This is a genomic window from Pseudomonas sp. ITEM 17296, from assembly GCF_028895205.1.
Classification (GTDB): domain Bacteria; phylum Pseudomonadota; class Gammaproteobacteria; order Pseudomonadales; family Pseudomonadaceae; genus Aquipseudomonas; species Aquipseudomonas kermanshahensis.
This window is the reverse complement of sequence record NZ_WJRS01000005.1, coordinates 57,672-113,016: the sequence shown is the minus strand read 5'-3', so window position 1 is coordinate 113,016 and position 55,345 is coordinate 57,672. Positions and strand designations below refer to the sequence as shown.

56 protein-coding genes, 2 tRNA genes and 1 pseudogene (2 of these 59 only partly in view) are annotated in these 55,345 nt (G+C 62.5%); 23 read left to right on the top strand and 36 right to left on the bottom strand.

What is annotated here, in order from left to right:
- Positions 1–749: the 5' portion of an FdhF/YdeP family oxidoreductase gene (locus tag GIB19_RS08090; protein ID WP_274885146.1), read on the bottom strand. 1,576 nt of this gene lie to the left of the window's left edge; 749 of the gene's 2,325 nt are visible here — the first part of the coding sequence; the start codon lies at positions 747–749; its stop codon lies beyond the left edge, outside the window.
- A gap of 358 nt (positions 750–1,107) precedes the next feature.
- Between GIB19_RS08090 and moaA the strand changes: the two genes are divergently transcribed.
- The gene (moaA, locus tag GIB19_RS08085; RefSeq protein WP_027594624.1) at positions 1,108–2,112 is read left to right on the top strand and encodes a GTP 3',8-cyclase MoaA; all 1,005 of its coding nucleotides are present in this window, start codon (positions 1,108–1,110) and stop codon (positions 2,110–2,112) included.
- 20 nt (positions 2,113–2,132) lie between these two features.
- Positions 2,133–3,032, top strand: coding sequence for a bestrophin family protein (locus GIB19_RS08080; protein ID WP_274885145.1), 900 nt, complete (start codon positions 2,133–2,135; stop codon positions 3,030–3,032).
- Positions 3,033–3,098: 66 nt separating this feature from the next.
- On the opposite strand, the gene moaB is transcribed toward GIB19_RS08080, so the two are convergent.
- Positions 3,099–3,638, bottom strand: coding sequence for a molybdenum cofactor biosynthesis protein B (moaB, locus tag GIB19_RS08075; protein ID WP_099430188.1), 540 nt, complete (start codon positions 3,636–3,638; stop codon positions 3,099–3,101).
- Positions 3,639–3,779: 141 nt separating this feature from the next.
- On the opposite strand from moaB, the gene GIB19_RS08070 reads away from it, so the two are divergent.
- On the top strand, positions 3,780–4,667 hold the full coding sequence (locus GIB19_RS08070) for a LysR family transcriptional regulator (RefSeq protein WP_238215891.1): 888 nt from the start codon (positions 3,780–3,782) through the stop codon (positions 4,665–4,667).
- On the opposite strand, the gene GIB19_RS08065 is transcribed toward GIB19_RS08070, so the two are convergent.
- On the bottom strand, positions 4,655–5,437 hold the full coding sequence (locus GIB19_RS08065) for an AraC family transcriptional regulator (RefSeq protein WP_274885144.1): 783 nt from the start codon (positions 5,435–5,437) through the stop codon (positions 4,655–4,657). The genes GIB19_RS08070 and GIB19_RS08065 overlap by 13 nt on opposite strands.
- Before the next feature lie 359 nt (positions 5,438–5,796).
- On the opposite strand from GIB19_RS08065, the gene GIB19_RS08060 reads away from it, so the two are divergent.
- The 5 genes from GIB19_RS08060 to GIB19_RS08040 all read left to right on the top strand — a co-directional run bounded on the left by GIB19_RS08060 (position 5,797) and on the right by GIB19_RS08040 (position 12,382).
- Positions 5,797–7,413, top strand: coding sequence for an APC family permease (locus GIB19_RS08060; protein ID WP_027594629.1), 1,617 nt, complete (start codon positions 5,797–5,799; stop codon positions 7,411–7,413).
- Positions 7,414–7,441: 28 nt separating this feature from the next.
- Positions 7,442–8,368 (top strand): 4-hydroxyproline epimerase, encoded by a 927-nt coding sequence (locus GIB19_RS08055; protein WP_027594630.1) that lies wholly within the window; start codon positions 7,442–7,444, stop codon positions 8,366–8,368.
- Between the two features lie 56 nt (positions 8,369–8,424).
- Complete coding sequence (locus tag GIB19_RS08050) at positions 8,425–9,372, top strand: dihydrodipicolinate synthase family protein (RefSeq protein WP_274885143.1); 948 nt, start codon at positions 8,425–8,427, stop codon at positions 9,370–9,372.
- Positions 9,373–9,544: 172 nt separating this feature from the next.
- Positions 9,545–11,122: an aldehyde dehydrogenase (NADP(+)) gene (locus GIB19_RS08045; RefSeq protein WP_274885142.1), complete on the top strand. Its 1,578-nt coding sequence runs from the start codon at positions 9,545–9,547 to the stop codon at positions 11,120–11,122.
- Positions 11,123–11,125: 3 nt separating this feature from the next.
- Positions 11,126–12,382, top strand: coding sequence for an NAD(P)/FAD-dependent oxidoreductase (locus tag GIB19_RS08040; protein WP_274885141.1), 1,257 nt, complete (start codon positions 11,126–11,128; stop codon positions 12,380–12,382).
- Positions 12,383–12,512: 130 nt separating this feature from the next.
- Here the strand turns inward: GIB19_RS08040 and xenA are convergent, their stop codons facing one another.
- Entirely contained in the window at positions 12,513–13,604 is a 1,092-nt protein-coding gene (xenA, locus tag GIB19_RS08035) for an NADH:flavin oxidoreductase/NADH oxidase (RefSeq protein ID WP_238215882.1), read from the bottom strand.
- A 49-nt stretch (positions 13,605–13,653) separates the two neighbouring features.
- Here xenA and GIB19_RS08030 point away from each other — a divergent pair, with 49 nt between their 5' ends.
- Positions 13,654–13,989: an ArsR/SmtB family transcription factor gene (locus tag GIB19_RS08030; protein WP_027594635.1), complete on the top strand. Its 336-nt coding sequence runs from the start codon at positions 13,654–13,656 to the stop codon at positions 13,987–13,989.
- A gap of 117 nt (positions 13,990–14,106) precedes the next feature.
- On the opposite strand, the gene GIB19_RS08025 is transcribed toward GIB19_RS08030, so the two are convergent.
- The 3 genes from GIB19_RS08025 to mqo form a co-directional block, all read right to left on the bottom strand.
- Positions 14,107–14,724 (bottom strand): helix-turn-helix transcriptional regulator, encoded by a 618-nt coding sequence (locus tag GIB19_RS08025; protein ID WP_274885140.1) that lies wholly within the window; start codon positions 14,722–14,724, stop codon positions 14,107–14,109.
- Positions 14,724–15,362 carry a hypothetical protein gene (locus GIB19_RS08020; RefSeq protein WP_085272427.1) on the bottom strand — a complete coding sequence of 213 codons (639 nt, stop codon included), beginning with the start codon at positions 15,360–15,362 and terminating at the stop codon, positions 14,724–14,726. The genes GIB19_RS08025 and GIB19_RS08020 overlap by 1 nt, the downstream gene beginning before the upstream one ends.
- A 241-nt stretch (positions 15,363–15,603) precedes the next feature.
- On the bottom strand, positions 15,604–17,241 hold the full coding sequence (gene mqo / locus GIB19_RS08015; protein ID WP_027594638.1) for a malate dehydrogenase (quinone): 1,638 nt from the start codon (positions 17,239–17,241) through the stop codon (positions 15,604–15,606).
- Between the two features lie 334 nt (positions 17,242–17,575).
- Here mqo and GIB19_RS08010 point away from each other — a divergent pair, with 334 nt between their 5' ends.
- The 3 genes from GIB19_RS08010 to GIB19_RS08000 all read left to right on the top strand — a co-directional run bounded on the left by GIB19_RS08010 (position 17,576) and on the right by GIB19_RS08000 (position 21,667).
- On the top strand, positions 17,576–18,106 hold the full coding sequence (locus GIB19_RS08010; protein ID WP_099430197.1) for a sigma-70 family RNA polymerase sigma factor: 531 nt from the start codon (positions 17,576–17,578) through the stop codon (positions 18,104–18,106).
- A gap of 4 nt (positions 18,107–18,110) precedes the next feature.
- Complete coding sequence (locus GIB19_RS08005) at positions 18,111–19,076, top strand: FecR domain-containing protein (protein ID WP_274885139.1); 966 nt, start codon at positions 18,111–18,113, stop codon at positions 19,074–19,076.
- A 155-nt stretch (positions 19,077–19,231) separates the two neighbouring features.
- Entirely contained in the window at positions 19,232–21,667 is a 2,436-nt protein-coding gene (locus GIB19_RS08000) for a TonB-dependent siderophore receptor (RefSeq protein WP_274885138.1), read from the top strand.
- An 85-nt stretch (positions 21,668–21,752) separates the two neighbouring features.
- Here GIB19_RS08000 and GIB19_RS07995 read toward each other — a convergent pair whose 3' ends face one another.
- Positions 21,753–21,944 carry a DUF4223 family protein gene (locus GIB19_RS07995; RefSeq protein ID WP_027594641.1) on the bottom strand — a complete coding sequence of 64 codons (192 nt, stop codon included), beginning with the start codon at positions 21,942–21,944 and terminating at the stop codon, positions 21,753–21,755.
- Positions 21,945–22,149: 205 nt separating this feature from the next.
- Between GIB19_RS07995 and GIB19_RS07990 the strand changes: the two genes are divergently transcribed.
- A complete protein-coding gene (locus tag GIB19_RS07990; RefSeq protein WP_027594642.1) occupies positions 22,150–22,767 on the top strand; it encodes a LysE family transporter in 618 nt (205 codons plus the stop codon).
- Between the two features lie 76 nt (positions 22,768–22,843).
- Here GIB19_RS07990 and GIB19_RS07985 read toward each other — a convergent pair whose 3' ends face one another.
- Positions 22,844–24,007, bottom strand: a complete 1,164-nt coding sequence (locus GIB19_RS07985) for an ATP-binding protein (protein ID WP_274885137.1) — start codon at positions 24,005–24,007, stop codon at positions 22,844–22,846.
- A gap of 427 nt (positions 24,008–24,434) precedes the next feature.
- On the opposite strand from GIB19_RS07985, the gene GIB19_RS07980 reads away from it, so the two are divergent.
- From GIB19_RS07980 to GIB19_RS07965, 4 genes and pseudogenes are all read left to right on the top strand, one after another.
- Entirely contained in the window at positions 24,435–24,698 is a 264-nt protein-coding gene (locus GIB19_RS07980) for a hypothetical protein (protein WP_274885136.1), read from the top strand.
- Between the two features lie 136 nt (positions 24,699–24,834).
- Positions 24,835–25,110, top strand: coding sequence for a DUF3077 domain-containing protein (locus tag GIB19_RS07975; protein ID WP_274885135.1), 276 nt, complete (start codon positions 24,835–24,837; stop codon positions 25,108–25,110).
- A 63-nt stretch (positions 25,111–25,173) separates the two neighbouring features.
- A pseudogene (locus GIB19_RS07970) lies at positions 25,174–25,299 on the top strand (type II toxin-antitoxin system RelE/ParE family toxin); the annotation flags it as partial.
- Positions 25,292–25,636 carry an addiction module antidote protein gene (locus GIB19_RS07965; protein WP_274885134.1) on the top strand — a complete coding sequence of 115 codons (345 nt, stop codon included), beginning with the start codon at positions 25,292–25,294 and terminating at the stop codon, positions 25,634–25,636. The pseudogene GIB19_RS07970 and the gene GIB19_RS07965, both read left to right, overlap by 8 nt.
- Before the next feature lie 127 nt (positions 25,637–25,763).
- On the opposite strand, the gene GIB19_RS07960 is transcribed toward GIB19_RS07965, so the two are convergent.
- From GIB19_RS07960 to dapA, 5 genes are all read right to left on the bottom strand, one after another.
- Positions 25,764–25,853 (bottom strand) — tRNA-Ser (locus GIB19_RS07960).
- Between the two features lie 92 nt (positions 25,854–25,945).
- On the bottom strand, positions 25,946–26,656 hold the full coding sequence (gene purC / locus GIB19_RS07955) for a phosphoribosylaminoimidazolesuccinocarboxamide synthase (RefSeq protein WP_008097517.1): 711 nt from the start codon (positions 26,654–26,656) through the stop codon (positions 25,946–25,948).
- A 29-nt stretch (positions 26,657–26,685) separates the two neighbouring features.
- Positions 26,686–27,444: an MBL fold metallo-hydrolase gene (locus GIB19_RS07950; RefSeq protein WP_027594646.1), complete on the bottom strand. Its 759-nt coding sequence runs from the start codon at positions 27,442–27,444 to the stop codon at positions 26,686–26,688.
- Positions 27,445–28,563 (bottom strand): outer membrane protein assembly factor BamC, encoded by a 1,119-nt coding sequence (gene bamC / locus GIB19_RS07945; RefSeq protein WP_027594647.1) that lies wholly within the window; start codon positions 28,561–28,563, stop codon positions 27,445–27,447.
- A gap of 17 nt (positions 28,564–28,580) precedes the next feature.
- Positions 28,581–29,459: a 4-hydroxy-tetrahydrodipicolinate synthase gene (dapA, locus tag GIB19_RS07940; protein WP_099430204.1), complete on the bottom strand. Its 879-nt coding sequence runs from the start codon at positions 29,457–29,459 to the stop codon at positions 28,581–28,583.
- 259 nt (positions 29,460–29,718) lie between these two features.
- On the opposite strand from dapA, the gene GIB19_RS07935 reads away from it, so the two are divergent.
- The gene (locus GIB19_RS07935; RefSeq protein WP_027594649.1) at positions 29,719–30,279 is read left to right on the top strand and encodes a glycine cleavage system protein R; all 561 of its coding nucleotides are present in this window, start codon (positions 29,719–29,721) and stop codon (positions 30,277–30,279) included.
- Between the two features lie 10 nt (positions 30,280–30,289).
- Positions 30,290–30,763, top strand: a complete 474-nt coding sequence (locus tag GIB19_RS07930; protein ID WP_027594650.1) for a peroxiredoxin — start codon at positions 30,290–30,292, stop codon at positions 30,761–30,763.
- Between the two features lie 100 nt (positions 30,764–30,863).
- Here GIB19_RS07930 and GIB19_RS07925 read toward each other — a convergent pair whose 3' ends face one another.
- Together GIB19_RS07925 and GIB19_RS07920 are read right to left on the bottom strand one after the other, a co-directional pair.
- Complete coding sequence (locus GIB19_RS07925; RefSeq protein WP_027594651.1) at positions 30,864–31,934, bottom strand: AI-2E family transporter; 1,071 nt, start codon at positions 31,932–31,934, stop codon at positions 30,864–30,866.
- 20 nt (positions 31,935–31,954) lie between these two features.
- The gene (locus GIB19_RS07920) at positions 31,955–32,194 is read right to left on the bottom strand and encodes a sulfurtransferase TusA family protein (protein ID WP_027594652.1); all 240 of its coding nucleotides are present in this window, start codon (positions 32,192–32,194) and stop codon (positions 31,955–31,957) included.
- Positions 32,195–32,314: 120 nt separating this feature from the next.
- On the opposite strand from GIB19_RS07920, the gene GIB19_RS07915 reads away from it, so the two are divergent.
- On the top strand, positions 32,315–33,751 hold the full coding sequence (locus tag GIB19_RS07915; RefSeq protein ID WP_027594653.1) for a M48 family metalloprotease: 1,437 nt from the start codon (positions 32,315–32,317) through the stop codon (positions 33,749–33,751).
- 118 nt (positions 33,752–33,869) lie between these two features.
- Here GIB19_RS07915 and nadA read toward each other — a convergent pair whose 3' ends face one another.
- Together nadA and GIB19_RS07905 are read right to left on the bottom strand one after the other, a co-directional pair.
- Positions 33,870–34,928 carry a quinolinate synthase NadA gene (gene nadA, locus GIB19_RS07910; RefSeq protein ID WP_085272423.1) on the bottom strand — a complete coding sequence of 353 codons (1,059 nt, stop codon included), beginning with the start codon at positions 34,926–34,928 and terminating at the stop codon, positions 33,870–33,872.
- A 215-nt stretch (positions 34,929–35,143) separates the two neighbouring features.
- Positions 35,144–36,652 (bottom strand): YdgA family protein, encoded by a 1,509-nt coding sequence (locus tag GIB19_RS07905; RefSeq protein ID WP_274885132.1) that lies wholly within the window; start codon positions 36,650–36,652, stop codon positions 35,144–35,146.
- 473 nt (positions 36,653–37,125) lie between these two features.
- Here GIB19_RS07905 and GIB19_RS07900 point away from each other — a divergent pair, with 473 nt between their 5' ends.
- The 3 genes from GIB19_RS07900 (at position 37,126) to GIB19_RS07890 (ending at position 41,734) form a co-directional block, all read left to right on the top strand.
- The gene (locus tag GIB19_RS07900) at positions 37,126–38,478 is read left to right on the top strand and encodes an APC family permease (RefSeq protein WP_274885131.1); all 1,353 of its coding nucleotides are present in this window, start codon (positions 37,126–37,128) and stop codon (positions 38,476–38,478) included.
- 66 nt (positions 38,479–38,544) lie between these two features.
- Positions 38,545–40,611 carry a methyl-accepting chemotaxis protein gene (locus GIB19_RS07895; protein WP_027594657.1) on the top strand — a complete coding sequence of 689 codons (2,067 nt, stop codon included), beginning with the start codon at positions 38,545–38,547 and terminating at the stop codon, positions 40,609–40,611.
- Positions 40,612–40,774: 163 nt separating this feature from the next.
- Complete coding sequence (locus GIB19_RS07890; RefSeq protein WP_265969899.1) at positions 40,775–41,734, top strand: cation diffusion facilitator family transporter; 960 nt, start codon at positions 40,775–40,777, stop codon at positions 41,732–41,734.
- A 69-nt stretch (positions 41,735–41,803) separates the two neighbouring features.
- Here GIB19_RS07890 and GIB19_RS07885 read toward each other — a convergent pair.
- The 18 genes from GIB19_RS07885 to GIB19_RS07800 form a co-directional block, all read right to left on the bottom strand.
- A tRNA-Lys gene (locus GIB19_RS07885) sits at positions 41,804–41,879 on the bottom strand.
- Positions 41,880–41,940: 61 nt separating this feature from the next.
- Positions 41,941–42,615 carry a 7-cyano-7-deazaguanine synthase QueC gene (gene queC, locus GIB19_RS07880; RefSeq protein WP_238215835.1) on the bottom strand — a complete coding sequence of 225 codons (675 nt, stop codon included), beginning with the start codon at positions 42,613–42,615 and terminating at the stop codon, positions 41,941–41,943.
- A gap of 17 nt (positions 42,616–42,632) precedes the next feature.
- A complete protein-coding gene (gene queE / locus GIB19_RS07875; RefSeq protein ID WP_099430960.1) occupies positions 42,633–43,280 on the bottom strand; it encodes a 7-carboxy-7-deazaguanine synthase QueE in 648 nt (215 codons plus the stop codon).
- 159 nt (positions 43,281–43,439) lie between these two features.
- Complete coding sequence (ybgF, locus tag GIB19_RS07870) at positions 43,440–44,255, bottom strand: tol-pal system protein YbgF (protein ID WP_027594661.1); 816 nt, start codon at positions 44,253–44,255, stop codon at positions 43,440–43,442.
- Between the two features lie 6 nt (positions 44,256–44,261).
- On the bottom strand, positions 44,262–44,759 hold the full coding sequence (pal, locus tag GIB19_RS07865) for a peptidoglycan-associated lipoprotein Pal (RefSeq protein ID WP_008090230.1): 498 nt from the start codon (positions 44,757–44,759) through the stop codon (positions 44,262–44,264).
- Positions 44,760–44,813: 54 nt separating this feature from the next.
- Positions 44,814–46,085 (bottom strand): Tol-Pal system beta propeller repeat protein TolB, encoded by a 1,272-nt coding sequence (tolB, locus tag GIB19_RS07860; protein ID WP_033694211.1) that lies wholly within the window; start codon positions 46,083–46,085, stop codon positions 44,814–44,816.
- 26 nt (positions 46,086–46,111) lie between these two features.
- Positions 46,112–47,236: a cell envelope integrity protein TolA gene (gene tolA, locus GIB19_RS07855; protein WP_033694212.1), complete on the bottom strand. Its 1,125-nt coding sequence runs from the start codon at positions 47,234–47,236 to the stop codon at positions 46,112–46,114.
- Positions 47,236–47,688, bottom strand: a complete 453-nt coding sequence (gene tolR, locus GIB19_RS07850) for a protein TolR (protein ID WP_012273765.1) — start codon at positions 47,686–47,688, stop codon at positions 47,236–47,238. The genes tolA and tolR overlap by 1 nt, the downstream gene beginning before the upstream one ends.
- 14 nt (positions 47,689–47,702) lie before the next feature.
- Positions 47,703–48,398, bottom strand: coding sequence for a protein TolQ (gene tolQ / locus GIB19_RS07845; protein ID WP_008090219.1), 696 nt, complete (start codon positions 48,396–48,398; stop codon positions 47,703–47,705).
- Between the two features lie 2 nt (positions 48,399–48,400).
- On the bottom strand, positions 48,401–48,853 hold the full coding sequence (ybgC, locus tag GIB19_RS07840) for a tol-pal system-associated acyl-CoA thioesterase (protein ID WP_099430210.1): 453 nt from the start codon (positions 48,851–48,853) through the stop codon (positions 48,401–48,403).
- 124 nt (positions 48,854–48,977) lie between these two features.
- On the bottom strand, positions 48,978–50,024 hold the full coding sequence (gene ruvB, locus GIB19_RS07835; protein WP_027594665.1) for a Holliday junction branch migration DNA helicase RuvB: 1,047 nt from the start codon (positions 50,022–50,024) through the stop codon (positions 48,978–48,980).
- Positions 50,021–50,638, bottom strand: a complete 618-nt coding sequence (ruvA, locus tag GIB19_RS07830) for a Holliday junction branch migration protein RuvA (protein WP_027594666.1) — start codon at positions 50,636–50,638, stop codon at positions 50,021–50,023. Before ruvA ends, ruvB begins: the two co-directional genes overlap by 4 nt.
- Before the next feature lie 109 nt (positions 50,639–50,747).
- Positions 50,748–51,272, bottom strand: coding sequence for a crossover junction endodeoxyribonuclease RuvC (gene ruvC, locus GIB19_RS07825; RefSeq protein WP_027594667.1), 525 nt, complete (start codon positions 51,270–51,272; stop codon positions 50,748–50,750).
- Between the two features lie 124 nt (positions 51,273–51,396).
- Positions 51,397–52,143: a YebC/PmpR family DNA-binding transcriptional regulator gene (locus tag GIB19_RS07820; RefSeq protein ID WP_027594668.1), complete on the bottom strand. Its 747-nt coding sequence runs from the start codon at positions 52,141–52,143 to the stop codon at positions 51,397–51,399.
- 114 nt (positions 52,144–52,257) lie between these two features.
- Positions 52,258–54,033 carry an aspartate--tRNA ligase gene (gene aspS / locus GIB19_RS07815; RefSeq protein ID WP_027594669.1) on the bottom strand — a complete coding sequence of 592 codons (1,776 nt, stop codon included), beginning with the start codon at positions 54,031–54,033 and terminating at the stop codon, positions 52,258–52,260.
- 93 nt (positions 54,034–54,126) lie between these two features.
- The gene (locus GIB19_RS07810; RefSeq protein ID WP_027594670.1) at positions 54,127–54,348 is read right to left on the bottom strand and encodes an FmdB family zinc ribbon protein; all 222 of its coding nucleotides are present in this window, start codon (positions 54,346–54,348) and stop codon (positions 54,127–54,129) included.
- Between the two features lie 92 nt (positions 54,349–54,440).
- Positions 54,441–54,770 carry a ribbon-helix-helix domain-containing protein gene (locus GIB19_RS07805; protein WP_027594671.1) on the bottom strand — a complete coding sequence of 110 codons (330 nt, stop codon included), beginning with the start codon at positions 54,768–54,770 and terminating at the stop codon, positions 54,441–54,443.
- Between the two features lie 181 nt (positions 54,771–54,951).
- Positions 54,952–55,345, bottom strand: the 3' portion of a protein-coding gene (locus GIB19_RS07800; protein ID WP_027594672.1) for a Dps family protein. Its footprint extends 80 nt past the window's final position; only the last 394 of its 474 coding nucleotides appear in the window; the start codon falls outside the window, past its right edge; the stop codon is at positions 54,952–54,954.

Below are 55,345 nucleotides of genomic sequence, written 5' to 3'. Positions count from 1 at the left end.
TCCTTCAGCGGGTTGAAGCACACCACCTGGGCCCCACGCTTGACCGCCTCGCGCAGCGGTTCGAGCATGCGCGGGTGGTTGGTGCCGGGGTTCTGGCCGATGACGAAGATGGCGTCGGCCAGTTCCAGGTCATGGAACACCACGGTGCCCTTGCCCACGCCGAGGGTTTCCGACATGCCCACACCGCTGGCCTCGTGGCACATGTTCGAGCAATCGGGGAAGTTGTTGGTGCCGTAGGCGCGGACGAACAGCTGGTACAAAAACGCCGCTTCGTTGCTGGCCCGCCCCGAGGTGTAGAACTCGGCCTGGTCGGGCGAATCGAGCGCCTGCAGGTGTTTGGCAACCAGGGCGAAGGCCTCTTCCCAGGAGGTTTCGACGTAGTGGTCGGTGGCCGCGTCGTAGCGCATCGGGTGGGTCAGCCGGCCTTGGAATTCGAGCCAGTAATCGGTCTGTTCGGCCAACGCACTGACGCTGTATTTGGCGAAAAATGCGGGGTCTACCGAGCGACCGGTGGCTTCCCAGTTGACCGCCTTGGCGCCGTTCTCGCAGAACTTGACCATGTCGTTTTCCGGCGATTCGCCCCAGGCGCAGCCGGGGCAGTCGAAGCCGCCGTTCTGGTTGGTCTTGAGCATGGCCCGCAGGTTCTTGAAGGCGTTTTCGCTGCCCAGCCAGCTTTTGGTCACGCTCTTGAGCGCCCCCCAGCCGGCGGCGGCGCCTTTGTAGTCCCTGATATGTTGGTCCTGGCTCATGCGGTGAATCCTCACGCTCGGTGTTTTTTCCAGACTATTGAGCGTGGGGCACAAGCGTCCAATCGAAAGATCTTACGGGCTGATAAGCCGTTTCGATCACGGGCCAGCACTGACAATCCAGATCGCGTCCTGTAGGAGCAGCCTTGTGCTGCGAAGAGGCCGGTTTGGCTAGCCGAGAAGCTGTGGCTGCAATGGCCTCTTCGCAGCACAAGGCTGCTCCTACAGGGGAAGTCTCCCATACATGCCGGGGCCTGCAGCCGTGATAGAGCAGATTGATCAACCAGTCGGGGAAAGCAATTTGACGGGGGTGCGGCCAGGTTATAGCTTGGAGCTGAGTCCATCCCATTCGAGCGCAATCGTGGAACAGAACAGCCGGGCCCTGATCGACGGCTTCAACCGGAAAATCGACTACCTGCGGATGTCGGTCACCGACCGCTGCGACTTCCGGTGCGTGTACTGCATGGCCGAAGACATGCAGTTCCTGCCGCGCCAGCAGATCCTCAGCCTCGAAGAACTGTTCCAGGTGGCTGAGCGCTTCGTCGCATTGGGCACCCGCAAAATCCGCCTGACCGGTGGCGAGCCGCTGGTGCGCCAGGGCATCGTCGAGCTGTGCGGGCGCATCGCCGCCCTGCCCGGCCTGCGCGAACTGTGCATGACCAGCAACGGCTCGCAACTCGGGCGCCTGGCCCAACCGCTGTTCGACGCCGGCGTCTCGCGCCTGAATATCAGCCTCGACAGCCTGGACCCCGGGCGCTTCAAGCAACTGACCCGCACCGGCGACCTCAACCAGGTGATCGCCGGCATCGACGCCTCGCGCCAGGCAGGCTTTCGCAAGACCAAGCTCAACTGCGTAGTGCTCAAGGGCCGCAACGATGACGAACTGGTCGACCTGGTGCGCTTTGCCATCGACCGCGAGCTGGACATCACCTTCATCGAAGAAATGCCCCTGGGTAACATCAGCGAACACCAGCGTGGTGAGTCGTTCTATTCCAGTGACGAGGTGCGCGACCGGCTGGCCGAGCAGTTCACCCTGATCGAGTCCACCGAATCGTCCCAAGGCCCGGCACGCTACTGGCGCCTGGCCGAAGCGGCGCACACCCGGGTCGGCTTCATTTCGCCGCACAGCCATAACTTCTGCGCCACCTGCAACCGCGTGCGCCTGACCGTCGAAGGCCGCCTGCTGCTGTGCCTGGGCAACGAGCATTCGGTGGACCTCAAGCAGGTCCTGCGTGCCCACCCAGGCAACGCCGAACGCCTGGAAAACGCCATCCGCGACTCCTTGCACCTCAAGCCTTACCGCCATCATTTCGAGGTGGGGGGTGACGTGCAGATCCTGCGTTTCATGAACATGACCGGCGGCTGAATAGCCACCTCTGGATTTCCATGATCGTCCACCCCCGCCCCGATGTGCTGCGCGTGCTGTTCACCCTTAAGGGCTCGATCATCAAGCGCATCGCCCTGCGCTGCCTGATGGTCACCCTGCTGGCCGCACTGATCGTGCTGGTCGAGCGCCACTATCCGGCATTTTTCTACCCGGTCAGCGCCACACCGTTCACCTTGCTGGGCCTGTCGCTGTCGATCTTCATGAGCTTTCGCAACAACGCCTGCTACGACCGCTGGTGGGAAGGCCGCAAGGCCTGGGGCAAGCTGATCATCGAGACCCGTTCGTTCGTGCGCGAAAGCGTGGTGATCGCCGACCCGGCACTGCGTGCCGAACTGTTGCGCAGCCTGTGCGGCTTTGCCCATGCGCTCAACGCCCGGCTGCGCAACGAGGATGACCTGGCGGCCGCCCGGCCTTGGCTGGCCAACCCCAGCGCGATCAGCCCGCACAATGTGTGCGACACGATCTTGCGCGAAGTCGGCGGGCACTGCTCACGGCTGGCGCAGCAGGGGCAGATCAGCGATTGGCGCTACAGCGTGCTGGAACAGCGGCTGGTGGGGCTGACCGAAGTGCAGGCCACCTGCGAGCGGATCAAAGGCACGCCGTTGCCGTTCCCCTATACCTTGTTGCTGCACCGCACCATCTACATCTTCTGCCTGCTGCTGCCGTTTGCCCTGGCTGAACCGCTGGGCTGGTTGGCGCCGCTGTTCACCACCATCGTCGGCTATACGTTTTTTGGGCTGGATGCGATTGGCAACGAACTGGAAGACCCGTTTGGGCGCGATGAGAACGACCTGCCTACCGATGCGCTGGTGCGCACCGTGGAGCGCGATGTGCTGGCCGGGTTGGGGGTTGAACCGCTGCCACCGGCATTGGAGCCGGTGGGGTATGTATTGAGCTGATTCTTTTACTGCCTGTGCTGGCCTCTTCGCGGGCAAGCCCGCGAAGAGGCCAGCACAGGCAGGGCATTAACCGCGGCTTGCGCAAGCCTCGACAGGCTTCAGGTGCGGCACGAAGTTGCACGGCCGGTGGCGCGCATCCAGTTGCTCGGCCAGGATCCCTTCCCACGCCGTGCGGCAAGCCCCGGTCGAGCCTGGCAGGCAGCACACCAAGGTACCGTTGGCGAGCCCGGCCAATGCCCGGCTCTGAATGGTCGACGTGCCGATATCGAGAATGGACAAGGCCCGGAACAGCTCACCAAAGCCATCGATACGTTTGTCCAACAGGCATTCAACGGCTTCAGGCGTACTGTCACGCCCAGTGAAGCCGGTACCGCCGGTGATCAGCACCACTTGCACCTGCTCGTCGGCGATCCAGGTGGCGACCTGGGCGCGGATCTTGTACAGGTCGTCCTTGAGCAGCGCTCGCGCCACCAGACGATGGCCGATTTCCACCGAGCGGCTGGCCAGCAGCTCACCGGAGGTGTCGTTGTCGTAGGTGCGGGTGTCACTGACGGTCAGTACGGCGATGTTGAGCGGTACGAAGACCGCATCGGGTTTGACGCTCACGGTAGGCTACTCCTGAAAGGGCATTGTCACCACGCTAGAGGCACGGCCGGGGGGCGTCCAATCGATATGGCGTACCGGGTGATCAATGACATCTATCGCTGACTTGGTTAAGGTCAGCATAACCAGACGCCAGGCACTCCCATGGACATCAAGCAACTCAAGTTCCTCATCGCGCTCGACCAGACCCGCCATTTTGGCCAGGCCGCAGCGCTGTGCCACATCACCCAGCCGACGCTGTCGATGCGCCTGCGCAACCTGGAAGACGAACTGGACCTGGTGCTGGTCAAACGCGGCCAGCGCTTCGAAGGGTTCACCGAAGCCGGCGAACGCATTCTGGCCTGGGCCCGCACGCTGCTGGCGGCCCACGACGGCCTGCAAGCCGAAGCCGCCAGTTGCCGCGGCCAGGTGGTCGGCAGCCTACGCCTGGGCACCGTGCCGCTGGCCAGCTTCAACCCGATGCAATTGCTGTTGCCGCTGCGCGAAAAATACCCCGAGCTGCACTTCCAGATCAGCTCGCACAGCACCGAGCAGATCATGGATGGCCTGAGCCGCAACCAGCTCGACCTGGGCATCTGCTACCTCGACCAAGTCAATGCCAGCTTCTTCGAAGTGATCGAGTTGGGCACCACCACCATGGGCCTGCTGCACGATACCCGGCACTTCCAGTTCCAGGCCGACACCCTGCGTTGGGAAGACCTCGGCGATATTCCACTGGGTTTGCTGAGCAAAGGCATGCACTACCGTCAATCGCTGGACCTGAGCTTTCGCAGCCGCAGCCTGGAACCCAACGCCGTGCTGGAAAGCGACTCGAGCTTCCAGCTGATCCAAGCCATCAGCACCGGCGTGTGCTGCGCGATCATGCCACTGGATTGCGGGCTGGAAGACTTGAGCGACCACATGCGCATCCTGCCTATCGTCGACGCCAGCATCCACAGCCCGGTGGGCCTGCTGCTGCGCCGCAGCGAGCCGCGTTCGGCGATTGCCGAGCAGTGCTTTGACGAGGCGCGCGCGCTGTTTCAACCCTCCTGAGCGGCCGTCGCCTGGCGGTACTGGCGCGGGGTGAAGCCGGTCAATTGCTTGAACTGGCGGCTGAAGGCGCTGTGGTCGGTGTAGCCGCACTGCATCGCCACCTCGGTGATTGGCAAGTCGCTGTGCAGCAAGCGATGGGCATGCTCCAGCCGCGCCTTGTGGATCATCTGCCGTGGCGTGAGGTGGAACACCCGCTTGCAATAGCGCTCCAGCTGCGCCACGGAAATACCCGCGATACGGGTCAGCTCGCCCATGCTGATGGGTTGATGAAAATGCCGACGAATGTGCTCATCCACGGCTGCCAGGCGCTGGTAAGCGGGGTGGGTGTCGGCGGCTGACTGCAGGTCGACCGATATGCCCACCAGGCCGATGATTGCGCCGTCGGGGTTGAGTAAGGGCCGCTTGTGGGTCAGGCACCAACCCGGTTCGCGGCTGCCGTACAGGTGCAGTTCGAGCTGGTCTTGCAGCACCAGGCCATCCTTGAGTACGCGACGGTCCTGCTCGGTGTAGCCGGGGCCCAGTTGTGCCGGGAAGACCTCGGCGCTGGTCTTGCCCAGCAAGGGTTGCAAACGCTTGAGGCCGCAGCGCTGGACCAGGGTGTTGTTGGCCAGCACGTAGCGGGCGTCGGCGTCCTTGATGAAGATCGCGGCGTTGGGGATCGCGTCGAGGATCGGCAGCAGCAGGGAGACCCCGGCGAGCAGGGCCTCCAGGGTGGCGGGGCGGTGCTGGTCCAAGGACTGGTACAGGGTTGCCAGGGGGGTTGCGGTCATGGGGTTGATCTCTAATGGCTTTACTGGCCTCTTCGCAGCACAAGGCTGCTCCTACAGGGATCGCACTGCCTTGTAGGAGCAGCCTTGTGCTGCGAAGAGGCCGGCACTGGCACTGCATCTCCCAAGCCCTTATGCGGTATGGCTTTCAGCCTATCCACGAGCCCATCACCCCGCCACTATTTTTCTGCAACTGTGCCGATTTCGTCATCCACCCTGCAGAAAACCATCAAGAACCGATGCCCAGATCGGTCCACTCTATGCCCCACGCAAGCCGCCCAAGACCTACAAGAGTGCGGCCCAAAAAGCCGCACCTCGTGACATCAGACCTGCCTATCCAAAACCTACAAAAAGGCGCACCCATGTCAGGCAAATTCAAAAAACAGCTCTCATTGCTCGACCTCACCTTCATCGGCCTAGGCGCCATTTTCGGCTCCGGCTGGCTGTTCGCCGCCAGCCACGTCTCGGCTATCGCTGGCCCCGCCGGTATTTTGTCCTGGTTCCTCGGCGGTTTCGCCGTGCTGTTGCTGGGCATCGTCTACTGCGAGCTCGGCGCCGCCCTACCCCGCGCCGGTGGCGTGGTGCGCTACCCGGTGTACTCCCACGGCCCGCTGCTTGGCTACCTGATGGGCTTCATCACGCTGATCGCGTTTTCCAGCCTGATCGCCATCGAAGTGGTCGCGTCACGGCAATACGCCGCGGCCTGGTTCCCCGAGTTGACCAAGGCCGGGTCCAGTGACCCGAGCGTGCTCGGCTGGCTGGTGCAGTTCGCGCTGCTGGGGCTGTTCTTTCTGCTCAACTACCGCAGCGTCAAAACCTTCGCCAAAGCCAACAACCTGGTCAGCGTGTTCAAGTTCATCGTGCCGTTGCTGGTGATCGGCGTGCTGTTCACCTTCTTCAAACCGGCAAACTTCGAGGTCCAGGGCTTTGCGCCGTTCGGCCTGTCCGGTGTGGAAATGGCCGTCTCGGCGGGTGGCATCATCTTCGCTTACCTGGGGCTGACACCGATCATTTCGGTAGCCAGTGAAGTGAAGAACCCGCAGCGCACCATTCCCATCGCGCTGATACTGTCGGTGCTGTTGTCCACCGCGATCTACGCCCTGCTGCAACTGGCCTTCCTCGGCAGCGTGCCAACCGAAATGCTGGCCAACGGCTGGGCCGGTGTGACCAAGGAACTCGCCCTGCCTTACCGCGACATCGCCCTGGCCTTGGGCGTGGGCTGGCTGGCCTACCTGGTGGTGGCCGACGCGGTCATCTCGCCAAGCGGTTGCGGCAACATCTACATGAACGCCACCCCGCGGGTGATCTATGGCTGGGCGCAGACCGGGACCTTTTTCAAAGTCTTCACCCGCATCGACGAGCAGTCCGGCATCCCCCGCCCGGCGCTGTGGCTGACCTTTGCCCTGTCGGTGTTCTGGACCCTGCCGTTCCCGTCCTGGGAAGCGCTGATCAACGTGGTCTCGGCGGCACTGGTACTGAGCTATGCCGTGGCCCCGGTCACCGTCGCCGCGCTGCGCCGCAACGCACCCGACATGCCGCGCCCGTTCCGCGTCAAGGGCATGAGCGTGCTCGGCCCGCTGTCGTTCATCATCGCCGCGCTGATCGTCTACTGGTCTGGCTGGAACACCGTGTCGTGGCTGTTGGCCCTGCAAATCGTGATGTTCGTGCTTTATCTGCTGTGCGCCCGCTTCGTGCCAACCCAGCACCTGTCCATCGGCCAGCAAGTGCGCTCGTCAGCCTGGCTGATCGGTTTCTACGCGGTGACCATCCTGCTGTCCTGGCTGGGCAGCTTCGGCGGCCTGGGCGTGATCGGCCACCCGTTCGACACCGTGGTAGTGGCCGCCTGTGCCCTGGGCATCTACTACTGGGGCGCCGCGACCGGCGTGCCGGCGCACCTGGTGCGCCTGGATGGCGAAGACGAGAGCGAAGCCACCGCCGACACACACCTGGGCCACCGCCCTGCCGCTGTCGCCTCCTGACCTCGGCCACCATTCAAGGGACCTGCCCATGAAACACATTCACGTCATCGACTCGCATACCGGCGGCGAACCGACCCGCCTGGTGATGAAAGGCTTCCCACCGCTCAATGGCCGCACCATGGCCGAACAGCGCGACGAACTGCGCGAACTGCACGACCCATGGCGCCGCGCCTGCCTGCTGGAGCCTCGCGGCAACGATGTGCTGGTCGGTGCGCTGTATTGCCCACCGGTCTCGGAAGACGCCACGTGCGGGGTGATCTTCTTCAACAACGCCGGCTACCTGAACATGTGCGGCCACGGCACCATCGGCCTGATCGCCTCGCTGCAGCACCTGGGGCTGATCGCGCCAGGCGTGCACAAGGTCGACACGCCGGTCGGCCAGGTGAGCGCCACCTTGCATGAAGACGGCGCGGTCACCGTAGGCAACGTGCCTGCCTACCGCTATCGCCAACAGGTGCCGGTCGAGGTACCGGGCCATGGCGTGGTGCACGGCGATATCGCCTGGGGCGGCAACTGGTTCTTCCTGGTGTCCGAGCATGGCCAGCGCATCGAGCTGGACAACGTCGAAGCGCTCACCGACTACACCTGGGCGATGCTCAAGGCCCTGGAGGCCCAGGGCATCACCGGCGAAAACGGCGAGCCGATCGACCATGTCGAGCTATTTGCCGACGACCCCGACGCCGACAGCCGCAACTTCGTCATGTGCCCCGGCAAGGCCTACGACCGCTCCCCTTGCGGCACGGGCACCAGCGCCAAGCTGGCCTGCCTGGCCGCCGACGGCAAGCTCGGCGAAGGCCAGACCTGGGTCCAGGCGAGCATCACCGGCAGCCAGTTCCAGGGCCGCTACCAGCGCGAGGGCGAGCGCATTCGCCCGTTCATCACCGGCCGCGCCTACATGACCGCCGACAGCACCCTGCTGATCGACGAACAGGATCCTTTCGCCTGGGGCATCTGACCTGCCCAGGCCTTTTTATTCGCAACCCAGACTGAATACTGCAAGGAGTGACACCCATGAGCGACAACATCTTCACCGGCTGCATGCCTGCCCTGATGACCCCCTGCACCGCCGCGCGCAAACCGGACTTCGATGCCCTGGTACGCAAAGGCCGCGAGCTGATCGAAGCCGGCATGAGCGCCGTGGTGTACTGCGGCTCGATGGGCGACTGGCCGCTGCTGACCGAGGCCGAACGCCAGGAAGGCGTGGCGCGCCTGGTGGCTGCCGGCATCCCGACCATTGTCGGCACCGGTGCGGTGAATACCCGTGAAGCGGTTTCCCACGCGGCCCATGCCGCCGAAGTTGGCGCGGCCGGCCTGATGGTGATCCCCCGTGTACTGTCCCGCGGCGCTTCGTTGGTCGCCCAGAAGCACCACTTCTCGGCCATCCTGGCCGCCGCGCCGAAACTGCCGGCAGTCATCTACAACAGCCCGTACTACGGCTTTGCCACCCGCGCCGACCTGTTCTTCGAGCTGCGCCGCGAGTACCCGAACCTGATCGGCTTCAAGGAATTTGGCGGTGGCGCCGACCTGCGCTACGCCGCCGAGCACATCACCTCCAAGGACGATGACGTGACCCTGATGGTCGGCGTCGACACCCAAGTGGTGCATGGCTTCGTCAACTGCAATGCCACCGGTGCCATCACCGGCATCGGCAACGCACTGCCCCGTGAAGTGCTGCAACTGGTGAGCCTGAGCAAGCAGGCTGCCAAAGGTGATGCCAAGGCCCGGCGCCTGGCCCGTGAACTGGAAGCGGCGCTGGCGGTGTTGTCCTCGTTCGATGAAGGCTGCGACCTGGTGCTGTATTACAAGCACCTGATGGTGCTCAACGGCGACCGCGAGTACAGCCTGCACTTCAACGAGACCGACGCCCTGACCGATGCCCAGCGCAACTACGCCGAACAGCAATACGCGCTGTTCCGCCAGTGGTACGCCAACTGGTCGGCCGAGCAAAACGTCGCCTGATCACTGTGGGCGTAACCGTGGGAGCGGGCTTGCCCCGCGAACACCGGCAAAGCCGGTGCCATGCACCGCGGCCCCTTCGCGGGACAAGCCCGCTCCCACAATGCCGCTGGGGGATCTCCCACAGGGTATGCGCTACACCCTTGCACCTGAATCCGACTCCAAAGGAGGCTCTATGCCCCTGACAGGCAACCTGCTGATTGGCCAAACGCCGGTAACCGGCAGCCGCGACGCCATCCGCGCCATCGACCCGGCCACCGGCCAAGCGCTCGAACCCGCCTACCTCGGCGGCACCGGCGAACACGTGGCCCAGGCCTGCGCACTGGCCTGGGCGGCGCTCGATGAATACCGCGAGACCTCGCTCGAACAACGGGCACACTTTCTTGAAACCATCGCCGAACAGATCGAGGCCCTGGGCGATGCACTGATCGACCGCGCCGTCGCCGAGACGGGCCTGCCCAAGGCACGCATCCAAGGCGAACGCGGCCGCACCTGCACGCAACTGCGCACGTTCGCCCGTGTGGTACGTGCCGGCGAATGGCTGGACGTGCGGGTCGACAATGCCCTGCCCGAGCGCCAGCCCCTGCCGCGCCCCGACCTGCGCCAGCGCCAGGTGGCCCTGGGGCCGGTAGCGGTGTTTGGCGCCAGCAACTTCCCCCTGGCCTTCTCGGTGGCCGGCGGCGACACGGCTTCGGCACTGGCCGCGGGTTGCCCGGTGGTGGTCAAGGCCCACGGCGCCCACCCTGGCACCAGCGAGCTGGTGGGCCAGGCAGTGGCGCACGCCGTGAAGCACTGCGGCCTGCCTGAAGGCGTGTTTTCGTTGTTGTACGGCGCGGGCCGTGAAGTGGGCATCGCGCTGGTCAGCGACCCGCGCATCAAGGCCGTCGGTTTTACCGGCTCGCGCAGCGGCGGCATCGCCCTGTGCCACGCCGCGCAGGCCCGCCCAGAGCCTATCCCGGTGTACGCCGAGATGAGTTCGATCAACCCGGTGTTCCTGTTTGACGCCGCCCTGCAGCGTCGCGGCGAAGCACTGGCGCAAGGGTTCGTCGCTTCGCTGACCCAAGGCGCCGGGCAGTTCTGCACCAACCCTGGCCTGGTGATCGCCCGCCAAGGGCCGGCGCTGCAACGCTTCGTCGACGCCGCCAGCGAGCAGGTGCAACGTGCAGCCGCACAAACCATGCTCACCCCCGGTATTTTCAGCGCTTATGAAACGGGCGTTGGCGCATTGGCCGAGAACAACAACGCCCACGTCGCCGCCAGCGGTCAACCGGCGCAAGGCCCTAACCAGTGCCAGGCCCAGTTGTTCGTGACCCAGGCCAGCGCGTTTCTGACCGACCCGGCGCTGCAAGCCGAGGTCTTCGGCGCTGCCTCACTGGTGGTGGCGTGCGACAGCGACGCGCAGGTGCGCCAGGTGGCCGAGCACCTGGAAGGCCAACTGACCGCGACGCTACAACTGGACGAGGCCGACATCGACAGTGCCCGCGCGCTGTTGCCGACCTTGGAACGCAAGGCCGGGCGCATCCTGGTCAACGGGTGGCCGACCGGGGTCGAGGTGTGCGATGCGATGGTCCATGGCGGGCCATTCCCGGCTACTTCCGATGCCCGCACCACGTCGGTGGGCACGGCGGCGATCCTGCGCTTCCTGCGCCCGGTGTGCTACCAAGACTTCCCAGACGGGCTGCTGCCAGAGGCCTTGCGCCACGGCAACCCGCTGCAACTGCGCCGGTTGCTCGACGGCAAGCGGGAAGGCTGAACAATGGTCGAGCCGCTCAACGCTGCTGAAACTGATATCGCTGTGGTCGGCGCCGGCATCGTCGGCGTCGCCTGTGCCCTGCAACTGGCAAGGCAAGGCCGTCGGGTGCTGCTGATCGACCGCGAGCCACCTGGCCACGGCGCCTCGTTCGGCAACGCCGGGCACCTGGCCACCGAGCAGGTGTTCCCGATTGCCGACTTGTCGATTCTCAAACGCCTGCCCAGCATGCTGATGGACCCGATGGGCCCGCTGCGCCTGGACTGGAAGTACCTGCCCAAGGCCATGCCCTGGTTCACCCGCTTGCTGCTCAACCTGCGGCCCGCGTCGTTTCAGCGCAGCGTGGCTGGCATCCGTGCGCTGAACGAAGGCAGCCTGGCGGCCTGGCAGCGGTTGCTCGGCTCGATTGGGCGCAGCGATCTGTTCAAGGAAGAGGGGTCGTTGCTGGTGTTCGAACGCAACGAATCGCGCCAGGCACTGGCGGCCTTGCAGGCGCGCATGCAGCAGCAGGCGGTGCCGGCGGAGTACTGGTCGGCCGACAGCGTACGGGCAACGGCGCCTCAGTTGAGCCGCTCGATCCTGGGCGGGCTGTTTTTCCCCCGTACCGGGCATTTCATCGACCCGTACCGCGTGGTCTGCGAGCTGTTCGAAGCGGCCAAGGCCAGTGGGGTTCGCTTCGTCCAGGCGCACGTCGACGGTGGGCACCTGCACGGCAGCGGCGTCAGCCTGGCCAGCGACCAAGGCACGTTCACTGCACGCCAGGTGCTGATCAGTTGCGGCGCGCATTCGGCCAAACTCACTGCGGCCCTTACCGGCAAGCGGGTGCCGCTGGACACCGAACGTGGCTACCACCTGATGTTGCCGGGTGAACATCAACGGCTGCCCTTTGCCGTCACCTCGCTGGAGCGCAAGTTCATCATGACGCCGATGGCCGACGGGTTACGGCTGGCCGGCACGGTGGAATTCGCCGGGCTCGATGCGCCGCCTAGCATGCAGCGGGCATGGCAGCTGCATAGGCTGAGCAAGGGCTTGTTCCAGCAAGATCTCGATGCCGAAGGGGCGACGCCGTGGATGGGTTTCAGGCCGTCCTTGCCGGATTCATTGCCGGTGATCGACCAGGTGTGCGAGGGACGGGTGATGCTTGCGTTCGGGCATCAGCACCTGGGGTTGACCCAGGCGGCGGTGACGGCCGAATGGGTGGGGCGGCTTGCCGACCAGGAAAGAGGGCTGCAGATGGAGGCCTATCGGTTGGATCGGTTTTGATCAGGGCCGGCCTCTTCGCGGGGCAAGCCCGCTCCCACAGGTACTCCGCTGGCCTTGAGGTTGGCGGTTACCTGTGGGAGCGGGCTTGCCCCGCGAAGAGGCCGGCCCAGGCTACTGAATAATCAGCAACTCAGCGATAACGCTCAAGCCAGTGCGCATAAGGCGCCGGCAAGGTCCACGACGCTTTATCCACCCCCAACTCCTTGGCCGCGAAGTACGCCCAGTGCGGGTCCGCCAGGTGCGCACGCCCTACCGACACCAGGTCGAGCTGATTGGCTTTCAGCGCGCCTTCAGCCAGCTGCGGCGTACCAAAGCCCCACGCCGACGTCACCGGCAGGCCGGCCTCGCGGCGTACGCGCTCGGCAATCGGCCCCATGAACGCCGGGCCCCACGGGATGTTCGTCTCAGGGATGGTGAAGCCGACGCTGACACTCAGCAGGTCCAGGCCACCGGCTTTGAACATCCGGGCCAACTCGATGGACTCGTCCAAGGTCTGCTCATCGCGACCGTCATATTCCAGCACACCAAAGCGGGCGGTCAGCGGCAGGTTCTCCGGCCACACCTCACGCACGGCTGCCAGGGTTTCCAGCAAGAAGCGGCTGCGGTTCTCGAAGCTGCCACCGTAGGTGTCGGTACGCTGGTTGGAATGCTCGGAGAAGAAGCTTTGGCCCAGGTAACCGTGGGCAAAGTGCAGCTCGATCCACTCAAAGCCCGCCTCGCGCGCACGGCGTGCGCCGTCGACGAAGTCCTGCTTGACCCGGGCAATGTCGTCCAAGGTCATTTCGCGCGGTACTTTCGGCAAGTGAGCGCCGAAGGCGATGGCCGACGGGGCGATGGTCTGCCAGCCGCGGGCATCGTCGGCGGCGATGTGGTCGTCACCTTCCCACGGGCGGTTGGCGCTGGCCTTGCGCCCGGCATGGGCAATCTGGATGCCCGGCACTGAGCCTGCTGCTTTGATCGCCTGCACCATCGGCACGAACGCTTGGGCATGGGCGTCGCTCCAGATACCGGCGCAGCCGGGGGTAATGCGCCCTTCTGGCGCGACTGCAGTGGCTTCGACCACCACCAGGCCAGCACCACCCCGGGCCAAGCCGGCCAGGTGGACGTGGTGCCAATCATTGACCATGCCGTCCTCGGCCATGTACTGGCACATGGGCGGAATGGCGATGCGGTTGCGCAGGGTGACGTCTTTGAGGGTATAGGGTTCGAACAATGCGGACATGAGGGACTCCGGGTTCATCTGAATACGATAGTTCGATCATAATCGAACTATGGCAATAATTGAAAGGCCCGTTATCATGTCGACCATGCGAGCCTACAAACATCCCAACCCTGAAGACCTGATACTCGAGCGCCTGCTTTACGCCTTGAGCGACCCCGTGCGCATGGAGATCGTGCGCCACTTGGCGGGCGTGGCGGAGGCCAGCTGCGGCGAGCTGGACGGCGGCCGGCCGAAGTCGAGCATGTCGCACCATTTTCGCGTGTTGCGCGATGCGGGGTTGGTGCATACGCGTAATGTCGGCACGACCCACATGAACTCGTTGCGCAGCGAAATGCTCGACGAACGGTTCCCTGGGTTACTGGCGTGCATTCTGCGGCAGCAGTGATTGCTGTGCGGGCCTCTTCGCGGGCAAGCCCGCTCCTACAGGTACAGCACTGCCTTTGAGGTCAGTGAGGACCGTGTGGGAGCGGGTTTACCCGCGAAGAGGCCCGCACTATCAGCATCAAGTCTGTTCCTTACGCAGCGCAAACCTGCACACCTGCCCTCCCCTCAGCATGCATTCTTCATGGCTCACCTCGCCGCCCCCCAACGCCCCGATCAACGCCAGGTCCAGCTCGCACACCACCGGGTGCGCCTTGGCCAGGTGATGGAACACGCAATTGTGCGCCACGATCTGCGGCTCCCCGGCTGAGCGAAAGAACACCTCGGCCTCATACCCGGCCGTGTTCATGTGCTGAACGATGCGCGCTTCATCCACCACCTGCCGCTCCAGGTCTGCCGCCAGCTTGCGCCCCAACTGGCGCATCAGCACCTGCAAGGCGTCATGGCCGATGATGCCCGCCACTTCATCGATCAACAGATTGGCCAACAGCGGATACTGCCGCGGGAACAGCTCGCGGGCATGCTCGGTGAGCTGGTGCAGTTGCTCCGGGCGGCGCCCGGTAGGCCGGGTGGCACCGCGCATCACCAGGCCGTCACGCTCCAGTGCGGCCAGGTGCTGACGCACCGCGGTGCGGGTGATGGCCAGGGCCTGCGCCAGGTCGTCGATGCTCATGCCAGCCGGCTGATGCAGCAATGCATGGAGCAGGTCCTGTTGGGTACGGCCAAGCCCTTCGAGCATCAGAACTTGTCCGGGAACTGCTTGACCAGCGCCGCCGTCAAGGCGTCCGCCAGTGCCAGGATATGCTCGCGCATCATCCCCCAGGTGCGTGCCTCACCGGCATAGTCGCCAGCGGCAAGCTGGTCGATCTGCGCAATATGATGGCCGCCATGGGCGCCGAGCATCGTGATCAGGGTCTGCTCGGGCAGGTTGGGGTTGGCCTTGGCCAGGAACGCTGCAAGCGCCTTGGCGTTACTGGTCAGGTCATCGACAGCGGCCTGCTGGCCTTTTTTGTCCTTACCCACGGTGGCGTCACTGTAATGCTTGATGGCGCCCCAGTGGCCGGCAAGCAGTTTGAGCAACTGGTCGGCTGCCGTCTGGCCGTACAACGGCGCAATGCTGTTGGCGATGCGGGTGGCATCGGCGACCACTTCGTTGGCGGCGACTGCGGCTTGCTTGGCATTGCCGGCCTGGTTGGCCACGGCGTAGTTGCGGACCCAGAAAATGTGCTCGACCCACAGGTCGCGCAGGGCCAGGCGCGTGGTCAGTGCACCGGCTTGGGCGGGTTTGGCGGCGGGGGTAGCGGTTGAGTAACTCTGGCTCCATGCCGGCTGTGCGCACAGCGCTAGCAGCAGTAAGGCAGCAATCTTGAGGTTCATGACGGCACCCTCCTGGAAGGGATCGACTGACAAGATTAATTTAAGCATCAAAATATGTTTTTATTGGCTCGCGCCAGGGTTTCCGATCAGCGGCTTTCTGTGCCGGCCCTTTCGCGGGTGAACCCGCTCCCACAGGTAGTGTGCTTAACCTGTGGGAGCGGGTTCACCCGCGAAGAGGCCGGTACAGGCAATAAAAAAGCCACGAGGTCACCCCCGTGGCTTTCGTTCACAACAGTGTCGCTTACAGCGCCATGTCGTTCTCAGGCTTGCTTTCAACCGCTTTGCCTGGCGCAGCACCGAAATCGACGCTGGCATCGATCACGGGCGGCTTCTCCAACTGCAGCACTTCAGCGGTGTAGTTCCACTCTTTCTGCGTGGCGGCTGCCGAATCATTCAGCTTGGTACCGTAGCTCGGCACGATCTCTTTGATCTTGGCTTGCCACTCAGGCGTCGCCACCTTCTCTTTGAACACGGTTTCGAGCACGTTCAGCATGATCGGCGCAGCAGTCGAAGCACCTGGCGAGGCACCCAGCAGGCCGGCAATGGTGCGGTCCTCGGAGGCCACGACTTCGGTACCCAGCTTCAGCACGCCGCCTTTCTCGGCATCACGCTTGATGATCTGCACGCGCTGGCCCGCCTGCCACAGGCGCCAATCTTCTTTCTTGGCGTTCGGGAAGTAGGTGCGCAGGGCTTCGAAGCGGTCGTCGTCAGACAGCATCAGCTGGCCCGCGAGGTACTCCACCAGCGGGTACTGTTCGATACCGACCTTGGTCATCGGCCACACGTTGTGCAGCGTGGTGCTGCCCAGCAGGTCGAGGTACGAGCCGTTCTTCAGGAACTTGGTCGAGAAGGTCGCGAATGGCCCGAACAGGATCACGCGCTTGCCGTCCAGCACGCGGGTGTCCAGGTGCGGTACCGACATGGGTGGCGCGCCAGTCGAGGCGATGCCGTAGGCCTTGGCCATGTGCTGCATGGCAACGGTTGGGTTCTCGGTCACCAGGAACGAGCCGCCCACCGGGAAGCCGGCGTATTCCTTGGCCTCAGGGATGCCCGACTTCTGCAGCAGCTTCAGCGCGCCGCCGCCGGCACCGATGAACAGGAACTTGGCGTCGGTGGCCGATTCGGTACCGTCCTTCAGGTTCTTGTACTCGACGTGCCAGGAGCCGTCCTTGTTGCGGGTGATGTCCTGCACTTCGCTGGACAGCTTCAGGTCGAACTTGTCCTGGGTCTTCAGGTGGCCAACGAACTGGCGGGTGATCTCGCCGAAGTTGACGTCGGTGCCGATCGGCGTCCAGGTCACGGCCAGCTTCTGGTTAGGGTCGCGGCCTTCCATCATCAGCGGGACCCACTTGGCGATCTGCGCGTGGTCCTCGGAATACTGCATCGGGCGGAACAGCGGGCTGGCCTGCAGCGCGTCATAACGCTTCTTGAGGAACTTGATGTTGTCATCGCCCCAGACGAAGCTCATATGCGGGGTGCTGTTGATGAACGAATGCGGGTTCTTCAACACGCCCTGACGCACCTGCCACGACCAGAACTGGCGGGAGATCTGGAAGGCTTCGTTGATTTCGATGGCCTTGGTGATGTTGACGTTGCCGTCTTTGTCTTCCGGGGTGTAGTTCAGCTCGGCCAGCGCGGAGTGGCCGGTACCGGCGTTGTTCCAGCCGTTGGAGCTTTCTTCGGCGACACCGTCCAGGCGTTCGACCATTTCCATCGACCAGCTCGGCTCCAGCTCGTGCAGCCAGACCGCCAGGGTGGAACTCATGATGCCGCCGCCGACCAGCAGCACGTCGACTTTCTTGGTTTCTACCGCGTGCGCTTGCATGACGCTCGCCGCGACAGCCAGACCCAGCAAGGTCTTGCCAGCTTTCTTGAACATTGATCAATCCCAATGGTTAGCACGTAAGGGAGGCCTAGGCGGGGCCTCGTGTCGTTCTGTCCTTCAGCGCGCGCTTGTTATTGATCATTGGAGTCAGCAGCCAAGAGAAACAGTGAACGCCCAGCCGATGGTCGAATTGACCCGCCATCGCTGAAACGTTTTTCCGATTGTATCTGAATTGCCAGCACAAACAAATTGAGGGGCCGCGCGTCAAGGCGACAGGTTGTCCCAGCCACGCGGGAATATTCGACAGCGATTGCAGTATTCTTCCGTCACCCCTACTATTGCGATCATTTCTCATTCGCACCAGTACGCGCTCGCGCCGGATGCCGCCGTGGTTTCGATACCTGAGTTGAACACCTCGATCCATACCCTGTACCACAGCCATTCGCGCTGGTTGCTTGGCTTTTTGTACCGGCGCCTGGGCAGCCGTTGCGATGCTGCCGACCTGGTTCAGGACACATTCCTGCGCATCCTCAACCGCCCGCGCCAGTTCGACGGGGAACGTGCTGAACGCTCCTACCTGGCCACCATCGCCCGTGGCCTGTGCGTGGACCACTGGCGGCGCCAGCGGCTGGAACATGCCTGGCTGCAACAGCTGGCGTTGCAGCCCGAAGCCGTGCAGCCCTCCCCCGAGCAGCGAGCGATCATCGTCGAAACCCTGCACGAGGTGGACGCGATGCTGTTGCGCTTGCCCGGCAAGGTGCGCCAGGCGTTTCTGCTGGCACAACTCGATGGCCTGGCCTACCGCGATATCGCCGCGCACATTGGCGTCAGCGAACGCATGATCAAGAAGTACCTGGCGCAGGCCTTTTTGCACTGCGCCATCCTTGAAGCCGAACTCGACGGCGTGCTGGTGGAATGACGCCATGAGCACACCCACACAGAAACTCAGCCACGCCAGTTTGCAGGAAGCCGCGCACTGGTACGTGCAACTGCAGGACGAGGACGCCGGCCCGCAGGTGCACCACCAGTGGCAACACTGGCTCGACCAGCACGGCGACCACCGCGCAGCCTGGCACTACGTGCAACGTGTCGGCCAGCGCTTCGCGCCTTTGCAGGCCGAAGGCACTGCCGCGGGCCGGGCCCTGCGCGAGCACGACCCGCGCCGCTTCAGCCGGCGCACCGGGCTCAAGACGTTGCTGGTGCTCGGCGCCAGCTCGCTGCTCGGCTGGCAGGCCTGGCGGGGTGCGCCACTGCCGGGCTGGGGTGCCGACCTTGCCACCGGCATTGGTGAAACCCGGAAAACCCGCCTGGCCGACGGCAGCCAGCTGTGGCTGGGCGCCCAGAGTGCAGTGGACCTGGAGTTCTCTGCGCTGAGCCGCGTGCTCACGTTACGTTTTGGCGAAATCCTGGTGGAAACCGCCGCCGACTCGCGCCGGCCATTTTTTGTCGACACCGCGCAAGGTCGCATGCAAGCCCTGGGTACCCGTTTTGCGGTGTGCCAGCAGGGCGAGACCACGCGGCTGGACGTGTACGCCGGTGCGGTCGAAGTGTGCACTGCGCAGCGGGCCGAGCGCCTTATTGTCCAGGCCGGGCAGCAGGTGGTCTTCACCGCCCAGGGCATCAGCGCGCCGCGCCCGGCGCAGAGCGCGGGCGAGTCGTGGATTCATCAGCGCCTGAATGCCGAGGACATGCCCCTGGCGCAGCTGTTGCAGACGCTGGGCCGCTATCGCCATGGCCACCTGGGCTGGCACCCGTCGGTGGCACAGCTGTCGGTGATGGGGGCTTTTCCGCTCAACGATACCGACCGCGCACTCGACCTGCTGCAGGCGGCGCTGCCGGTTCGTGTGCAAAGGCTGACGCCCTGGTGGGTGAGCGTCGAGCCGGCGTGAGGAGTGGGGCTGGTGGTTGCCGATAGGTTTGTAGCGCCATACACCCCACAATCTTCATGCAAAAAAACCGCACCAACCGGTTCCCTTTTCCCAATCTCGTTCGGTTAACCCCTCACAACCTCCCTCAACTGACCGTATCGACCTCAGGGACCAGCATGCCGACGCCCCTCCACCCCGCCTTTCGCCTGGCGCTTGCCGCCCCGCTTTCCCTTTGTGCCGCTGCACCGCTGATGCTGCCGGCGACCTTGGCGCACGCCGAACAAGCGATCAATGCCGAGACTGCCTTCAACATCGCCCCGGGCTCACTGACCAGCGCCCTCAACCAGTTCAGCAGCCAGGCCGGCATCTACCTGGCCGGCAGCAACGCATTGGCCGCCGGTAAAACCAGCCAGGGCCTGCAAGGCCGCTACAGCGTCACCCAAGGGCTGGCCCGTCTGCTGCAAGGCAGCGGCCTGCAGGCTGTACCGCAAGGCAGCAGCGGCTATGTGCTGCAACCGGTCGAAGACGGCAACGCCTTGCAACTGGATGCCACCGCCATCAACGCCGCCACCCTGGCTGCCAGCAATGGCCAGGGCGACACGGGCTACCGTGCCGTCTCCAGCGCCACGGCCAGCAAGACCAGCAGCGCCCTCGCCGACACCCCGCGCTCGGTCTCGGTGGTGACACGCCAGCGCATGGACGACCAGCAATCGCAGACCCTCACCGAAGTGCTCGGCTATGTACCGGGCGTTTTCTCCCCACCCTTTGCCGGCGGTGACGGCCAGGCCGGCGACCTGTTCTTCATCCGTGGCTTCAACGCCACCGACTATGGCTACGGCCTGCTGCGCGATGGCCTGCGGGTGCAAGGCAACCGTTACGACACCAGCAGCGAACCCTATGGCCTCGAGCGCGTGGAAGTGTTCCGCGGCCCGACCTCGATCCTGTACGGCGAGAACGCCCCTGGTGGCGTGGTCAACCTGGTCAGCAAACGGCCGACCGCCGAGGCCCGCGGCGAAGTGCAACTGAGCTATGGCTCGCACAACCGCCGCCAACTGGGTGTCGACGTCTCCGGCCCGTTGAACGATGAAGGCAATGTGCTTGGCCGCCTGGTAATGATGGGCCGCAACGCCGATACCCAGGTCGATCACCAGCCTGATGACCGCCTCTACATCGCCCCATCGCTGACCCTGAACTTCGACGAGTTCAACAGCCTGACCGTGCTGGCCACCTACCAGCGCGACCGCACCTTGATGGAGTTGGGCTACCCCGCGGCCGGCACCTTGCTGCACAACCCCAACGGCAAGATCGACAAGGACCAGCTGTCCGGCAACCCGGACTGGGACAACTTCGAACGCGAAACCTGGAGCCTGGGCTATGAGTTCAGCCACCGCTTCAACGACACCTGGCAGTTCCGCCAGAACTCGCGCTATATGCAGTCGCGCATCGACCGCCAGGAGATGTGGCCAGGCAGCCTGAACAACGGCGGCTTCGGCACCACCTTAGGCAACACTGCCTACGACCGATACAACAAGTCCATCGCCTACTCGCTGGACAACCAGTTCGAAGGCCACTTCGACAGCGGTGCGTTCGAACACACCCTGCTGCTGGGGGCGAGCCTTGACCGCACCTCGTTCAACCAGGATTGGGACGCCGGCAACGGCGGCACCATCAACGTGTTCAACCCGGTCTGGACCGGCAAACCAAGCACGCCCCTGCATGTGCAGAACGCCTTGCTCGATCAAACCATGTACGGCCTCTACAGCCAGCTGCAAACCAAGGTCGACAACTGGGTTTTGCTGCTCGGCGGGCGCCTGGACCGGGTCAACAGCCAGTTCCGCAACAAGGTCGGCAACCCGCCAGTCGACATGGACAGCTGGGACAGCAAGTTCACCTGGCAGACCGGGGTGATGTACCAGTTCGAAAACGGCCTGTCGCCGTACTTCAGCTATTCCACCGCCTTTGCCCCCACCCAGCAGACCGAGAGCAGGAGCGGCCCGCTGGACCCGACCACCAGCGAACAGTATGAAGTGGGTATCAAGTACGAGCCCAAGGGCTGGAACACCGCCTTTACCGCGTCGGTGTACGACCTGCGCAAGAAGGACGATGTGCTGTTCGACTCAAGCGTCGGCGACTACCGCCAGATCGGCGCCAGCCGCGCCAAGGGTGTGGAACTGGAGCTCAACAGCGACCTGAGCGAAAACCTCAACCTCACCGCGGCCTACACCTACACCGATTCGCGCATAACCAAGGACGTGGCGGGCTCGCTGTATGAAGACCACCAGATGACCGGCGTGCCGCGCAACCAGGCATCGGTGTGGAGCACCTACCGTTTTCGTGACGGGCTGTTGAAGGGGCTGCAGATCGGCGGTGGCGTGCGTCACTTCGACAGCACCTTCGCTTATACCCCGGCGAGCCTGTACGGCAAGCTCGATACCGGTGATGTCACGCTGGTGGATGCCAAGGTGGGGTATACCCTCGACGAAAATTGGTCAGTCGAGGTCAATGCCCGCAACCTGTTCGACAAAGAGTATGTAGCAGGCTGCAACAACGCCGGGCGTTGCTACTGGGGTGAAGAGCGGACCTTGCTCGGTACCGTTTCGTTGCGCTGGTGACCCCTTAAACAAAAGACCCCGGGCATCTGCATGACCGGGGTCCTTGGATCACGCCGCAAGCGTCGCGATCAGGGTATCGCCAAGATTACTGCGGCTGAGGCAGTTTATCGATCGGGCCGCAGCCACCGATGACCTTGGAGATGGAAACCGAAGGGTGGAACAGGTAGTCGTACGAGCAGTTCTTCTGCTGGTTGTAGACTTGACCAGTGCAGCCGGACAGCAGGGCAACGCCCGAAACGACAGCAACGGCAACAGTGGCTTTCAACAGCTTTTTCATACTAAGTCCTTTAAATGAATCGTCGGCCATCGTACTGATGGCGCCCGGATCATACAGAACCAAGGCATTGGATCCAAGTCGCACGGGCTGCGATGTAAAAATGCGTCGCATACTTGTAGCATTAATGGACAGTTGAAAAGTAAGCCGCCGAGGAAGATAGTCTGTAGTTATGCCTTGCACCTGCACTATTACAGGAGTTCCCCCCATGCTGGGTGTTACCGACTACGGCGCCTTCGTCATCGCCTTCATCATCGTCCTGGCCATCCCTGGCCCGGGCAACTTTGCCTTGATCACGGCCACGGGCAAGGGTGGCATCAAGGCCGGTTTGGCGGCGACCTTCGGGGTAATCCTGGGTGACCAGGTGCTGCTGTGGCTGGCCGTGGCCGGCGTTGCCACCTTACTTGCCGCCTACCCTGCCGCCTTCCACGTGGTGCAATGGGCGGGTGCTGCGTACCTGGCCTACCTGGGCCTGCGCATGGTGCTGAGCAAACCCGGCGGCGCCCCGCGTGCAAGCCGCATGGACAACGGCCACTACTTGCGCCAGACGATGATGATCACCTTGCTCAACCCCAAGGCGATCATGTTCTACATGGCGTTTTTCCCGCTGTTCGTCGACCCGGTGAAGCACCAGGGGTTGCTGACCTTTGGCTTTCTGGCGGCGACCGTGGCGGTGGTGACGTTCCTGTATGGGCTGATTGCGGTGGTATTGACCCACAAGCTGGCCGAACGCATGCGCGCGAACCCACGGATTGCCAACCTGTTCGAGCGGTTGGCGGGGGTTTGCCTGGTTGGGTTCGGGATCAAGCTGGCGGCGATGCGCTGAGGGTTGTCATTTGGATTCGAGATAGCCGGGGCTGCTGCGCAGCTCACGGCTGATCGAACTGGGCACTTGCCACCGTTCAACCCTGACGCCGCATGTACTCCGCAAAAAGTGGCACGGTGAAATCCAGGAAACCATGATCGGTACTGTAGGCCATGCCTTTGGAGATAACCTTAGCTCTGGTCGGCCCCAAGGATGATTGGGATCGACCCAGTGCCTTCGCGATATCACTCACGGCATAAGGCCCATTACCAAGCTCCGACATGGCTTTGACGAATAGCACTTCCCCTGGGGTCAACTGATCTATCCGGACCCTGAAAAAACCTGCATCGAGCAAAGCCAACGTTTCAGAGTATGAATGGACTACATCTTCTAGTGAAATTTCTGGGCCTTCAGCACAGTTCCACGCAGTAGAGGCCCATTCTTGCAAAAAGAACGGATACCCCTTGGTACGGACGACAATCTCCTGTAATGCGGCTTCTGCAATAGATGCCTCCTCGTCCACGATTGGCTTTAGTACTGCTTGTGCGGCAGCTTCTGCATCCAGTGCATTGATTTCGGGATAGAGAAACAGCCGCTCGGCATAAGACTTTGCCTCGCCAGCAAGGCGCGCCACCTGAGGCAGGCCGGCTCCGACCAGTAGCACGGGCAGGCCTTCTTGAGACATACGATGCATCGAAACAATCAATGCGCGCAGGTCCGCCTCTGACAGGTACTGCACCTCATCGATCAGCAATATCCAGCCTTTGCCTGCAGCCTTTGCAGCCCGCCCGATAACGTTGAAGAGGTCTGGCAAATCGTATTGAAGGTTGCCACTGTCGGCCAACCCCGGTTCTGGCTCTACCCCAACCTCCACACCGGCAATATCGATTTTGAAGATAGAGGCAAAACCCCGAAGACCTTTCAGACCTCGATGGGCGATCTGCTTGGCGGCTTCTACAGTCGAGAGTGACCTCATGACCTTACGCATTTCTGGATAAAGCAGACGAGCCAGGCTCTCTTCTTCCGGAGACTCGACTTTGGATACCAGCAAGCCCTCGTCCTCTGCGATTTTCCCGACTTCGTTCAGCAGTACAGTCTTGCCGGTGCCTCTCAAGCCGAGAAGCATCATGGACCTTGCACTCCGGCCATTGACTGCTCGACCACAAGCTATTCGGGCATGCTCCAGCACTACATCCCGCCCAGCCAACTCGGGGGGCCGGCTGCCTGCGCCAGGTGCGAAAGGGTTGCGGTACGGGTCCATGGGCCACCTCTCAGATGGAGCTATAGCAATAGATAGCTAAGTCTAGCTAAAATTACTATCTATCAGTAGATTTTGCTATCAGAACCACCTGATCGGGCGAATCCTATCGGCCTCAGCTTTCCGCCCTACAGCCAACCTTCAGTTTTTTCCCCTATCTTGTAGTCCATTTCCCAAACATACTCCCGAGCCGCTCAAACTGTTGCTAGTGCTTGGGTCGCGCTCTAGTCTCGCCGTGTCGTTGCCAAATCAACGACTGGCTTTGACAGGCCGACAACCCAAGTTTCCGCTGCAGCGCTTCATGGCGGCTGTACATAGGGCACATTCGTGTGCGCCGGGTTGCTTGGGTACCGGTCTGTCAACCTGTGTATAGCTGCCTCCATTCGTTTGACAGCGTTGCCAGGCAGCTCCACTTACCCAAGGAGCTTTCATGCGCAAGATAGTCCCCGATCCGCCCTACTCCCTCGATTCCTCGCAGATATTGCAGGACACCCTGATTCAATCCACAGAGTACGTCCTCTGTGCCCTGTCTGTAGCCCGCCAATCAGTGCAACTCAAGCCCACCTCCCCCAACTCGATCGTGATGCAGGCAGTCATCCACGAGATGGAGGCAGTACAAAGCCTGGTTGAGTCCGCATTGATGCAATTGCAGATGCAGCCGCACATCCCCGCAGCGCCGGGCACGGTGCATTGAACGTTCGAGTAGCTGCATAGCCAGGTCCGGCCTCTTCGCGGGCAAGCCCGCTCCCACAGGGCTCTTCTCCATACCTGTGGGAGCGGGTTCACCCGCGAAGAGGCCAGACCCGGCACTAAAGATTCCAGGGAGTTAAATGACGACTACAGCCCCTCCAAAGCCGCCCACCACGGTCGGCCTGACAACGTTCTACCAAGGCGAAAACCAAACCCACCCACTCTTTCGCATCGAGCCAGGCATCTGCTGCCAAAGCGCCCGCGAACAGGCATCCGAGCTGTTGGGCTATGTACGCGACATGACCCTGACGGGGTTGATGGAGGGCGATCAGAAGTTGATCTGGGCTTCGCATTACCTGAGCGCGATGGCCAAAGCGCTGCTTGATGATGCGGAGCTGGGGTTGATGAAGCATTAGGGACAGGCAACGAAGGCATCGAACCTCTCCGCCAAGGCGCCATCATCAAGATGGCTATCTCACTACTACGTGCGTACAGGCACAACCCGCTACCTGATGCTCTACGGCAGTGATAAGACGGCTCAATCCAGAAGCATTAAACGAGCGAAGGAAATTCTTGACGCCCTGCGAGGTAAAAATCATGAGTAACACAGCCCATCACGACGAGATGCCAATCCTCGATCTAGATTTGAGCAATACCAAGCCTTTCGAAGCCTCTCGGTTCCTTGATAGCCCTGAAACCATTGCCGCGTTTCTAGCTGAAGCGATGAAGGCTAACGACGCTCAGGTCTTGATGCACGCCATGGGAGAAGTGGCGAAAGCAAGGGGCGTGAACCAGTTCGCTCAGGATGCCGGGGTAAACCGAGAATCTCTTTATAAAACACTCAAAGGTGGCGACAAGACTCGTTTCGCTACAATTCAAAAGCTCATGCTTGCCCTGGGAGTGGAGTTAACGGTTAGGCCGCTTGATAAGCATCTAGCGTAAAAGATGCCGCCTAGACCAAGGTGACATCTTTTATGACCCCGACCAGGCGACCAGAGGGGCGTATTAGAGACGAACGAAAAAGCCCCTGAAAACTCGTCGTTTTCAGGGGCTTCATCTACCACATGTATGGCGGAGAGATAGGGATTTGAACCCTAGGTACTGTTGCCAGTACAACGGATTTCGAATCCGTCCCGTTCGACCACTCCGGCATCTCTCCAATGGCGCGCATCATACCAGCGAATTTCTGAAACGCAAACCTTTATTTCAAAAAAATTCGCGTGGTATCAGGCGCTTGCGTGAACGGGCCGCTTACAGCGGCACGCCCAGGCGCTTGGCAACTTCTTCGTAGGCTTCGATGACGTCGCCCAGGCCCTGACGGAAGCGGTCCTTGTCCATCTTCTTGCGGGTTTCTTTGTCCCACAGGCGGCAGCCGTCTGGGCTGAATTCGTCGCCCAGGACGATCTGGCCGTGGAAGACGCCGAACTCCAGCTTGAAGTCGACCAGCAGCAGGCCGGCGTCATCGAACAGCTTGTTCAGCACTTCGTTGACTTTCAGCGACAGCTTTTTCATCTCGACCAGCTGCTCGGCGGTGCCCCAGCCGAACGCGACAACGTGGGATTCGTTGATGAAGGGGTCGCCCTTCTCGTCGTTCTTCAGGAACAGTTCGAAGGTGGACGGCTCCAGCTTGATGCCCTCCTCCACGCCCAGGCGCTTGACCAGGCTGCCCGCGGCGTAGTTACGCACCACGCACTCGACTGGGATCATGTCGAGCTTCTTCACCAGGCACTCGTTGTCGCCCAGCAGCTTGTCGAACTGGGTCGGCACGCCGGCTTCTTCGAGCTTTTGCATGATGAAGGCGTTGAACTTGTTGTTCACCATGCCTTTGCGGTCGAGCTGTTCAATGCGCTTGCCGTCGAACGCCGAGGTGTCGTTGCGGAACAGCAGGATCAAGCGGTCGGCGTCGTCGGTCTTGTAAACCGATTTGGCCTTGCCGCGGTAAAGTTCTTCGCGTTTTTCCATGATGGGCTCCGCTTGCTTGAGTAGTTGGGCTAGGCGATTTCGCGCCAGTCGAGCCCGTGTTCCTGATTCGCCACCTGAAGCCAGTCCGGGTCGCACCCAAGGGTGTCGACGAAGCACTGGCGGGCCAGTTGTGGCAGGTTGTTCTTGCTGCTGAGGTGGGCCAGCACCAGGTGTTGCAGGTTGCTCCAGCCCAACTCGTCCACCAGGCGCGCAGCCTGGTGATTGTTCAAATGCCCTTGCGCGCCACCCACCCGCAGCTTCAAGAAGGCCGGGTAGTGCCCGCGCGCCAGCAGGTCACGGCAGTGGTTAGCCTCGATCAACAAGGCATCCAGGCCTTGGTAGCGCTCCAGCAACAACGCATCGTACGAGCCCAGGTCGGTGAGCATGCCGAAACGCCGTCGGCCGTCGCTGAACACGTACTGCAACGGCTCGTAGGCGTCGTGTTCGACGCGCGCCGCCGTCACCTCCAGGCCACCGATGCGCAGGCTGTCGCCACACGCGAGAAAACCGGCCACCTCCACCGGCTTGCGCAGGCCGCGCAAGGTCCCTTGGCTGAGGTAGACCGGTACATTGTAGCGCCGCGACAGCAACCCCACCCCATGCACGTGGTCGGCATGTTCGTGGGTGACCAGCACGGCGCTAAGCTGTGCTGCGCTGACCCCGAGCAGCGCCAGGCGCCGCTCGGTTTCACGCAGGGAAAACCCGCAATCGACCAGGATGAGCGTGTCACCACTGGCGATCAGCGTGCCGTTTCCCTGGCTGCCGCTTCCGAGTACCGCGAAGCGCACTTAACCCAGGTGGTCCTGAATGGCGCTCAGCACGCGGCGGGCGACATCGGCCGGAGCCACGGTGTTGATGTTTTTCTCGACCGTTACCTGCACGCTTTCACCGACCTTGCTCAGGCGCACCTGGTAGCGTTCGGCACGGGCTTCACGCTCTTCCTTGGACGGCGCACTGCCGAACAGGCGGCTGAAGAAGCCCGGCTCGTTCTGCTTGTCGTCAGGCTTTTCGGACAGGTTGATGTAGTACAGGCCCAAGCTGCGGTTGATGTCTTCGACACGCCACTCGCCACCTTGCTCCAAGGCGCGGCCTACGCTGGACCAGGCACGATCCAGGTCGGCGCCCAGGTACAGCACCGGGTTGCCGCTGCCGTCTTCGCTCAGGCTGACGCGGCTCGGGGCATCGAAATCGCGTGCGGCCAGCAGCGAGACCGACCCGCCCTTCTCGGCGCTGCGGTTCATGCTGGCAAGCATTTCGTCGACCAGCAGGGCATCGGCGCCAGTGTTGCTGGACGAGGACGGGAAACCAGGCTCGGCAGTGCTGCCGGCCGGGCGCTCGACGCTGACGATGTACACCTCGGAGGTGTTGCGTTGCACGCCGGGCTCCATGCGTACACGCACGCGCACTTCGCTGTCTGCGCTGCTGGCGGTGCTCGCCAGGCGCTGACCGAGTGACGCGGAGAGTTCGTCGAAACGCTGCCAGGTGGTGTTGAATTCGCCAGTCTGTGGGCGCTCTTCAGCAATGCGGAAGCCATTGTCTTCAAAGAACTGACGGGCTGCCGGCCAAACTTCGGCGGGCGAGCGCTGGGCCAGGACCCAACGGCTGTTGCCGCTGCGCTGCAGGCTGAAATCGCTGACTTCAGCACCCGCAGTCAGGGGCTGCGGGCGCGGTACTTCGAACTCGCCGGTGGCACGGTCATCAGCAACGTTACGCGGAATAGGCAACAGCGGGTCGAGGCGCTTGACGTTGCTGGCGTCCGGCGGCAGTTGCATCGGCGCAGTCGGGTGCGCCTGCAGGTAATCGCTGCCGCGGTCGCGGAAATAACCCTCGTCGCCCCACAGCCAGCCGCAACCGCTGGTGCTGGAAATGATCAGGGCAAGGGCGGAAAGACCAGCCAGTCGCTTCATGCGGTGTACTTCCTCGATTAAACCAGTACGCCGGACTGGCGCAAGGCAGTACGGACTTTTTCGTGACAGCCTTCGCTCAGCCAGGTCAGCGGCAGGCGAATGCCCTTGTGCATCAGGCCCATTTCAACGAGCGCCCACTTCACCGGAATAGGGTTGGCTTCGCAGAACAGGTCTTTGTGCAGCGGCATGAGTTTTTCGTTGATCGCGCGGGCCTTCTCGGCATTGCCCTCAAGGGCGGCCTCGCACAGATCGGCCATTTCGCGCGGGGCGACGTTGGCGGTCACGGAGATGTTGCCCTTGCCGCCCAGCAGGATCAGCTCGACAGCGGTCGGGTCGTCGCCGGACATGACGATGAAGTCCTTGCTGACGCCATCGAGGATGGCTTTGGCGCGGGCCAGGTCGCCGGTGGCTTCCTTGATGCCGATGATGTTCGGCACGGTCGACAGGCGGATCACGGTCTCGGCCTGCATGTCGCACGAAGTGCGGCCGGGCACGTTGTAGAGGATCTGCGGGATGTCGACGGCTTCAGCGATGTGCTTGAAGTGCTGGTACAAGCCTTCCTGGGTCGGCTTGTTGTAGTACGGCACGACCAGCAGGCAGGCATCGGCGCCAGCGTTCTTGGCGTTCTGGGTCAGGTGCACGGCTTCCGACGTGGAGTTGGCGCCGGTGCCTGCGATGACCGGGATGCGGCCATTGACACGTTTGACAACAAATTCGATGACCTCGATGTGTTCTTCAACAGTCAGGGTGGCCGACTCGCCGGTGGTGCCGACGGCGACGATCGCATGAGTGCCGTTTTCCAGGTGGAAGTCTACAAGTTTGCCGAGGCTGTCCCAGTCAAGACGCCCTTGTGCATCCATGGGAGTGACCAATGCCACCATACTGCCCGCAATCATGTAACTGCTCCTGCCGGAAAAAGAGAGCGGTAATGGTACTGGGGGCATCGGCCTTGCACAAGCGAAGCAGGCGGGCGGAGCATTCCCCTCGGCGGCTTATTTCGCTACCCTTGGCCCTTTGATCGGTGCAGCGCGGCCCGCCGGGCCGTCGACCTTGCTCCCCGCCGGCGTCCACGACCTCGCATGCGAGCCCCGGGCCCTGCCGACTGGAGGCTTTTGCCTGTCCTGCACCGACCGCTCATCGCTTTAGGAATGCTGCATGTCCACCCCCACCGTCCGCGAACAATTCCTTGTCATCAGTGCCCTGGGCCCAAACCCCATGGAACTGGCCAACGTCCTCAGCCGCGCTGCCTTCGAAAACCGCTGCGCGGTCGTCACTTCGCGCCTGAGCCGCCATGGCGAGACCAGCGCCCTGGTGCTGCAGGTCGGTGGCAGCTGGGACGCCCTGGCGCGTCTTGAAGCTTCCCTGCCGGGCCTGGGCAAAAAGCACGGCCTGACCCTCGATGTGGTGCGCAGCGCCGACCAGGAGGTGCGCCCGCAGGCGCTGCCTTACGTGGCCTATGTCAGTGCGGCCTACCGCCCGGACATCATCAATGAGCTGTGCCAGTTCTTCCTCGACCACCGCGTCGAGCTCGAAGCCATGACCTGCGACACCTACCTGGCGCCACAAACCGGCAGCAGCATGCTCAACGCCCAGTTCACCGTGATCCTGCCCGCCGGCACCCAGATCAGCTGGCTGCGTGACCAGTTCCTGGACTTTGCCGATGCCTTGAACCTGGATGCGCTGATCGAGCCTTGGCGCCCACAGAACCCCGTGTAAGGAAGCCCCTATGGCCGTAGCACTCGACCAACCCGTTGCCGATTTCCAGGCCCAGGCCACCAGCGGCCAGACGGTCAGCCTCGCCGAGCTCAAGGGCCGCCAGGTGGTGGTGTACTTCTACCCGAAGGACAGCACCCCGGGCTGCACCACCGAAGGCCAGGGTTTCCGCGACCAGCATGACGCCTTTGCCGCAGCCAACACCGTGGTGTTCGGCGTGTCGCGCGATGGCATCAAGTCGCATGAGAACTTCAAGGCCAAGCAAGGCTTCCCGTTCGAGCTGATCAGCGACAAGGACGAGGCCCTGTGCCAGCTGTTCGACGTGATCAAGCTGAAGAAGCTGTATGGCAAGGAATACATGGGCGTGGACCGCAGCACCTTCCTGATCGACAAGGACGGTGTGCTGCGCCAGGAATGGCGTGGGGTGAAGGTACCAGGGCATGTGGAGGCCGTTTTGGCGGCGGCCCAGGCTTTGAACAAGGCTTGAGATTGGTTGGGGCCGCTTCGCGCCCCATTCGCAGCACAAGGCTGCTCCTACAACGGCAACCTTGTGCTGCGAATGGGCCGCAAAGCGGCCCCAATGTCATTCAGAGCAGTGGCGAAACACTCGGCTCCTGCCGCGGCCAGGCATCCAGCACGGCCTTGAACAGCGTCGCCAGCGGGATCGCGAAGAAGATCCCCCAAAAGCCCCAGAGCCCACCAAACAACAACACCGCGCAGATGATCGCCACCGGGTGCAGGCTGACCGCCTCGGAAAACAGCAGCGGCACCAGCACGTTGCCATCCAGTGCCTGAATGATCGCGTACACCGTCATCAGGTAGATGAACTGGTCCCCCCAGCCCCACTGGAACAAGGCAATCAGCGTCACCGGCACCGTCACCACCACCGCGCCCACATAAGGCACCACCACCGACAAGCCCACCAGCAGCGCCAGCAGCGCGGCATAGTTGAGCCCCAGGCTGATGAAGGCGATGTAGGTGGCAATCCCGCAGATCAGGATCTCGATACCCTTGCCACGGATGTAGTTGGCAATCTGCCGATTCATCTCGCTGCCCACCCGGTTCAACAGTGTGCGCTGGCGCGGCAGATAACCACTGACCCAGCGGGCGATCATTTCCCGGTCCTTGAGGAAGAAGAACACCAGGATCGGCACCAGCACCAGGTAGATCATGGCGTTGACCAGCAGCGGCAGGCTCGACAGCGAGAAGGTCAGCGCCCATTGGCCAAACTTGCCGATTTCACCGCGCACCGACTCGATAGCTCGCAACACCTGCTCATCCGACACCAGGTGTGGGTAGCGCTCAGGCAGCAGCAACAACAGCGACTGCCATTTGCCGAGCATGCCGGGCAACTCGTTGAAGAGGGTGATCAGCTGATGCCAGAGCAACGGCACCAGCACCAGCAGGATGACCGCCAGCGCCCCCATGAACAGCGCGAACACCACCGCCACCGCCAGCCGAGTAGGCACGCGCAGACGCTCCAGGGCGTTGACCAGGCCTTGCATCAGGAACGCCAGGACCATCCCCGCCAACACCGGCGCGAGCATGCCGCCCAGGGTCAGTACCGCGGTAAAGGCCAGAAACAGCAGGACCGCCAGCACCACTGCCTCTTCATCGGAGAAGTAGCGCTGCATCCAGTCGCGAAGCACTTTGAACATTGACGATCCTTGGTTAAGACTCAGGCCTTGCGCAGCCAGTAGGTGTAGGTACCGGCCTCGGCCGTTTCGTGCAGCAGCGTATGACCGGCCAGCTTGGCAAAAGTGCGGAAGTCACGCTGCGAGCCGGCATCGGTGGCAATCACCTTGAGCACCGCGCCACTGGCCAGGCGGTTGAGTTCCATCTTCGCCTTCAGCAGTGGCAGTGGGCAGTTCAGCCCGCTGGCGTCGAGTTCGGCGTCGCAGGTCAGGGTGTCACTCATCAGGGGTTCTCCACACGCGGGTAGACGTCTTTGGTAACAGGCCCGCTAGGATACCGCCACTGGTCGCCAACGTGTGAGCGGGCTACAGTAGAGGCCTTTGACCCGACGCGAGCTTCGTGCATGAATCTACTGCGCCCTACCCTGTTGACGCTGGCCTGCCTGATGGCCCTTCCCGGCCATGCTGACGACCTGCCATCACTGGGTGATGCCAGCTCTGCGATCGTCTCGCCGCAGCAGGAACACCAGCTCGGCCGCGCCTGGCTCAGCCTGTTGCGTGGCCAGGTCAACCAGCTGAACGACCCGCAGCTCAAGGACTACGTCGAAACCAGCGTGTACCGCCTGGCAGAAACCAGCCAGCTGCAGGACCGACGCCTGGAATTCATCCTGATCGACAGCCGCGAGCTCAACGCATTCGCCGCCCCTGGGGGCATCGTCGGGGTCAACGGCGGCCTGTTCCTCAATGCCCAGACCGAGGGCGAATACGCCTCGGTACTGGCGCACGAACTGGCGCACTTGTCGCAGCGCCACTTTGCCCGTGGTGTCGAAGCCCAGCAACGCATGCAACTGCCCATGATGGCAGCGCTGCTGGCTGGCATCGTGCTGGCGGCCGGGGGCGCTGGCGACGCTGGCATCGGCATGATTGCCGGCACCCAGGCGGCGGCGATCCAAGAGCAGCGGCGCTTTTCGCGGCAAAACGAGCAGGAAGCCGACCGCGTCGGTATCCAGAACCTGGAAAAGGCCGGCTACGACCCGCGCAACATGCCAAGCATGTTCGAGCGCCTGGCGCGCCAGTACCGCTACGATGCCAAGCCGCCAGAATTCCTGCTGACTCACCCGGTTACCGAGTCGCGCGTTGCCGACACCCGCAACCGCGCCGAGCAGGCGCCCAAGGGCGGCATCGAAGACACCCAGCGCTACCAGTTGATCCGCGCCCGCGTGGCCCTCACCTACGAAGGCACCCCAGGCCTTGCCGCCAAGCGCTTCCGCGCCCAGCTGGATGAAGACCCCAAACTGGACGCCGCACGCTACGGCCTGGCCCTGGCGCAGATCAAGGGCGGCCAGCTCAACGAAGCCCGCGAACTGCTCAAGCCGTTGCTGGCCAAAGCGCCCAACGACATTACCTATAACCTCGCGCAGATCGACCTGGACATCACCAACAACCGCCTCGCTGACGCCCAGCAGCGTGCCGAGCGCATGCAGGGGCTGTACCCGGGCAACTACCCGCTGAAACAGGTGCGGGCCGACCTGCTGGTGAAGCAGAACAAGCCAGCTGAAGCGGAAAAAGTACTGAACGACCTGCTCAAGAGCCGGCCGGATGATCCGGATGTGTGGTACGACGTTGCCGAAGTGCGGGGGTTGTCGGGTAACACCATCGGCTTGCACCGGGCGCGTGCCGAGTACTTCACCTTGGTCGGTGACTTCGACCAGGCTATCCAGCAGCTGGATTACGCCAAGCGTCGTGCGGGGAGCAATTTCCCGCTGGCGTCACAGATCGATCAGCGCCAGCGCGAGGTCATGGAGCAGCAGCGGATGGTCAGGGAGATGATGGGGCGCTGAGTTTTTCGGGAGCGCTTTGCGCTCCATTCGCAGCACAAGGCTGCTCCTACAGGAGATCGCATTCCCCTGTAGGAGCAGCCTTGTGCTGCGAATGGGCCGCAGAGCGGCCCCAGCATTTTCAGGCGTTACCCGAAAGCTTCAAGCGCGCCGCCTGGGTGAAATCCAGCATGCGGTTAAGCGGTTTGATCGCCTTGGGCACCAACGCCGGATCAACGAAAATCTCGTTGCTGCCCGTGCGCAAGCATTCCAACACCCGCTCCAGCGTGTTCATCGCCATCCACGGGCAGTGCGCGCAGCTGCGGCACGCAGCACCGTTACCGGCAGTCGGGGCCTCGACGAATTCCTTGTCCGGGCACAGCTGCTGCATCTTGTAGAAGATGCCGCGGTCGGTCGCGACGATGAAGGTCTTGTTCGGCAGGGTCTGCGCGGCTTTGATCAACTGACTGGTGGAGCCAACCGCGTCAGCCAGGTCGATCACCGATTCTGGCGATTCGGGGTGGACCAGAATAGCGGCATCCGGGTAAAGCGCCTTCATGTCGGCCAACTGACGCGACTTGAACTCTTCGTGGACGATGCACGCACCGTCCCACAGCAGCATGTCGGCACCGGTCTGCTTCTGGATGTAACGGCCCAGGTGCTGGTCCGGGCCCCAGATGATGGTCTCGCCGTTGTCCATCAGGCTTTCGACAATCTCCAGTGCGCAGCTCGAGGTCACCACCCAATCGGCACGGGCCTTCACGGCCGCCGAGGTATTGGCATACACCACCACGGTGCGTTCCGGGTGCTGGTCGCAGAAGGCCGAAAACGCTTCGACCGGGCAACCCAGGTCGAGGGAGCAGGTGGCTTCAAGGGTGGGCATCAGCACGCGTTTTTCGGGGGTGAGAATTTTTGCCGTCTCACCCATGAAGCGCACGCCGGCGACGATCACGGTTTCGGCGGGGTGGTTCTTGCCGAAGCGGGCCATTTCCAGCGAGTCGGATACGCAGCCGCCGGTTTCTTCGGCCAGCGCCTGGATGACCGGGTCGCAGTAGTAATGGGCGACCAGCACGGCGTTCTGGGCCTTGAGCTCGGCAGCGATGGCCGCACGGTATTCGGCCTCCTGCTCGGCTGTCAGCGGGTTGAGCTGTTTGGCGTCGAGGTGGGCCTGAACCAACAGGCGTTCGGAAATCTGGGTCATGATCGCTGGACCTGCAAGCGCGTGCGCGCATCAAATCGAGTGTATCACCCGGCCCTGGCAGATCGGCTAAGGGCGCCGGACGGCGCGCAGGCCATCACGGCCCTCTGCGGGCGCGGATTATTATCGGACGCCGAAGGCTACAGACAATCGAGGGAATTCAAAAGGGGTTTTTATGCAGCCTGCCCCGGCGAACGAGCCGGGGCAGGCTTAGCGAATCAACCTTGCGGCTGCAAGGCGGCAAGACGCATGGACATCAGCATGGCGAACTCCTCTACGGTCATCTTCTGGCCATTGAAGTCGACCATGCCATCGGCATAGTGCAGGCGGGTCACCACGTCGTTGCCCTGCACCGTGGCCATGCCGCTCTGCAGCGCCATCATGCCAACCATTTCACCTGCCTGGCTCGACTGCATGGCGATGGCCTGGGCATCGGTCTGCCCTTCCAAAAGTGCCTGCAAGGTTGCCAGGTCACCGATCATCGGCTTGGACAGCGACAGCGACGTCTTGACCTCGGTGATCAGTTGTTTGCTCAGCTGGTCGGGCGGCAGGTCGAAGGAGGACGGGCTGGCGAAGTCCATTGCCAGGTTGAAGCGGCTCTCGCCGTTGGCGGTCTTGAACGACAGGTTTTCTACCGCGAGCTTGGGCTTGGAGGCCAGCAGCTGCTGCAGGTCAGCCTGGAACTTGGCCTTCTCGGCTTCGCCCATCTGGATCTGTGGCACTGCCTGGCCCGCTGCGGCTGCAGCCTCGAACTCCGGCAAGTGCGCCTGGTACCAGTGCGACAGCGCTTGCAGCGCCGGCGCATTGACCGACTTGATGCTCACGGCCATCTGCGCATTGCCGACGGCGCGGCCGTCCCAGGTGATATCCGCCAGCGTGTAATCCGCGCGCCCACCGACGGTGTCCGGGCCGTCGAGGGCTTGCTGGGCTTTCTGCTCAAAGCCTTTGATCGACAGCACCTGCTGCTTGGGCCCCAAGGTCACCTTGGTTTCCGCCAGCGACAGGTCGACCTTGCCGACATAGATCGCATCGTGCTGGGTGGCGGCCAGGTCGCCGTCGACCTTCAAGCCCTTCAGCTCGAAGGTGGCAGGCGGCTGATCGTCGTGCACCCACTTCATTTCGAAGCGCTCGGCGCTGCCCTGGAATTTCGTCGCCTTGCCTTCGCGGTCGCCGCTGAGCTGCAACTGCATGCCCGAGAACGCGAGGCTGTTGCCGTCGGTTTCGTTGACCTTGAGCGGGGCCAGCAGGACCGTGCTGTCGACGTTGCCGCCGTAGCCCAGGCTGGTCTGCGCGCTGACCGGCGCCTGTTCGCCCGCTGCCGCGAACCAGGGGGCGGTGAAATCGTCCTTCTGCAGGGTGCTGTTGCTGACAGCCAGCACGGGCATCAGCTTCAGTGCCTTGACCCGCGACCACGGGAATGGGCCATGCTCGATCTGGTCGGTCATGCCTACATCGAAACTGACCACTTCGTCGTCGCCCAGGTTGATGTCCTTGGCCTTGAGCCGGTACTGGGCGGTACTGCTGAAGAAGTGCCGATCCAGCGAGACCAGTTCGACGGTCAGGCTGCCACCGACGCCCACCAGGGCTTTTTTCAGTTCGGCGTTGCTGCGGTTGACGGAATATTCCAGCTCCGCAGGCAAGCGCTCGCCGGTGTACCAGGCGCCAGCGGTGGTTGCGACGGCAATGGCGATAGCCAGGCCGGTAAGGATGCCTACTGATTTCTTCATGAATAGAACCGAATGCTGTCCATAAGGGCTTACACGTGGCCAAGGTGCCACGCAAGGCCTGAAGAATATCACCGCAGCCTCTGGCAGGTGGTGGCCGAAGCCGAGAAATCCCGCTTTTAGGACCCGTCTGATAGGCCCATAGGAAACATCCTATTTGTTCAATTTTACGAACATCTAAATCGATCAAAACCGCAAAAAACCGCGCAAAAACTGAACAAAACCCCATTGAAATCGATAAATGTTTCAGTTTGGCAACATCTTGTCATGTTTAACTTGACACCAACCTACCCATCGTTTTTTATTTTCACCACTTGCACCGCGCCCACCCCACAAAGAACAACCGGCGCCTCGCACGCGCCTCCCTCTGCTCCGAACAATAAAGGTGAACAACATGGAGCCCACCCGCTCGCCCTTGCCGCATGCGCAACTCACTGTGCCCGCCGTTCACGTCCAGCCGCAGGAGCCACGCCAGCATGCAGCCTGACCACAGCGCTTCCGGCGGCGACCAATTCCGCAAATCCCTGCGCCTCTGGCACGTGGTGATCATCGGCCTGGCCTACCTGACGCCGATGACCGTGTTCGACACCTTCGGCATTGTTTCCGGCATCACCGCCGGGCACGTGCCCAGCGCCTACATCCTGGCGCTGGCCGGTATCCTGTTCACGGCGGTGAGCTACGGCACCCTGGTACGACGCTTCCCGCAATCGGGTTCGGCCTACACCTACACCCAGCGCGCCATCAACCCGCACGTGGGCTTCCTGGTGGGCTGGTCATCGCTGCTGGACTACCTGCTGCTGCCCATGGTCAATGCCTTGCTGGCCAAGCTCTACCTATCGGCCATGTTCCCCGAAGTGCCGGCGTGGGTCTGGGTGGCCGGGTTCGTCAGCCTGATCAGCCTGATCAACATGCGCAGTATCAACCTGGTGGCGCACTTCAACCTGTTGTTCGTGGCGGTGCAGGTCGCGATCATTGCGGTGTTCATCTACCTCTGCGTGCGTGGCCTGGGCCACGGCGAAGGGCTGGGCACCACCTGGAGCCTGCTGCCGTTCGCCGACAACCAGACCCACCTCAGCGCCTTGGCCGCTGGTGCCACCATCCTGTGCTTCTCGTTCCTGGGCTTCGACGCAGTGACGTGCCTGTCTGAAGAAACCCGCGACCCAGGCAAGACCATCCCACGGGCCATCTTCCTGACCGCGCTGATCGGCGGGATGGTGTTCATCCTGGTCTCGTACTTCATCCAGGCCTACTTCCCGACCATGGCGCGCTTCCATGACCAGGAAGCCGCCCTGCCGGAGATCGCCCTGTACGTGGGCGGCAAGCTGTTCCAGTCGGTGTTCATCGCCTGCACCGTGATCAATACCATCGCCTCGGGCCTGGCCTCTCAGACCAGCGTCTCGCGCCTGCTGTACGTGATGGGCCGCGACAATGTAATCCCGGCCAGCATCTTTGCCCGCCTGCACTCGCGCTACAAGACACCGGTGATGAACATCGCCGTGGTCGGGCTGATCTCGCTGTCGGCGATCTTCTTCGACCTGGTCACCGCCACGTCGATCATCAACTTCGGCGCCCTGGTCGCGTTCAGCTTCGTCAACCTGTCGGTGATCAACCACTGCTACCTGCGCGAAGGCAACCGCAAAGGCTTGGCCAACAAGCTGAAGTACCTGGTACTGCCGACCATCGGCTTCTGCATCATCGTTTCGCTGTGGCTGGACCTGAACGCGCACTCGTTGATGTTCGGCGGGCTTTGGGCACTGCTCGGGGTGATCTACCTGGCCTGGCTGACCAAGGCCTTCAGGGTTGCGCCACCGAACTGCATCGCTGAATGACCCACGCTGCCGACAACGCCCGCGCCTGACCGCGGGCGTTGTCCTTGATCGAAAAGGAAAGCCCTCATGTCGCTGCGTCGCCTCTCCATCCAGTGGAAGATCACCCTGCTTGCCGGCTTGTGCCTGCTGGCCATCGTCGCACTGCTGGTCACCACCTCGCTGACCCAGGCCCGGCGCAGCGCGGCATTGGTCAGCCAGGCCAACTCGGAAATGCTCGACCACAGCGCGCGCCTGCGCCTGCAGGCGCACGCCGAAACCCAGGCGCTGCGTATCCAGCGCTATTTCATGGACGCCTATCAGCACGGTAATGGCTTCCGACGCCTGGTACAGGTGCTGAAGGCCCGCGGCGGCAACGACTTGCGTGGCGAGCTGACCCGCGAGGCGCGCGCCAGCCTGGCCAGCAACCCGGATGTGATCGGCCTGTACCTGGTGTTCCAGCCGGACGCGCTGGACCACCAGGACAGCCAGTTCGTCGCCCAGGAGGCCGTGGGCAGCAACGACAGCGGGCGCTTCTCGCTGTACTGGTCGCAGCCACGCCCAGGCACCCTGGAGCAAGAAGCCATGCCTGAGGCGATGCTCGCCGACACCCGCACCAGCACCAGCGGCAGCCCGCAAAACCGCTGGTTGACCTGCCCGCAAGAAACCGCCCGGACCTGCATGCTCGAGCCGTACCTCGACGAAGTCAACGGCCGCCAGGTGCTGATGACCAGCATTGCCCTGCCCCTGCTGGAAAACGGCAAGGTCGTCGGCGTGGTCGGCCTGGACATAGGCCTGGACAACCTGCAGCAGTTGAGCCTGAACGGCCGCCAGGAGCTGTTCGACGGCCAGGGCCAGGTCAGCATCGTCAGCCCGGCCGGCCTGCTGGCGGGCCACAGCCGCGACAGCAGCCAGCTCGGCAAGGCGCTGGACGCGGCGGTACCACACGGCTTGCTGCGCGTTGCTCACCCGTTCAGCCCCATCCCCGACGCAGCGCCCTGGCAAGTGTTGCTGGAGTTGCCTGAAAGCGTGCTGCAAGCACCGGCCATGGCGCTCAACCAACGCCTGGGTGCGCACAACCAAACTGCCAACCTCACCAGCCTGCTGATCGGCCTTGGCGCCGCTGTGCTGGGCCTGGTACTGGTCTGGCTGACCGCGCGCGGCGTGACGCGGCCGATTCTCGCCGTCGCCGCACGCCTGAAAGACATCGCCAGCGGCGAGGGTGACCTCACGCGCCGCCTGGACTATGCCCGCGAGGACGAACTGGGCCAACTGACCGGCTGGTTCAACCGCTTTCTCGACAAACTCCAGCCGGTGATCGCCCAGGTCAAAGGCTCGCTGCAGGAAGCCCGTGGCACTGCCGACCAGTCCGCCGCCATCGCCAGCCAGACCAGTAACGGCATGCAGCAACAGCACCGGGAAATCGAGCAGGTCGCCACCGCGGCCAACGAAATGAGCGCCACCGCGCTGGATGTAGCCCACAACGCCTCCCAGGCCGCCCAGGCGGCCCGTGGCGCCGACCAGGCAAGCCGCGAAGGCCTGCAACTGATTGCCAGCACCCGCCAGGCCATCGACCGCCTGGCAGCCGACATGAACACCGCGATGGACGAGGCGCGCACCCTGGAAAGCCGCAGCGATCAGATCGGCTCGGTGCTAGAGGTGATCCGTGCGATTGCCGAGCAGACCAACCTGCTGGCGCTCAATGCCGCCATCGAAGCGGCCCGCGCCGGCGAGGCTGGCCGTGGCTTCGCCGTGGTCGCCGATGAAGTGCGCAGCCTGGCCCAACGCACTCAGGTGTCGGTCGAGGAAATCCGCCAGGTCATCGAGGGCCTGCAGCAAGGCACCCAAGATGTGGTGGGCGCCATGCATGAGGGCCAGCGCCAAGCCCAGGCCAGCGCAACGCGCATGGAACAGGCGCTGCCGGCCCTGCAGCGTATCGGCGAGGCGGTGGCGGTGATCAGCGACATGAACCTGCAGATCGCGTCGGCGGCCGAGGAACAAAGTGCGGTGGCCGAGGAAGTGAACCGTAACGTGGCAGGTATTCGTGATGTGACAGAATCGCTGGCTGGCCAGGCCGATGAATCGGCGCGGATAAGCCAGGCGCTGAACCGGCTGGCCAATCAACAACAGGCGCTGATGGAACAATTTCGCGTGTAGGAGCGGCCTTGTGTCGCGAAAGGGCTGCACAGCAGCCCCAGCACTATCGGCGACGCCTCTGAAATCTTGGGGCTGCTCTGCAGCCCGATCGCGACACAAGGCCGCTCCTACAATAATTGCGCAACACTGAAGATAGTTACTTCGTTACGACTGAGCTCATTTCATGGATCCCCAAAACAAACAACCGTTCTTCGACATCACCAGCGAACAAGGCCTGCTACGCACCTCGATCGCCGTTACCCTGTTCATCGCCACCATCGGCATTGCCTTCGGCCTGGCCTCGGGCTCGTTCTCGATCATCTTCGACGGCGTTTACTCGCTGGTCGACGCCAGCATGAGCGGCCTGTCGCTGGTGGTGGTCAAGCTGATCACCTCTCACGCCACCAGCCTGCAGATGTCACGCAAGCTGCGTGAGCGCTTCACCATGGGCTTCTGGCACCTGGAACCCATGGTGCTAGCGCTCAATGGCATCCTGCTCAGCGGCGTAGCCATCTATGCGTTGATCAACGCCGTCAGCAGCGTGCTGCAAGGCGGGCGGCACTTGGAGTTCGGCATCGCCATGGTCTACGCGGTACTGACCGTGATCGCCTGCGTGACCATCGCAGTCGTCGAAGCCCGGGCAAACCGCAAGCTGGGGTCGGACTTCGTACGCATGGACGTCAAGGGTTGGGTGATGTCAGCGAGCATCACCGCCGCGTTGCTGATCGCTTTCTGCTTTGGTTATGCGGTGCAGGGCACGCAGTGGGAATGGATGTCCCCGTACATCGACCCGGCGGTGCTGGCACTGGTCTGCCTGGTGATCATTCCATTGCCGCTGTCGGTGGTACGCCAGGCGTTTTCAGAGATATTCCTGGTGACGCCGGGAGACCTCAAACTGCATGTCGATGAAGTCGCCAAGGCCTTCGTCGCGCGCCATGGGCTGCAGTCGTACCGCGCCTATGTGGCCAAGGTAGGGCGTTCGCGGGAGATCGAGCTGTACTTCATCGTGCCTACCGGCATGGGCGCGAAAACCATCGATGAATGGGATGCGTTGCGCAATGAGATCGGCGATGCCGTGGGCGGCGAAGGGCCGGACCGTTGGTTGACCGTGGTGTTTACCGGGGATCCAGAGTGGGCTGAGTAACCGGCAGTTCGCGCCAGAAACGACAAAGCCCGCTACCGTTGCCGGTAGCGGGCTTTGACTTACTGCGTATGGTGGGTCGTGTAGGATTCGAACCTACGACCAATTGGTTAAAAGCCAACTGCTCTACCAACTGAGCTAACGACCCGTTGGATGGCGCGTATAATACTGATTTCTAACGGGAAATCAACACCTCGCCATAAAAAAAATCAAAAATAACGCGTCGGGTCGGTCACCCCGGCAGCCTTGAAGCCATCAGCACGCAGGCGGCAGCTGTCGCACTTGCCGCAGGCACGGCCTTGATCGTCAGCTTGGTAGCAGGAAACCGTCAGGCTGTAATCCACACCCCGGGCGATGCCCGCCTGAACGATCTGCGCCTTGCTCATGTTCTGCAACGGTGCCTGGATGCGGAAGCCCTGCCCTTCGACACCCGCCTTGGTCGCCAGGTTGGCCATGCGCTCGAAGGCTTCGACGAATTCGGGGCGGCAGTCCGGGTAACCGGAGTAATCCACGGCATTGACGCCGATGAAGATGTCACGCGCTTCGAGCACTTCCGCCCAGCCCAGGGCCAAGGACAGGAAAACGGTGTTGCGCGCCGGTACGTAGGTGACCGGGATGCCTTCGCCTGGGGTTTCCGGCACGTCGATGCTGCTGTCGGTGAGGGCCGAGCCACCGATACCGTCCAGGCTCAGGCCAATGACCTTGTGCTCGACCACACCCAGGTCACGCGCCACACGGGCGGCAGCATCGAGCTCGGCCCGATGACGCTGGCCATAGTCGAAACTCATGGTGTAGCAGCTGTAGCCTTCGGCTTTGGCCATGGCCACCACCGTGGCCGAGTCCAGGCCACCGGACAGCAAGATTACCGCGCGTTTCTCAGTCATGTACTGCAACTCCTCAATCAACGTCCGGGTTCGTCGTTCCACAGCAGCTTGTGCAGCTGCAGCTGGAAGCGTACGGGCAGGTTGTCGGCAACGATCCAGTCGGCCAGGTCACTTGCGCTCACCTGATGGTGGCTGGGCGAGAACAACACCTCACCGGCACGCTCGACCAGGTTGTACTGGATCAGCTTGGACACGGCCCAGTCATAATCCTCACGGGAGCAGATCACGAACTTGACCTGGTCGTTGCGGGTCAGGTGCTCGATGTTCTCGTAGCGATTGCGGTGCGACTCCTCGGAGCCTGGGGTCTTCAGGTCGACCACACGGCTGACGCGGGTGTCGGTACCGGAAATATCCAGGGCGCCACTGGTCTCGAGCGAGACCTCGTAGCCGGCATCGCACAGCTGCTGGAGCAAAGGCAAGGCATTGGGCTGGGCCAGCGGTTCGCCACCGGTGACACAGACGTAGCGCGGCTTGAAGCCGGCCACTTGCTCCATGATCGAATCGAGGGTGCGAATAGTGCCGCCGGTGAAGGCGTAGGCACTGTCGCAGTACTGACAGCGCAGGGGGCAGCCGGTCAGGCGCACGAATACCGTGGGCAGCCCAGCCGTTCGTGTTTCACCCTGCAACGAGTAAAAGACTTCGGTGATGCGTAATGTGTCTTGCATGATCGCCACGGGCGTGACAGCTAAACAGGCTGTCCGCCTCCGTCAGGCACTGTCGCGGACTCGACATGGCGTTATCCGCAGCAGCGTGTTTAGGAAAAAGGGCACTGATTCTAACGAAAAAACCCGCGACTCGCGCGGGTTTCTTTTGAAAGGTGCTGCTTAGAGCTTCTGCAGGTCGCGCTGCGCCAGCTGTGCGGCAGAGGTGCCGGGGTACTGGGTGATGACCTGTTGCAGAATGCCTTTGACCTTGTCGGTGTGGCCCATGCGGCGCTCGACGTCGGCCAGCTTGTACAGCGAATCAGGCACCTTGCTGTGCTTGGGGTACTTCTGGCTCACCTGAGCGAAGGCCTGGCTGGCACCCGGCAGGTCGCCCTTGGCCAGGTTCACCTCACCCAGCCAGTACTGGGCGTTGCCGGCGTACTGGCTGTTGGGGTACTTGCGCAGGAAGGCGTTGAACGCCTGGCTGGCCTTGTCGAAGTCCTTCTGCTTGATCAGGTCGAAAGCAGCATCGTAGTAGAGCTTTTCTTTCGCCGGATCACCGGGCTCGCTGCTGGCGGCCGGTTGTTGTGCAGCAGCGCCAGCGGCGCCTGCTGCTGCACCGGCGGCGGCATTGGATGCGCCACCGGTAGCGGAATTATCAGGGGTCGCGGCAGGCGCGGCACCACTATTGATGCGACGGTCCAGATCCTGGTATCGCTCCAGGTTTTCCTGCTTCATGCGCGACACATCGTTTTGCAACTCTTCGATGATGCCTTGCTGGCGGGAAAGCTGATCCTGCATCTGTTGCAGCTGCATGAACAGCTGGCCCTGTGCTGAGGCAGGGGTCGAAGCCCCTGCCCCGGCATAGGCGCCGCTCGTGCCATAACCCGCAGGTGGATACCCACCCGCGTTGTCATCTACTACAGGGACCTCAGCCCAGGCCGCGAGCGGCAGGCTGAGTGCGAGGACGGTTACAACACGGCGGCACATTCGCATAGGAACTTACTTACGCAGTTCTACGCGACGGTTCTGAGCCCAGGATTGCTCGTCGTTGCCAGTGGCAACCGGACGCTCTTCACCGTAGGAGACCAGTTCCAGCTGAGCAGGGGAAACGCCCTGCAGAACCAGGTAACGCTGAACGGCCTTGGCACGACGCTCACCCAGAGCCATGTTGTACTCGCGGGTGCCGCGCTCGTCGGTGTTGCCTTCCAGAACAACGCGGTTGCCGTTGGACTTCAGGTCCTTGGCGTGAACGTCCAGAGCGCGCATGGCTTCTGGCTTCAGGTCCGAGCTGTCGTATTCGAAGTAGAAGGTGGTGATTGCGCGCAGGGCGGCTTCTTCGCTCAGGGAGCCGTCAACAGCGCCAGTGTTGGCACCGTAGCCAGCGTTCGGGTCAACAGCGCCTTCACCAGCGTTGTCACCGCCTTTCGAGGAGCAACCTACAGCTACAGCCATGGCCAGAGCCAGCGCAGCGAATTTACCAAACTTCAGCATTTCCATCGTGAAACTCCTAATGAAACCCCAGTGTGTTAAGCAAAACGTATTACGCCGCAATCAGTTCAGGAAAGGGGACCAGGACGGTTCTCTGACTTCGCCTTGAGCGGTAGGAAGTGGGAGCCTCACGCGGCCATTAAGCGACACGAGCATCAAGACTCCCCGGCCCTGCTGGCGGGTGGCGTAGATTAGCATGGTGCCGTTTGGCGCAACAGTGGGAGACTCATCAAGACTTGTTTCCGAGAGAATCTTTACACTTCCGCGTTGCAAGTCCTGTGCCGCCACTTTGAAGTTGGTGAAGCCCTGCTGACGGTGAATCATCACCAGCGTCTTTTCGTCCGCCGAAAGTTTCGGGTTGGCGTTGTAGTTACCCACGAAAGTTACGCGCTCGGCACCACCGCCACTGACCGACTGCTTGTAGATCTGCGGCTTGCCGCCACGGTCGGAGGTGAAGTACAGGGTGTTGCCATCTTTGCCCCAGAACGGCTCGGTATTGATACCCGGGCCGGCAGTGACACGGCTGATCTGACGCGACGCCACGTTCATCACGTAGATGTCCGGGTTGCCATCTTTGGACAGCACGAACGCCAGGCGCGAACCATCCGGCGACCAGGCAGGCGCACCGTTGAGGCCTTCGAAGTTGGTGACCTGCTCACGGCGACCGGTGTCGATGTGCTGAACGAAGATGCGCGGGCGCTTCTGCTCGAACGACACATAGGCAATGCGCTTGCCATCCGGTGCAAAGCGTGGCGACAGGATCGGCTCGCGCGATTGCAGCAGGGTCACTGCGCGGGCACCGTCGTAGTCCGAACGCTGCAGGGTGTAACGGGTGTTGTTGGTAGAGAAACGCTCGGCCGTCACGTAGAGCATGCGGGTCGAGAACGCACCCTTGATGCCGGTGAGTTTTTCGAACGACTGGTCGGCGATGTAGTGCGACATGTCGCGCAACTGGTCGACGCTGCCCGCCACGCTACCGGTCAGCACTTGCTGCTCGGTAGCGACGTTGAACAGGGCGTACTGCACCTGCAGGCGGCCACCGGACGGCACGATGCTGCCGACCATGACGTACTGCGCACCCAGCGCTTTCCAGTCACGGAAGATGACTTCGCTGGCCTGGGAAGGCTGGCTGATCATGTTCTGACGCGGAATCGGCGAGTAGTAGCCGGAATTGCGCAGGTCGTTGCCGATGATCTCGGCCATGTCTTCGGGCAGCACGCTGCCACCCTGCAGACCGAACGGCACTACCGCGATGGGAGTAGCCCGGTCACTGCCACTGGTGACCAGGATGTTCTTTTCATCTGCTACCGCCATGCCTGCTACGCAGCAGAGCATGACCAGCAGTCCTCTCAGACGTTTAATCACAACGCTAGATCCTCAGGTGTAAATGTCATCTTGAACGAACGATACTGATTGAAATCGCTCGGCTTCATACCCTGCATTTCGGTCAGACGACCGATGTTCTTCACTGCTGCCACCGCCGAACTGTCGAACGGACCGTCGCCACTGGAGCGCAGAACGCTGGCATTGGTGATGGTGCCATCTGGCAACATGTTGATCTGCAGGACCACCGTCATGCCCTTACGCGCGGAAGGCGGACGCGCCCAGCCTTCGGCCGCTCGCAAACGGATCAGGTCGTCGAAACTGCCGGCCACCTGGTCGCCTTGCTCGTCAGCCAGTGCCTGCTGCCGCTCTGTGGTGTCGGACAACAGCTCGGCCAGGGCCTGAGCTTTCTTGTCTTCCGCCGACTTGCGGGCCGCTTCCTGTGCCTTTTTCTTCTGGGCGTCTGCAGCGGCCTTTTTCTTGGCCTCTTCAGCTGCCTTCTTCTTCGCGTCCTCGGCCGCCGCTTTCTTCTTGGCGTCCTCGGCTGCTTTCTTCTTGGCCTCTTCGGCTGCCTTTTTCTTGGCGTCCTCGGCGGCTTGCTTTTTCGCTTCTTCGGCGGCCTCTTTCTTGGCCTCCTCGTCGGCTTTCTTCTTGGCCTCTTCCTCAGCCTTCTTCTTGGCGATGTCGGCCTGCTGTTTCTCGGCGGCCTTCTTCGCCTCCTCGGCTTTCTTGGCTTCGGCGGCTTTCTTGGCCTCGGTGGCCTTGGCAGCCTCCTCAGCCTTCTTGGCTTCAGCGGCTTCAGCCTTCTTGGCCTCGGCGGCTTCGCGAGCCTCTTCGGCCTTTTGAGCGGCGTCGGCTTTCTTTTGTTCCGCGGCCTTCACGGCCTCTTGCTCGACCTTCTTCTGTTCCAACTGCTCGACTTCGGTCTGGCGCGAGGCGGTTTTCTTCGCTTCCCCGGCAATCTTCTGATTGGTCTGGGTAGTCGCCTGGCTCTTGGACTTCAGCTGATACAGGGTAGCCTGGACGATCGGCTTGGAAGGCGGCAGTTCAGGCGTCATGGCAAAACTGACGAACAGCATGCCGAACACCAGCACGTGCAGACCGATGGCCCAGACACTGGGCCAGAAGTAGCTTTCCGAGGCGGATGGCTCTCGCTGTTGCATCAGGGCGCCTCGGTAATCAGGCCAACGTTACCGACACCGGCCTTCTGCAACCCGCCCATGGCACCCATGACCGCGCCGTAGTCGACAGCCTTGTCGCCACGAATGAAGACCTGTGTCTGCTTGCCCTGGTCACGGCCGGCGGCAATGATCTTGGTCACTGCGTTGGTCATGTCGGGCAAGGTCATGGCCTTGTCCATCTGCTTGTCGGTATCGACTTCGCTGCCGAGGTTCCAGTAGTAGGTCTTGTCGGCCTTGATGGAAATGGTGAGGATCTGGACGTTGTTGTCCTGCGGCAAGGCTTCACTGGAAACCTTGGGCAGGTCGACCTTCACGCCCTGGTTGAGCATTGGGGCCGTCACCATGAAGATGACCAGCAGCACCAGCATCACGTCGATGTAGGGCACCACGTTCATCTCGGCGACCGGCTTGCGTTTGTGGCGAACTCGGGCCATGGGCTTCTACCTGATTACTCTTCGCTGGTGTGCACTTTGCGGTGCAGGATCGCCTGGAACTCGTCGGCGAAGGTGTAGTAACGACCGATCAGCACTTCGCTGCGCGCGGCGAAACGGTTGTACGCGATAACGGCTGGGATTGCTGCGAACAGGCCGATCGCAGTGGCGATCAACGCTTCGGCAATACCGGGGGCAACCGTGGCCAGGGTGGCTTGCTGGGCGCTGGCCAGGCCGCGGAAGGAGTTCATGATGCCCCATACGGTACCGAACAGGCCGATGTACGGGCTGGTCGAACCGACGGTGGCGAGGAACGGCAGGCTCTGCTCGAGCTTTTCTTCTTCACGCGAAATGGCCACGCGCATGGCTCGGCCAACGCCTTCCATGACCGCATCCGGGTCTACACCCGGCTGCTGACGCAGGCGCGAGAACTCTTTGAAGCCTGCACGGAAGACCTGCTCCACACCCGAATCCGGGTCTGGGTTGCTGCCGGCCTGACGGTACAGCTTGGACAGGTCGATACCCGACCAGAAACGCTCCTCGAAGGCATCCAGCGCTCGACGACCGGCGCGCAGCATGGTGCTGCGCTGGAAGATCATGATCCATGAGGTGACCGAGGCGGCCACAAGGATCAGCATTACCAGCTGTACTACCACGCTGGCATTGCTGACCAGACTCCACATGGAGGTATGGTCGACGACGTTAGCTTCCACGCTTATTCTCCTGCATTCGATTGAGTACCCGAGCCGTCCGCCATAAAGGCGTCGCGCAGCTTGGGGGGTATGGCTCGGGGTTTGAAAGTGTCGGCGCGCACGGCGGCCACCAGGAACTGCCCCTCGCAGAGCAGCGTTTCATCCTTTTCCCGCCAGACCTGCTGCACGAAGCGCAGGCTGGCACGATTGAGTTCAAGTACTTGCGCGGTCACCCGCAGTTCATCGTCCAACCGCGCCGGCGCGTGGTAGCGTGCCTCGCTGGAATGGACCACGAACAGCAGGTTCTCCCCGGCCAACTGCAACTGGGAAAAGCCCAGGTTCCGCAGCCGCTCGGTACGCGCGCGCTCCATGAATTTCAGGTAGTTGACGTAATACACCACGCCGCCCGCATCGGTGTCTTCGTAGTAGACGCGACAACGGTGGGCGAACGGTTCGAGCTGATTTTGCGCGCGCATACTCTAGTGCTTACTCCTCAGCTTGCCAATCCGCTGCGGCAACTGTTTTTTCTCATTAATGTCTTATTGCCAGCGCGCCGAGGGCATGCCAGCGGTAGGACCACAAAAAGCCGGTTTTGATCTGTCATTCATCGCCTGGCTCGGAAAAATCACCACCCTCCCCCAAACGCCCAGGAACATTCAGGCCAAAGTGCAGGTAGGCATGCCGGGTGACCACACGGCCGCGCGGCGTACGCATGATGTAACCCTGCTGGATCAGGTAGGGTTCAAGCACGTCTTCGATGGTATGACGCTCTTCACTGATGGCGGCGGCGAGGTTGTCCACCCCCACCGGGCCACCGTCGAACTTCTCGATCATGGTCAACAGCAAGCGGCGGTCGGAATGGTCGAAACCACGCTCGTCGACGTCCAGCAGGTTCAGCGCCAAGTCGGCCACAGCCTTGGTGATCTGGCCCTTGCCGCGCACTTCGGCATAGTCGCGCACACGGCGCAGCAGGCGGTTGGCGATACGCGGCGTGCCACGGGCGCGGCGGGCAATCTCGAAGGCGCCCTGGTCTTCGATGACCAGGCCCAGAATGCCAGCGGAGCGGCTGACGATGGTTGCCAGGTCCTTGTCGCTGTAAAACTCCAGGCGCTGGACGATGCCGAAGCGGTCACGCAAAGGGTTGGTCAGCATGCCGGCGCGGGTGGTGGCACCCACCAAGGTGAACGGCGGCAAGTCGAGCTTGATCGAGCGGGCGGCAGGCCCTTCGCCGATCATGATGTCGAGCTGGAAGTCTTCCATCGCGGGGTAGAGCACTTCTTCGACCACCGGTGAAAGCCGGTGAATTTCGTCGATGAACAGCACGTCATGGGGTTCGAGGTTGGTCAGCATCGCCGCCAGGTCACCCGGGCGCTCGAGGATCGGCCCCGAGGTGCTCTTGACCGAAACGCCCATCTCGTGGGCGATGATGTTGGCCAAGGTGGTCTTGCCCAACCCGGGCGGGCCAAAGATCAAGGTATGGTCGAGTGATTCGCTGCGACCACGAGCCGCCTGGATGAACAGCGACATCTGCTCACGCACCACCGGCTGCCCGATGTATTCGTCCAGGCGCAGGGGGCGGATCGCGCGGTCCTGGACCTCTTCGCGGTCACGCCCACTGGCGGCGATCAGACGGTCGGCTTCGATCACTTGGTAATCATCCCTTTAAGGCTGGCGCGGATCAGCTCTTCACTGCTCAGGCCTGCCTTGTCCTTGATGGCGGACACTGCCTTGCTGGCTTCCTGCGGCTTGTAGCCCAGGGAAACCAGCGCACTGACGGCATCGGCCTCGGCCGTGGAGGCACTGCTGACCGGCACCGGCCCGTCAGACACCAGGGTGAACATGGCCGGTGAAGTTTCCCAGGCCTTGAAGCGGTCCTTGAGTTCGACCAGCAAACGCTCGGCGGTCTTCTTGCCGACACCGGGTACGCGCACCAGGGCCGAGGTGTCCTGGGCCTGCACGCAGCGCACCAGCTCGTCGGCTTCCAGGCCCGACATCAAGGCCAGCGCCAGCTTCGGCCCAACGCCATTGAGGCGAATGAGTTCGCGGAACAGTTCGCGCTCGCGCTTTTCGTGGAACCCGTACAGCAGGTGCGCGTCTTCGCGCACCACCAGGTGGGTATGCACGGTTACCGTTTCGCCGACCTTGGGCAGGCGATACAGGGTGGTCATGGGCACTTCCAGCTCATAGCCCACGCCATTGACGTCGATAATCAGGTGTGGCGGTTGCTTTTCCGCCAGGGTGCCGCGCAAACGTCCAATCACGTTCCGATCCTTCCTCTTGGGGAGCCGATCAAAGACCGCTCAACCCTATCAGCAAATGCCTCAGGTGAACGCTTCACCTGAACAAAATGTGTATCACCGCATGAAGCGACTACAGACGCAAGCGCCCGCCGCGACGCCGTGCCGTGGCCAGGCCGTGCGGTACCAGACTGGAACGGGTGTGGGCATGGCACAGGGCGATGGCCAGGGCGTCGGAGGCGTCGATCTGCGGCTTCTTCGTAAGCTTGAGCAGGTGCATGACCATCATCATCACTTGCTCCTTGTTGGCCCCACCCGTACCCGCCACGGCCTGCTTGACCTGGGTGGCACTGTACTCGGCGATTTCCAGGCCGGCCTCGGCGGCGGCGACGATTGCCGCACCGCGGGCCTGGCCGAGTTTGAGCGCCGAGTCGGGGTTGCGAGCCATGAACACCCGTTCGATGCCCATGGTCACCGGCTCGTGCAGCTTGATGATCTCACTGACACCGCGAAAGACAATCTGCAGTCGTTCGTGCAACTCACCACTGCCCGTGCGGATACAACCCGACGCCACGTACTCGCAACCACGGGCAGTCTGGCGCACAACGCCATACCCGGTGATGCGCGAGCCGGGGTCGATACCAAGAATCAGAGTCATAACGCCTGCAATGTTGTTGCAATCAGTAGTGGCCATGCGCGGGCAAGCCCGCTCCCACAGGAACCGTGCGGTAGCTGTGGGAGCGGGCTTGCCCGCGAATGGCCGCAAAGGCCAAAGGAAAACCTTAGCCGAGTTTTTCCATGATCTCGTCGGAAATCTGCGCATTGGAATAGACGTTCTGCACATCATCCAGGTCTTCAAGCATGTCGATCAGCTTGATCACCTTCTCCGCACCTTCCTGATCCAGTTCGGCACTGGTGGTCGGCTGCATGACGATTTCGGCGTCATCGGCCTTGAAGCCAGCCTCTTCCAGGGCATTACGCACGGCATAGAAGCTGTTGAACGAGGTGAAGACGTCGAACGAACCATCGTCATTGGCGACGACGTCGTCGGCATCGGCCTCCATCGCGGCTTCCATCAAGGCGTCTTCATCAACGCCCGGCGCGAAGCTGATCTGGCCCTTGCGCTCGAACAGGTAAGCCACCGAACCGTCGGTACCGAGGTTGCCGCCACACTTGGTGAAGGCATGACGCACGGCAGCCGCGGTACGGTTGCGGTTGTCGGTCATGGCCTCGACCATGATCGCCACGCCACCTGGGCCGTAGCCCTCGTAGCTGAGCTCTTCGACGTTGTCGCTTTCGTTGGTGCCAGCACCACGGGCCACGGCACGGTCGATGATATCGCGGCTCATGTTGGCGCCGAGCGCCTTGTCCAGGGCCAGGCGCAGACGCGGGTTGGACGCCGGGTCACCACCGCCTTGCTTGGCAGCTACGGTCAGCTCGCGAATCCACTTGGTGAAGATCTTGCCTCTCTTGGCATCCTGGCGCTCTTTGCGGTGCTTGATGTTCGCCCACTTGGAATGACCAGCCATAACGACTCCAAATTCTTTGAAACACAAACAATTGCGCCCCTGACGGGGCGCAACGACAAAAATACCTGCGCCGTAACGCAAAGGCGCATCCATCTGGATGCGCCCGGGGCCCGCTTACTCGACCTTGGTCTGTTCGCGCAGGCGGATGTGCAGCTCGCGCAAGGCCTTGGCGTCGACCATGCCTGGGGCTTGGGTCATGACGCAGGCAGCGCTCTGGGTTTTCGGGAAGGCGATCACTTCGCGGATCGACTGGGCGCCGGTCATCAGCATGACCAGGCGGTCCAGGCCGAAGGCCAGACCACCGTGAGGCGGTGCACCAAACTTCAGGGCGTCGAGCAGGAAGCCGAACTTCTCTTCCTGTTCTGCCGCTTCGATACCCAGCAGACGGAACACCGCCTGCTGCATCTCTTTGCGGTGGATACGGATCGAACCGCCACCCAGCTCAGTACCGTTCAGGACCATGTCGTAGGCACGGGACAGGGCTGTGGCCGGGTTGGCCTCGAGCTCTTCTGGCGAGCACTTCGGCGCGGTGAACGGGTGGTGCAGCGCGGTAAAGCTGCCGTCTTCGTTCTCTTCGAACATCGGGAAGTCGACGACCCACATCGGTGCCCACTCGCAGGTGTGCAGGTTGAAGTCGTTGCCGACCTTGATGCGCAGTGCGCCCAGGGCCTCGCTGACGATCTTGAACTTGTCGGCACCGAAGAAGACGATGTCGCCATCGACCGCGCCAACGCGATCGAGGATCACGTTGAGGTTGGCTTCAGGGATGTTCTTGACGATCGGCGACTGCAGGCCTTCAACACCTTTGGCGCGCTCGTTGACCTTGATGTACGCCAGGCCCTTGGCACCGTAGATGCCGACGAACTTGGTGTACTCGTCGATCTTGCTGCGCGGCATGCTGGCGGCGCCTGGCACGCGCAGGGCGGTAACGCGGCACTTCGGATCGTTGGCCGGGCCGGCGAATACCTTGAAGTCGACATCCTTCAACTGGTCGGCAACGTCGACCAGCTCCAGCGGGTTACGCAGGTCTGGCTTGTCGGAACCGTAACGGCGCATGGCTTCTTCGAAGGTCATGTGCGGGAATTCACCGAACTCCAGGTCCAGGACTTCCTTGAACAGCTTGCGGATCATGCTCTCGGTGAGGCCCATGATCTCGGACTCATCGAGGAAGCTGGTCTCGATGTCGATCTGGGTGAATTCCGGCTGGCGGTCAGCACGCAGGTCTTCGTCGCGGAAGCACTTGGCGATCTGGTAGTAGCGGTCGAAACCGGCCACCATCAGCAGCTGCTTGAACAGCTGAGGCGACTGCGGCAGGGCGAAGAAGCTGCCTGCGTGGGTACGGCTCGGTACCAGGTAGTCGCGCGCGCCTTCGGGCGTGGCACGGGTGAGGATCGGCGTCTCGACGTCGAGGAAGCCGTTCTCGTCGAGGAAGCGACGGATGCTGCTGGTGATGCGCGAACGCAGGCGCAGCTTGTCGGCCATTTCCGGGCGACGCAGGTCGATGAAGCGGTAGCGCAGGCGGGTTTCCTCGCCAACGTCGGAGTATTCGTTGAGCGGGAACGGCGGGGTTTCCGCTTCGTTGAGCACGGTCAGCTGGTAGCCAAGGATCTCGATGGCACCGGAGGCCATGTTGGCATTCACCGCACCGTCAGGGCGCTTGCGAACCTTGCCGGTGACTTGCACGACGTATTCGCTGCGCACACGGTCGGCGGCGGCGAAGGTTTCGGCGCGATCGGGGTCGAATACGACCTGGGCCATGCCCTCGCGGTCACGGATGTCGAGGAAGATCACCCCGCCGTGGTCGCGGCGACGATGGACCCAGCCGCAAAGGGTGACTTCCTGGCCGTCCAGGCTCTCGTTCAGTTGGCCGCAATAATGGCTGCGCATCATGATGGTGGTTTCGCTTCTCGTGATTCGTGTATTCGGTGGAGGCCTTGGCCGCCCAGAGGGCTAATACTGCAAGACCCGGTCACAGCATTCAACTCAGTCGGCTTTGTCGCCGCCTGCAAGGTTCTTTTTTGCCCCGGTCTTGAAGTCGGTTTCGTACCAGCCGGTGCCGCTCAGGCGAAAACCGGGTACCGACAGCAGCTTCTTCAGTGCCGGCGCCTGACAGGCCGGGCAATCGGTCAGCGGCGCAGCGCTGATCTTCTGCAGCACTTCCATGCGGTGCTCGCAGGACGCACATTGATAGTCATAAAGGGGCATGGGTGTCTCTCGTCAACCATAACACTGGCTGCCGGGGCAGCAAAAAGCGGGATTATATATGGTTAGCAAGCACTGCGCAGCCCGCCTGGCGATCAGCGTGCACTCGGCGGATCGAGCAACCAGGCGACGCAGATGACGCGGATCAGGCCACTGAAGTTGCGCACCCCGCCCTGGCGCAGATGCACCTCGCGGTCCACGTAGGACAACACCGCGCTGACCGAGCAGCGGTTGGCCTCGGCGATACGCTCCAGGATCCCCCAGTAGACCGCTTCCAGGCGCAGGCAGGTGGAAAACCCGTTGAGCCGGACCGAACGCGACACCGGCCTGATCTGCAGCATGTCAAAGTCGGCCTTGAAGGGGTCGACGCATTGCTTGCCCGGCCAACGCCCCTGACCACCGCCTCGCTTGTCTTGTTGCATCATGCCTATCATCCGGCCACTCCATCGCGACTGCCATTGCCCCTGTACCCGGGGCCCTAGGGCAACCATGAAGCGCCAGCCTGCGCCTTCGAAGCAGCGGCAAAACCTTCCCGCAGAAACGTAAAAAGCCCGGCTGCACTGCCGGCAGCCGGGCTTTTCAGACGTTTCTGACGCTACGCGGCGACTATTGGCCGTCCAGCAAGACGCGCAGCATCCAGGCGGTCTTCTCGTGCACCTGCATACGCTGAGTCAACAGGTCGGCGGTCGGTTCATCGCTGACCTTGTCCACCACCGGGAAGATGCTGCGCGCGGTGCGCACGACCGCCTCCTGGCCCTGCACCAGCTGACGGATCATCTCCTCCGCGGCCGGCACGCCCTCCTCTTCCTTGATCGAAGAATGCCGCGCATAAAAAGCATAGGACCCCGGTGCCGGGAAGCCCAAGGCACGGATCCGCTCGGCAATCGAGTCCACCGCCAGCGCCAGCTCGTTGTATTGCTCTTCGAACATCAGGTGCAGGGTACGGAACGACGGACCGGTGACGTTCCAGTGAAAGTTATGGGTTTTCAGATACAGCACG

What these genes read in the sequence shown, in the direction of transcription:
- GIB19_RS08080 (WP_274885145.1), top strand. Translation starts at nt 2,133, where the DNA reads ATGATCGTCCACCCCCGCCCCGATGTGCTGCGCGTGCTGTTCACCCTT.
- GIB19_RS08070 (WP_238215891.1), top strand. Translation starts at nt 3,780, where the DNA reads ATGGACATCAAGCAACTCAAGTTCCTCATCGCGCTCGACCAGACCCGC.
- GIB19_RS08065 (WP_274885144.1), bottom strand. Translation starts at nt 5,437, where the DNA reads ATGACCGCAACCCCCCTGGCAACCCTGTACCAGTCCTTGGACCAGCAC.
- GIB19_RS08060 (WP_027594629.1), top strand. Translation starts at nt 5,797, where the DNA reads ATGTCAGGCAAATTCAAAAAACAGCTCTCATTGCTCGACCTCACCTTC.
- GIB19_RS08055 (WP_027594630.1), top strand. Translation starts at nt 7,442, where the DNA reads ATGAAACACATTCACGTCATCGACTCGCATACCGGCGGCGAACCGACC.
- GIB19_RS08050 (WP_274885143.1), top strand. Translation starts at nt 8,425, where the DNA reads ATGAGCGACAACATCTTCACCGGCTGCATGCCTGCCCTGATGACCCCC.
- GIB19_RS08045 (WP_274885142.1), top strand. Translation starts at nt 9,545, where the DNA reads ATGCCCCTGACAGGCAACCTGCTGATTGGCCAAACGCCGGTAACCGGC.
- GIB19_RS08040 (WP_274885141.1), top strand. Translation starts at nt 11,126, where the DNA reads ATGGTCGAGCCGCTCAACGCTGCTGAAACTGATATCGCTGTGGTCGGC.
- xenA (WP_238215882.1), bottom strand. Translation starts at nt 13,604, where the DNA reads ATGTCCGCATTGTTCGAACCCTATACCCTCAAAGACGTCACCCTGCGC.
- GIB19_RS08030 (WP_027594635.1), top strand. Translation starts at nt 13,654, where the DNA reads ATGGCAATAATTGAAAGGCCCGTTATCATGTCGACCATGCGAGCCTAC.
- GIB19_RS08025 (WP_274885140.1), bottom strand. Translation starts at nt 14,724, where the DNA reads ATGCTCGAAGGGCTTGGCCGTACCCAACAGGACCTGCTCCATGCATTG.
- GIB19_RS08020 (WP_085272427.1), bottom strand. Translation starts at nt 15,362, where the DNA reads ATGAACCTCAAGATTGCTGCCTTACTGCTGCTAGCGCTGTGCGCACAG.
- mqo (WP_027594638.1), bottom strand. Translation starts at nt 17,241, where the DNA reads ATGTTCAAGAAAGCTGGCAAGACCTTGCTGGGTCTGGCTGTCGCGGCG.
- GIB19_RS08005 (WP_274885139.1), top strand. Translation starts at nt 18,111, where the DNA reads ATGAGCACACCCACACAGAAACTCAGCCACGCCAGTTTGCAGGAAGCC.
- GIB19_RS08000 (WP_274885138.1), top strand. Translation starts at nt 19,232, where the DNA reads ATGCCGACGCCCCTCCACCCCGCCTTTCGCCTGGCGCTTGCCGCCCCG.
- GIB19_RS07995 (WP_027594641.1), bottom strand. Translation starts at nt 21,944, where the DNA reads ATGAAAAAGCTGTTGAAAGCCACTGTTGCCGTTGCTGTCGTTTCGGGC.
- GIB19_RS07990 (WP_027594642.1), top strand. Translation starts at nt 22,150, where the DNA reads ATGCTGGGTGTTACCGACTACGGCGCCTTCGTCATCGCCTTCATCATC.
- GIB19_RS07985 (WP_274885137.1), bottom strand. Translation starts at nt 24,007, where the DNA reads ATGGACCCGTACCGCAACCCTTTCGCACCTGGCGCAGGCAGCCGGCCC.
- GIB19_RS07980 (WP_274885136.1), top strand. Translation starts at nt 24,435, where the DNA reads ATGCGCAAGATAGTCCCCGATCCGCCCTACTCCCTCGATTCCTCGCAG.
- GIB19_RS07975 (WP_274885135.1), top strand. Translation starts at nt 24,835, where the DNA reads ATGACGACTACAGCCCCTCCAAAGCCGCCCACCACGGTCGGCCTGACA.
- GIB19_RS07965 (WP_274885134.1), top strand. Translation starts at nt 25,292, where the DNA reads ATGAGTAACACAGCCCATCACGACGAGATGCCAATCCTCGATCTAGAT.
- purC (WP_008097517.1), bottom strand. Translation starts at nt 26,656, where the DNA reads ATGGAAAAACGCGAAGAACTTTACCGCGGCAAGGCCAAATCGGTTTAC.
- bamC (WP_027594647.1), bottom strand. Translation starts at nt 28,563, where the DNA reads ATGAAGCGACTGGCTGGTCTTTCCGCCCTTGCCCTGATCATTTCCAGC.
- dapA (WP_099430204.1), bottom strand. Translation starts at nt 29,459, where the DNA reads ATGATTGCGGGCAGTATGGTGGCATTGGTCACTCCCATGGATGCACAA.
- GIB19_RS07935 (WP_027594649.1), top strand. Translation starts at nt 29,719, where the DNA reads ATGTCCACCCCCACCGTCCGCGAACAATTCCTTGTCATCAGTGCCCTG.
- GIB19_RS07930 (WP_027594650.1), top strand. Translation starts at nt 30,290, where the DNA reads ATGGCCGTAGCACTCGACCAACCCGTTGCCGATTTCCAGGCCCAGGCC.
- GIB19_RS07925 (WP_027594651.1), bottom strand. Translation starts at nt 31,934, where the DNA reads ATGTTCAAAGTGCTTCGCGACTGGATGCAGCGCTACTTCTCCGATGAA.
- GIB19_RS07920 (WP_027594652.1), bottom strand. Translation starts at nt 32,194, where the DNA reads ATGAGTGACACCCTGACCTGCGACGCCGAACTCGACGCCAGCGGGCTG.
- GIB19_RS07915 (WP_027594653.1), top strand. Translation starts at nt 32,315, where the DNA reads ATGAATCTACTGCGCCCTACCCTGTTGACGCTGGCCTGCCTGATGGCC.
- nadA (WP_085272423.1), bottom strand. Translation starts at nt 34,928, where the DNA reads ATGACCCAGATTTCCGAACGCCTGTTGGTTCAGGCCCACCTCGACGCC.
- GIB19_RS07905 (WP_274885132.1), bottom strand. Translation starts at nt 36,652, where the DNA reads ATGAAGAAATCAGTAGGCATCCTTACCGGCCTGGCTATCGCCATTGCC.
- GIB19_RS07900 (WP_274885131.1), top strand. Translation starts at nt 37,126, where the DNA reads ATGCAGCCTGACCACAGCGCTTCCGGCGGCGACCAATTCCGCAAATCC.
- GIB19_RS07895 (WP_027594657.1), top strand. Translation starts at nt 38,545, where the DNA reads ATGTCGCTGCGTCGCCTCTCCATCCAGTGGAAGATCACCCTGCTTGCC.
- GIB19_RS07890 (WP_265969899.1), top strand. Translation starts at nt 40,775, where the DNA reads ATGGATCCCCAAAACAAACAACCGTTCTTCGACATCACCAGCGAACAA.
- queC (WP_238215835.1), bottom strand. Translation starts at nt 42,615, where the DNA reads ATGACTGAGAAACGCGCGGTAATCTTGCTGTCCGGTGGCCTGGACTCG.
- queE (WP_099430960.1), bottom strand. Translation starts at nt 43,280, where the DNA reads ATGCAAGACACATTACGCATCACCGAAGTCTTTTACTCGTTGCAGGGT.
- ybgF (WP_027594661.1), bottom strand. Translation starts at nt 44,255, where the DNA reads ATGCGAATGTGCCGCCGTGTTGTAACCGTCCTCGCACTCAGCCTGCCG.
- pal (WP_008090230.1), bottom strand. Translation starts at nt 44,759, where the DNA reads ATGGAAATGCTGAAGTTTGGTAAATTCGCTGCGCTGGCTCTGGCCATG.
- tolB (WP_033694211.1), bottom strand. Translation starts at nt 46,085, where the DNA reads ATGCTCTGCTGCGTAGCAGGCATGGCGGTAGCAGATGAAAAGAACATC.
- tolA (WP_033694212.1), bottom strand. Translation starts at nt 47,236, where the DNA reads ATGCAACAGCGAGAGCCATCCGCCTCGGAAAGCTACTTCTGGCCCAGT.
- tolR (WP_012273765.1), bottom strand. Translation starts at nt 47,688, where the DNA reads ATGGCCCGAGTTCGCCACAAACGCAAGCCGGTCGCCGAGATGAACGTG.
- ybgC (WP_099430210.1), bottom strand. Translation starts at nt 48,853, where the DNA reads ATGCGCGCGCAAAATCAGCTCGAACCGTTCGCCCACCGTTGTCGCGTC.
- ruvC (WP_027594667.1), bottom strand. Translation starts at nt 51,272, where the DNA reads ATGACTCTGATTCTTGGTATCGACCCCGGCTCGCGCATCACCGGGTAT.
- GIB19_RS07820 (WP_027594668.1), bottom strand. Translation starts at nt 52,143, where the DNA reads ATGGCTGGTCATTCCAAGTGGGCGAACATCAAGCACCGCAAAGAGCGC.
- aspS (WP_027594669.1), bottom strand. Translation starts at nt 54,033, where the DNA reads ATGATGCGCAGCCATTATTGCGGCCAACTGAACGAGAGCCTGGACGGC.
- GIB19_RS07810 (WP_027594670.1), bottom strand. Translation starts at nt 54,348, where the DNA reads ATGCCCCTTTATGACTATCAATGTGCGTCCTGCGAGCACCGCATGGAA.
- GIB19_RS07805 (WP_027594671.1), bottom strand. Translation starts at nt 54,770, where the DNA reads ATGATGCAACAAGACAAGCGAGGCGGTGGTCAGGGGCGTTGGCCGGGC.